The following is a 56,865-nucleotide window of genomic DNA, read 5'->3' as shown; positions in this document are numbered from 1 at the left end:
GATCCGAACGGCGAGCTGCAGCAGGCGGTCGAGAAACTGATCGGCAAGAAGCTCAAGGTCACCTGGGTGCCGAACGCGGAGTACGGCGACAAGTCGAACGTCACGCTCGCGTCGGACAAGATCCCGGACGTGATGGTGGTGAACGAGAAGAGCCCGTCGTTCGTCAAGGCGGCCGAGGCCGGCGCGTTCTGGGACCTGACCGGCAAGCTCGACAAGTACCCGAACCTGAAGCCGTCGAACGAGCAGACCGCGAAGAACTCGCAGACCAACGGCAAGACGTACGGCATCTACCGGGTCCGCCCGCTGCTGCGCTCCGGCATCGTGATCCGCAAGGACTGGCTGGCCAAGCTCGGCCTGAAGGAGCCGCAGACCACGAACGACCTCTACACCATCGCGAAGGCGTTCGCCGAGAAGGACCCGGACGGCAACGGCAAGAAGGACACCTACGGCCTGATCATCCCGAAGTGGCCCGGCAACTACGCGAGCGCCAGCCCGTACGACGTGGTGGAGACCTGGTTCGGCGCACCGAACGGGTGGGGTGAGCGGGACGGCAAGCTGGTCCCGGGCTTCGACACCCCGGAGTTCCTGAAGGCCAACGAGTGGCTGCGCGGCTGGGTGAAGGAAGGCCTGGTGAACCCGGACTTCGCGACGCTCGACAGCGCGAACTGGAACGACCCGTTCGTGCAGGGCAAGGGCGGCATGATCATCGACGTGAACGTGCGGGCGACGCAGTTGCTCGACCTGTTCAAGGAGAAGAATCCGAAGGACTTCGACAAGGTCACCCTGGTCGGCAACCTGAAGGGCCCGGACGGCGAGAAGCACTCGTATCCGTTCACTGGTTACAACATGGTGATGGCGATCTCCAAGCAGCACGTGCGCACGGAGGAGCAGCTCGACCAGGTGCTGCAGACGCTCGACAAGCTGGAGTCGAAGGACGGCTCGATCCTGCTGACCAACGGCATCGAGGGCCGCAACTTCAAGGTCGACGGGCAGTACGCCGTGCCGCTCAACCAGGACGACCCGAAGGTGAAGGCGATCCAGAACGACGTGGACAAGGCCTTCATCCAGCTCGGGACCCGGGCGTCGGTCGGGCTCGGCGCGTACGCGCTGCGGCCGAACGACGAGGCCAGCCGGGCGATGCGGGAGAAGTTCGACGTGCTGATGAACGAGGACCTGAAGACCGCGGTGTTCAACCCGGCGCTCAGCATCATCGCGCCGACCGCGGTGGCGAAGGGCCAGACGCTGGACACGATCATCCCGGACGCGCGGATCAAGTACCTGTCCGGAGCGATCACCGAGGAGCAGCTGAAGGCGCAGATCAAGCGCTGGTACGACAGCGGCGGCACGGACATCGTCAAGGAGGTCAACGACCTGTCCGCCAAGGCCGGCGGCTGACGGATGGCGACCGACCTCGTCCCCGAGGTGGTGCAGCCGGCCGCGGACTCTTCGCGGCCGGCGCCCGCCGCCAAGCGCACCCGCCGTGCCCGGAACCTTCCCCGGGACCTGTTCCGCTACCGCTGGCTTTACCTGTTGCTGCTGCCCGGTCTCGTGTACTTCGTGGTGTTCAAGTACCTGCCGATGTACGGCCTGACGATCGCGTTCAAGGACTACGTACCGTTCCTCGGCTACTCCGGTAGCGAGTGGGTCGGGCTCAAGCACTTCCAGGAGCTGTTCACCGGACCGGACTTCGGCCGGCTGCTGTTCAACACTCTGCTGCTCGCATTGTTGACAATCGTCTTCGTCTTCCCGGCGCCGATCGTGGTCGCCCTGCTGCTGAACGAGCTGCGGGTCAACGTCCTGAAGCGGTCCGTGCAGTCGCTTGTCTACATTCCGCACTTCCTGTCGTGGACAATCGTCGCCTCGCTCACCTACCTGTTGTTCTCGGTGGACTTCGGCGTGATCGCGAACTGGATCCACGGGATCGTCGGCGGGCAGAAGACCGACTACGTCGCGCAGGCGGACTGGTTCCGGCCGCTGATCGTGCTGCAACTGCTGTGGAAGCAGACCGGCTGGGGAACGATCATCTACCTGGCCGCGCTGGCCGGCGTGGACTCGCAGCTGTACGAGGCCGCCCGGGTGGACGGCGCCGGCCGGTGGCGGCAGTTCTGGCACATCACGCTGCCGGCGATCCGGCCGACGATCGTGGTGATGGCGATCCTGACGTCCGGGCACTTGATGGACTCCGGGTTCGAGCAGATCTGGCTGATGACCACGTCGCTGAACCGCGACGTCGCGGACGTGTTCGACACGTTCGTCTACTACATCGGCATCACCCAGGGCTCGTTCAGCTACGCGACGGCTGTCGGCCTGTTCAAGGGCGTGGTCGGCGTCGTGCTGATCTTCGGCTCCAACCTGCTGGCCAAGCGCATGGGCCAGCGCGGTCTGTTCTGAGAGGAGGACCACGATGAAACCCGTCATGAAGCAGCGAGTCCGGTACTACGACTCGGTCGGCAGTCGCGTGTTCGACGTCCTGAACGTCGTGGTGCTGACCGCACTGGCCCTGGTGACGGTGCTGCCGCTGCTCTACGTGCTGGCCGGGTCGTTCGCGACCGAGTCCGAGATCAGCTCGCGGCCGTTCTTCCTGTGGCCGCACAAGTTCGTCACCGACACCTACCACTACATCTTCTCGACCGACACGTTCGTCCGGGCGTTGCTGACCACGGTCGCGGTGACCGCCGTCGGCACGGTGATCCAGCTGCTGCTGACGCTGACCATGGCCTACCCGCTCGCGAAGCGGTTCCTGCCGGGGCGCGCGCTGGTGCTGAACCTGGTGATCTTCACGCTGGTCTTCAGCGGCGGCATGATCCCGACGTACCTCGTGGTGCGGGATCTCGGGCTGCTGGACAGCTACTGGGCGCTGATCCTGCCGCTGGCGATCAACCCGTTCTACCTGATCGTGGTGAAGAGCTTCTTCCAGGAGTTGCCGGAGGCGCTCGAGGAGGCGGCCCGGATCGACGGCTGCAACGAGCTGAACGTGTTCCTGCGGATCGTGCTGCCGTTGTCGAAGCCGATCATCGCGACGTTCTCGCTGTTCTACGCGGTCGGGATCTGGAACGACTACATGTCGCCACTTCTCTACATCGACGACAGCAAGAAGTGGACGCTGCAGATGATCGTCCGCCAGCTGACCGCGGCGAACGCGGACTCCGCGAACGTGTTGCAGCAGCTGGAGACGGTCACGTTCCCGGAGCAGGGCCTGAAGTTCGCCGTGGTCGTGGTCGCGACGCTGCCGATCCTCTTCTTCTACCCGTTCCTGCAGAAGCACTTCGCGAAGGGCGTGCTGATCGGATCGGTGAAGGAATGACGACACTGCACTGGCTCGAAACTCCTTGTAGACAAGGCGTCACGTGGGGCGTCCCGTGGCCGCGCGGAACGGTTGCCGACGGCACCTGGTTCGCGCTCGCCGACGGTACGCCGGTGCAGAGCTGGACGACCGCGACGTGGCCGGACGGCTCGGTCAAATGGTCCGCGCACGCGATCGGGCCGTCCGAGCGCCCGGAGTCCTCGTACGAGCTCGTCGTCGGCGACCCCGCCGTGCCCGCGGCACCCGTGCACGTCGAGCGGCTCGGCGACGAGGTACGGGTGACGACCGGTGCGATCACCTGGACGTTGCGGAAACCCGGCCTGATCGCGTCGATTGTCGACAATGATCGGGAGATCGTCCGCGACGTCCGGCTGGTCAGCCTGCGGCAGGACGCGCCGGACGACGACGCGAGCCGGACCAGGCAGCAGACGACAGCGATTGTCGACAATCTCATTGTCGAGCAGGACGGCCCGGTGCGCGCCGTCGTCCGGCTGGAAGGCAAGCACGGCGACTGGTTGCCGTTCTCGGTCCGCCTGTACTTCTACGCCGGCGCGAGCGACGTACGGGTCGTGCACAGCTTCGTCTGGGACGGCGATCCGGATCGCGACTTCCTGGCCGGCCTGGGACTCAGCGCGGACGTGGTGATGAGCGACGAGCCCCACAACCGCCACATCCGGCTCGCCGGTCCGTCCGGTTTCCTCACCGAGGCGGTGCGCGGCCTGACCGGTCTGCGCCGCGATCCGGGCGAGGAGGTACGCCGTACGCAGGTCGCCGGCCGCGCCGTCGAAGCGATCCCGAACCCGGAGGTGGCCGACCGCCTGCACCTCGTCCCGCAGTGGAACGACTACACACTCGACCAGACCAGCGCGGACGGCTTCACCCTCAGGAAGCGCACCGGCGAAGGACACGCCTGGGTCACCGTCCCGTCCGGCACCAGAGCCCCCGGGTACGGGTACGTCGGTGGCGTCAGCGGCGGGCTGGGCTTCGGACTGCGTGACTTCTGGAAACTGCACCCGACCCGCCTCGACATCCGCAACGCGGCCACGGCGACAGCGACGGCCACCGTGTGGATGTGGTCGCCCAGCGCGCCGGCCATGGACGTGCGCTACTGGCACGACGGCATGGACCAGGACGCGTACCCGGAGCAGCTCGAAGGGCTCGAGATCACCTACGAGGACTACGAGCCAGGCTTCGGCAACGCGCACGGCATCGCTCGCACGCATGAGCTGACCCTGCGCGTCCACAACACCACACCGTCGGCCGAGGAGCTGTCGGAGCACGTAGCGCTGCTCAACTCCCCCGGACTGCTCACCGTCGCCCCGGCGCGTCTGTTGCAGGCAGGTGTGTTCGGCACCTGGAGTCTGCCCACAGCGGACCATCAGGACATCGAGGCCCGCCTGAACTTCCTCTTCCAGTACTACGTCGGTCAGCGCGAGCAGCGCCGCTGGTACGGGTTCTGGGACTACGGCGACGTCATGCACACCTACGACCGAGACCGGCACACGTGGCGGTACGACGTTGGTGGATACGCCTGGGACAACTCCGAGCTCTCACCGGACCTGTGGCTCTGGTACCAGTACCTCCGGACCGGCCGCGCTGACGTGTTCCGCTTCGCCGAGGCGATGACGCGGCACACCGGTGAGGTCGACGTGCATCACCTGGGTCGCTGGAAGGGCCTGGGGTCGCGGCACAACGTGCAGCACTGGGGTTGCAGCTGCAAGCAGGTGCGGATCTCCAGCGCGATCTACCGGCGCTTCTACTACTACCTGACCGCAGACGAGCGGACCGGCGACCTGATGGACGAGCTGGTGTCCATCGAGGATGCGTTCCTGGCTGTCGACCCGCAGCGGAAGGTGCGGCCCGACGTCTACTCCCCGGACCCGCGTGCGCTGTCCATCGAGCTGGGTGTCGACTGGGGTGCGCTGGCCGCCGCATGGCTGACGCGCTGGGAGCGGCACGGGGACGAGCGCGCCCGTGCCCGCCTGGTCGGAACGATGACCGACATCGCCGCACTGCACTTCGGTTTCCTGACCGGCAACGCACGGCTGGACCTCACCACCGGCCGGTTCGACACCAGCCGCCGAGGCATTGCCGTTTCGCACCTGTCCTCGCTCTTCGGGTTGCCGGAGATCTGTTCCGAGCTGATCGACCTGGACCTCGACGTACCCGGGTTCGAGAAGGCATGGCTCGACTACTGCCGGCTGTACCTGCTCTCGCCCGAGGAGCAGGCCGCAGCCGTCGGCCAACCGCTACAAGGCATCTCACTCGTCCAAGCCCACAGCCGGCTCGCCGCGTACGCCGCCGCGCGCACCGGTGACACAGCACTGGCCCAGCTGGCCTGGCGCAGGTTCTTCGTCGACGAAGGCGATCAGCTCAACCGCAACGCCCTGCAACGCGAGGCCGAGTGGCGGACCACTCCGGTCGACGGCGCCCTGATGCCGGTCGACGAGGCCGCGTTCATCAGCACCAACGGCGCGTCGCAGTACGCGCTGGCAGCGATCCAAAACCTTTCCCTGATTTCCGAACACAGACCTGACAGAGGTGGAGCAGCATGGAGGTCTCCCGACGTACGGTCCTAGCGGGTATGGCCGCAGTACCTGCGGTGTCCCTGCTCGACAACATCCAACCGGCCGCGGCTGCCGAAGCCTCTGAGGTCAAACTCAGCTGGCTCGAAGGCAAGCCCACCACAGCGGCTGTCACCACCTGGGGTACGCCGTGGCCGAAGGGCGTCGTACCGGCGAACCAGTCCTTCGCCCTCAAGTCCGCGGACGGCGCCGACGTACCACTGCAGAGCTGGCCGACCGCCTACTGGCCGGACGGCTCGCTCAAGTGGAGCGCACACGCCATCGCGGTGGACGCACCCGCCGAGTCGTACACACTCGGCCCCGGTACGGCGACCGCGCCCGCGCGGCCCGTCACCGTCAAGAACGAGAAGTTGTACGTCGACGTCGACACCGGCGTGATCCGCACCCGCATCCGCAAGAGCGGCTCGGAGGTGGTCAGCCAGATCTGGCGTGGTGACGTGCTGATCGCGCACAAGGGTGTGCTCGTCAACCTGAAGCAGGACAAGATCGCCGAGGACGAGGTCGGCGGCGCCGTCCGGGAGCAGTACGAGAGCGACATCCAGAAGGTCACCGTCGAACAGGCCGGTCCGGTGCGCGCGGTGGTGAAGGTCGAGGGCCGGCACAAGTCGCGCAGAGGCCAGACCTGGTTGCCGTTCTCGGTCCGGCTCTACTTCGTGGCGGGTGCGGAGAACGTGCGGATGGTGCACACGTTCGTCTACGACCGCGACGGGCAGAAGGACTACGTCGCCGGGCTCGGCGTGCGGTTCTCGGTACCGATGCGCGACGCGGCGTACGACCGGCACGTCCGGTTCGTCGGCGAGGGACACGGAGCGGTGTCCGAGGCCGTGAAGGGCATCACCGGGCTACGACGCGACCCGGGCGCCGCCGTCCGCGCCGCGCAGATCGCCGGGACCAAGCTGCCCGATCCGGCCACCTGGGACCAGCGGGTGACGACGCGGCTGCAGTACATCCCCGAGTGGGGCGACTACTCGCTGAGCCAGTTGACCGCCGACGGGTTCACGGTCCGCAAACGCACGAAGAAGGGCTACGGCTGGATCTCCGTCGACCAGGGCAAGCGCGCCTCCGGACTCGGGTACGTCGGTGGGGTCAGCGGCGGATTCGCCTTTGGGCTCAGGGATTTCTGGCAACGGCATCCCACCCAGCTCGACATCCGGAACGCCGCGACCGAGGAAGCCGAGGTGACCGTGTGGCTGTGGTCGCCGGCGGCCGGTGCGATGGACACGCGGTTCTACCACGACGGCATGGGCCAGGACACGTACCCGGAGCAGCTCGAGGGACTCAACATCAGCTACGAGGACTACGAGCCCGCGTTCGGGACGCCGTACGGGATCGCCCGGACGTCGGAGCTGACGTTCTGGGCGCTGGAGGCAACGCCGTCGGCCGCCCGGCTGGGTGACCTGGCCGACCAGGTCCGGACTCCCCCGCAGCTGATCAACCCGGTGGATCAACTGGTGAGCACTCGGGTGTTCGGCGGGCTGTTCACCCCGGTGGACCGGTCCGTGCCCGCCAAGAAGTCGATCGAGGACCACCTGGACTTCCTGTTCGACTACTACCGCGGACAGGTCGAGTCCCGGCACTGGTACGGGTTCTGGGACTACGGCGACATCATGCACACGTTCGACGAGGACCGGCTGGTGTGGCGGTACGACGTGGGCGGGTACGCGTGGGACAACTCGGAGCTGTCACCGGACCTGTGGCTCTGGTACGCGTTCCTGCGCTCCGGGCGCGCCGACATCTTCCGGTTCGCGGAGGCGATGACTCGGCACACTGGTGAGGTCGACGTCTACCACCTGGGTCAGTGGGCCGGTCTGGGCACGCGGCACGGCGTACAGCACTGGGCGGACAGCGCGAAGCAGCAGCGGATCAGCACGGCGGTGTACCGGCGGTTCTATTACTACCTGACGGCTGACGAGCGTACGGGCGACCTGCTGTCGGAGCTGGTCGACTCGGACAAGACGTTCCTGGTGCTGGATCCGCTGCGGAAGATCCGGACCGAGCCGTACACGCCTGACCCGCATGCGTTGTCCATCGGGCTCGGTACGGACTGGAGCGGTCTGGCGGCAGCCTGGCTGACCGAGTGGGAACGTCAAGGCCCGAAGGCGGCCGTGGCCAAGGCCAAGCTGCTCGGGACGATGGAGACGATCGGTGCGATGCCCAACGGCTTCGTCACCGGTAGCGGGCTATACGACCTGGACACGGGCCGGTTCGCGTCGGTGACCGAGAAGATCGTCAGCGTGTCGCATCTGAGCGCGATGTTCGGCCAGGTGGAGATCTGCGCCGAGCTGATCGACCTGGTCGACATGCCTGCGTTCGAGGCGGCATGGCTGCAGTACTGCCGGCTGTTCAACGCGACTCGCGCCGAGCAGACGGCGGAATGCGGTGCGTACTTCGGCAACCTGATCTTGCGGCAGGGCCATGCCCGCTTGACGGCGTACGCCGCTGTGCGGCTGGACCGGGACGACTTGGCAGCACGGGCGTGGAAGGACTTCTACACCGGCGACGGCTACGCACCGAACCTGCCGTGGAGCGCGGAAGACGTGTCCACCACCCTCAACCCGACCAAGGCCGCGAAGTGGGTCTCGACCAACACCACAGCCCTCTACGGCCTCGCCGCCATCCAGACGCTCGCACTTGTCGGCGACCAGATCGTGAACCCGTGAGGTGGGCGCCATGGTGCGTTTGCTCGCGGCAGGCGTCGTACTGGCGCTCGGTGCACAACCGATGACGGCCGCGGCAGCGGTCCCGCCGGAGTGCACCGACTCAGCTCCGGTGGTCTGTACGTACGACGTACCGCCCGGCGACTACGACGTAAAGGTGGTGTTCGGTCGCGAGCACGAACCGGTCGACGTAGTCGCCGAGGCCCGGCGCCTGGTGGTGTCGGCGAGCTCGGAGCCGGTGCTGCGGTTCACGGTCAACGTGCGGGATCCGGAGGGGCAGCAGAACGGTTTCGGCGGGCCGGGCACGCCTGGCCTCACCCTGCGGGTCTCCGGGGCAGCTCCGGTGAATGTGGTCGTGACCCGGGCGCCGGTCAGCACCCGGCGGGTGTTCCTGGCCGGCGACTCCACGGTCACCGACCAGGAGACAGCGCCGTACACGGGCTGGGGTCAACGGCTGCCCAGCCGCTTCGGGCAGGGCCTGTCGGTGGTGAACCACTCGGGATCAGGTGAGAGCACGGTGTCGTTCCTCGCCGAGCCGGCGATGTGGGCGGCATTGCGACCGCAGCTCCGCCCGCGGGACGTCGTACTCGTGCAGTTCGGCCACAACGACAAGCAGACGACCGCCGAGCAGTACCGGGCCAACCTGACCGAGCTCGTCGCCGGCATCCGCTCGGCCGGCGCGACACCGGTGCTGGTGACGCCGATCGTGCGCCGGTGGTTCACCGGGACGAAGCTCAACTCGACCGGCCTGATCGTCAACGGCCTGGGCGTCGACCTGCCGGCCGAGATGCGCTCGATCGCGGCGGCCGAGCAGGTCGGCCTCATCGACCTCACCGCCCGGACCCAGGCCGTCGTCGAGGCGCTCGGCCCTGAGGACGCCAAGGCGCTGTACCTGACCCGGGAGAAGCGCGACGACACCCACACGTCGGAGTACGGCGCCACTGTCTACGCCGGCCTGGTCGCGGCCGAGCTAGCCAGGCTGGGGCTGGTCGGGGACCGCTACTGGAACTGATCGCAACTTTTCGCGCGCCGGCCGCATCTCCCTGATAGCTGCACTGGGCAGTGTTGGAGGGGGAGCAAGATGCTGACACGTCGTACGGCGGCCGGCGCGATGGTGGGCGTGCTGGTCATACTTCTCGCTGGTTGCAAGGGATCCGACCCGGCAACCAGCGACGCAGTGGGAGCCACGCCGACGCCCACATCGACAGCGACGTCGGCCGCGCCGTCCTCGACGGCGCCGCCGGCGACACCGGCCGGTACGCCGACGAGCGACATCGCCGGACTGTCCGCGAGCAAGATCCTGGACAAGACGCAGGCCGCCGCGAAGGCCGCGACCAGCGTGCGGATGAAGGGTGCGCTGTCCGACGGCGGTGACCGGATCGTGCTGGACATCCGGCTCGCGAAGACCGGCGGTCAGGGCACCATGAGCATCAACGGGGCTTCGTTCTCGCTGATCGTGCTCGGCAAGACCGCCTACCTGAAGATCAGCGACAAGTTCTGGCGCGCGCAGACCGAGTCGAAGGCCGACGCGGACGCCGTGATCGCTCTGGTCGGCGGACGCTGGATCAAGACGTCACTCACCGACAAGGACCTCGGCGAACTCGCCGCGTTCGCGAGCAAGCCGAAGTTCTTCGACACGCTGTTCGAGCCGACCGGCACGCTCCGCAAGACCGCACCCCGGACGATCGGCAGTGTCACCGCGATCGGACTGCGCGACACCGACGGCACCCTCTGGGTCGACACCGCCACCGGACGCCCGGTCCGGCTGGAGTCGTCGAGCAAGGACGCGCTGACGTTCAGCGAGTACGACCAGGTCGCCGCGCCGAAGGCCCCGCCGGCCGCTCAGGTGATCGACGGCAAGGCCCTCGGGATGTGACGGTCAGGCGTTGGCGGCTTCCATGATCTCGTCGGACACGTCGAAGTTGGCGTAGACGTTCTGGACGTCGTCGCTGTCCTCGAGGGCGTCGATCAGGCGGAAGATCTTGCCGGCGCCGTCGGCGTCCAGCTCGACCGTCATCGACGGGACGAACTGGACGTCGGCGGAGTCGTAGTCGATACCCGCCTCCTGCAGCGCCGTCCGGGCCGCGACCATGTCGGTGGCCTCGGTGACGACCTCCCAGGACTCGCCCAGGTCGTTGACCTCGTCGGCGCCGGCCTCGAGCACGGCCTCCATCACGTCGTCCTCGGACAGCGACTTGCCGTCCTGGTCCTTGGCGACGACGATCACGCCCTTGCGGTTGAACAGGTACGCGACCGAGTTCGGGTCGGCGAGTGAGCCGCCGTTGCGCGACATCGCCGTCCGGACGTCCGCGGCGGCCCGGTTCCGGTTGTCGGTCAGGCACTCGACCAGCATCGCCACGCCGTTCGGGCCGTAGCCCTCGTACATGATCGTCTGGTACTCCGCGCCGCCCGCCTCGGCACCGGAGCCGCGCTTGACCGCGCGGTCGATGTTGTCGTTCGGGACCGAGGACTTCTTCGCCTTCTGGATGGCGTCGTACAGGGTCGGGTTCCCGCCAGGGTCGCCACCGCCCATCCGGGCGGCCACCTCGATGTTCTTGATCAGCTTCGCGAAGAGCTTGCCGCGCTTCGCGTCGATGACGGCCTTCTTGTGCTTCGTGGTGGCCCACTTGGAGTGGCCTGACATGGCAAACCCAACCCTTCTACCGCTGCTACCGACTGCAGATGACTCAGAGGCCGCGGACCAACTCGGCGAAGTAGCCGTGCAGCCTGGCGTCCCCGGTCATCTCCGGATGGAACGACGTGGCCAGCAGCCGGTCGTGGCGAACCGCGACGATCCTACCCGCGGCGGGGCCCGTCCTCACTGTCGAGAGTACCTCCACGTCCCGGCCGACGCGCTCCACCCACGGTGCCCGGATGAATACCGCGTGGTACGGCGTGTCGAGCGCGGCGAACTCCAGGTCGGCCTCGAACGAGTCCACCTGCCGCCCGAAGGCGTTCCGCCGGACCGTGACGTCGAGCCCGCCGAGCGTCTCCTGGCCCTCGATCCCGCCGGTGATCTCGCTCGCGAGCATGATCATCCCGGCGCAGGTGCCGAACACCGGCATCCCGTCCGCGATACGCTTCTGCAGCGGCTCGAACAGCTCGAACGCCCGGGCCAGCTTGTCCATCGTGGTCGACTCGCCGCCCGGCAGCACCATCGCGTCGACAGCGGCGAGCTCCGCGGGTCGCCGGACCGGAACCGCCTCGACGCCGACCGCACGCAGCATCGCAACGTGCTCCCGCACATTCCCCTGCAGGGCGAACACACCGATCACGGTCATAGGTTCACTCTCCGTTGCCAGTTCAGGGTGACCTCGATGCGGCCTTCGTCGAACGTCGCCGGTAGGTCGTTGTGCCGGAGCAGTGCGAGCACGTCCTCGAGCAGCGGCTCGCCGGGCGCGACGTTGGCGGTGTCCGGGTGCCAGAGCTTCAGCTCCAGCATCCCGAAGTCGACCGCGTGCCAGACGTCGGTGTCGGTGAAGAACACCAGCCCCTGCGGTTGCTCGGCGGACTCCAGCGCCTGCCGGGCCGCGTGGTGGTCCGACGTGTACCGGACCACGACCAGGCCGAGCGACTCCAGCTCGGCCAGCACGGCGTCCAGGCGGTCCGTGTCCGTCGTCGCCGGCCAGGCGGAGGCGTCCTCGTTGAGGTCCATCACCGCCTCACCGATCAGCAGCGGCACCAGCGCGGCCGCGTCCATCGACGGCGCGTCCTCCGACACCGCCTCGGTCAGCGCAGCCGTGATCGCGGCGTGGTCCGCGTACCCGGACCGCACCAGGACGCGGGCCAGGCCGCGCAGCTCCCGGGCGGTCCGCTCGTCCACCGACGGCAGGCCGCCCGGGCTCTTGGCCGACGTCACCAGCCGCGCTCGGCGAGACGGTGCGGCTGCGGGATCTCGTCGACGTTGATGCCGACCATCGCCTCGCCCAGCCCGCGCGAGACCTTGGCGATCACGTCGGGGTCGTCGTAGAAGGTGGTGGCCTTGACGATCGCCTCGGCACGCTGCGCCGGGTTGCCGGACTTGAAGATGCCGGAGCCGACGAACACGCCCTCGGCGCCGAGCTGCATCATCATCGCGGCGTCGGCCGGGGTGGCGATCCCGCCGGCGGTGAACAGCACGACCGGCAGCTTGCCCAGCGCGGCGACCTCCTTGACCAACTCGTACGGCGCCTGCAGCTCCTTCGCCGCGACGTACAGCTCGTCCTCGGGGAGGCTCTGCAGCTTGCGGATCTCCTGGCGGATCTGGCGCATGTGGGTGGTCGCGTTGGACACGTCGCCGGTGCCGGCCTCGCCCTTGGAGCGGATCATCGCCGCGCCCTCGGTGATCCGGCGCAGCGCCTCGCCCAGGTTGGTCGCGCCGCAGACGAACGGCACCGTGAACTGCCACTTGTCGATGTGGTTGGCGTAGTCGGCCGGGGTGAGCACCTCGGACTCGTCGATGTAGTCGACACCGAGGCTCTGCAGCACCTGCGCCTCGACGAAGTGGCCGATCCGGGCCTTGGCCATCACCGGGATCGAGACGGCGTTGATGATGCCGTCGATCATGTCCGGGTCGCTCATCCGGGAGACGCCGCCCTGGGCGCGGATGTCGGCCGGGACCCGCTCCAGCGCCATCACCGCGACCGCACCGGCGTCCTCGGCGATCTTGGCCTGCTCGGCGGTCACGACGTCCATGATCACGCCGCCCTTGAGCATCTCGGCCATGCCGCGCTTCACCTTGGCGGTACCGGTCTGGTTCTCGGTCACTTCTTCCTCCTGATCGTGGGGCTCGCTGTCCAGGTTAGGAGGTATCGGGCACCGAACTTCAGTCCACCGTGGATCAAGTGGACTGAAGCGCCTCTCCCAGCCGGGCCACCACGAGCCGGAGCGTGGCCGGCGGGGCGGTGAACGGGATCCGGATGTGCCGCCGGTCGGTGGCGTCCGGCGTGAACAGGTCGCCCGCGCCGAGCAGCAGCCCCTGCTCCCGGGCCGCCTCCAGGACGCGGCGCGCCCGCGTCTCGGTCAGCTCCAGCCACAGCGTCATACCGCCCGTCGGGGTGGGCCAGGCCACACCGTCGAGTGTCCGGAGTCCGGTCTCCAGCGCGTTCAGGTTGGCCCGCAGCCTGGTCCGCCGCCGGCCGATCACCTTGTCGAGCTTCGGCACGATGGCCCTGGCCAGCAGATCGTCCAGCGCGCTGGGTGAAGCCACGCTGAGCTGAGCCGCTGTGTTGATCCGCCGGCGCAGCTGCTTGCCCGTCCGCACCCACCCGACCCGCAGCCCACCCCAGACCGTCTTGGACAGCGACCCCACACTCACGGTCCTGGGGTATCGGCTCAGAGGCTCGGCCTGGTCCCCGGCCGCCAGCCACAACGGGCGCATGGTCTCGTCACTGATCAGCGCCGCGCCGTACCGGCGTGCGATCTCCACAACCGCCTGCCGCCGGTCCGCAGGCAAGCTGAGACCTGTGGGGTTGTGGTTGTCGGCCTGTAGATAGATGACCTTCGGCCGATGCCGTCGACACAGGTGCGCGAGCTGATCGGTGTCCCAGACCCCAGCAGGCCAGCCGGCCACGTCCAGGCGGTGTTTTCGCAGCAGGTCAAAGGCAGCCGGGTACGTCGGGGTCTCCGTGATCGCTACACCCGGTCCGAGGTCCAGTCCGGCCAGGGCGGCGTTCAAACCGGCTGCTGCGCCGACTGTGAGCGTCAACTGCTCCGGCTCGGTCGGGACACCCTCTGCAGTCAGGCGCTCGGCCAATGCGGTGCGGAGCTCCTGTGAGCCACCCGGCGGTGGACCGTCGCCTCCCATGGCCTGCGGCAGTCCGTCCTGCACGATCTGCGCCGCCGCCTCGGCCACGTCATGCGGCGCGGCCGTGGTGGCGAACCGCAGGTCCAGCACCGGCCTGTCCCCCGCTGTCACCGTCGACGCCGGCGCGACCGGGTCCAGCAGGCGGTCCAGCGGCCGAACCACTGTCCCGGAGCCGCGCTTGGTCTCCAGTACGCCGTCGCGGCGCAGGTTCTCCAGCGCGCGGACGACGGTCACCCGACTCACCTCGAGCCGCTCCGCGAGGACCCGCTCCGACGGCAGCCGCGACCCGATCGACAGGTCGCCGCGCTCGATCCGCCGCAGCACCAGTCCCTCGACCTGCTCGGTCTTGGTCCCGTCCGCCGCGTCCAGATCCCCCGCCCGCCACATAAGTCCAGTCTCCCACAACTGGCCTCATGGTCCGACTTTGAGCACCCGCCAACCAATCTCGCACGCCCGAAGTGGTCGGTGGAGGCTCAAGGTGCTGGGTGTGGAACTGTCGGTCGTGGGTGTGAGGATTCGGGGTGTGGATGAACGGTGGTTGATCGCTCCGGAGGAGGGTGGCGGGGCGATGCTCGTTGCGCTGCATCCGGACGGGCAGCCGGCCGGGGAGATCCTGCGTGAGCCGGATCTGGTCGCGTCCGTCGCCTCGCGGCCGCAGGTCACGCGGTGGGTGTGGCGTTCGTCGGCGGAGGTCTACCCGCGGCTGCTCGCCGCCGGTGTGCGGGTCGAGCGGTGCTACGACCTCGAGAACTCGGAGGGTCTCCTGCTCGGCCACGAGGGCCGGCTCGGCGAGCCGCGGTCCGCGGCCGCGGCCTGGGCCCGGCTCAGCGGTGGCCCGGTCCCGCCGGATCCGCCGCTGCGTGCCGTCGTACCGGGTGAGCAGTCGTCGCTGTTCGAGATCGCCGTCGAGCCGGTGCCGTTCGAGGCGCTCCTGCGGGTATATGCCGACCAGCTCCGGCGGCACCCCCTGGCCGAGCACCCCGACCGGATGCGGTTGCTCACGGCATCGGAGTCGTCCGCGATGCTGGTCGCCGCCGAGATGGACCTGGCCGGGTTGCCGTGGAGCGCGGACGCGCACCGGGAGGTGCTGGGCGAGCTGCTCGGCGAGCGGTTCGCCGGTTCGGGCGAGCCGCGACGGCTGACCGAGCTCGCCGACGAGATCTCCGCGGCGTTCGGGCACCGGGTGCGGCCCGAGCTGCCGGCCGACGTACTGAAGGCGTTCAAGCAGGCCGGGTACCAGGTGAAGTCGACGCGGAAGTGGGAGCTCGAGCATCTGGACCATCCGGCGGTCGCGCCGCTGCTGGAGTACAAGAAGCTCTACCGGATCTACACGGCGAACGGGTGGACCTGGCTGAACGACTGGGTGCACGACGGGCGGTTCCGGCCCGGGTTCCTGCCCGGCGGCACGGTTTCGGGTCGTTGGGTGACCAACGGCGGCGGCGGGCTGCAGATCCCGAAGGTGATCCGCCGCGCGGTGGTCGCCGACCCCGGGTGGCGGCTCGTCGTCGCCGACGCGTCCCAGCTCGAGCCGCGGGTGCTCGCCGCCATCTCCCGCGACCGGGCCCTGATGGAGGTCGCCGCGGACCCCGGGGACCTCTACAAGGCCGTGTCGGACCAGGCGTTCTCCGGCGACCGCGCGCAGGCGAAGATCGCCGTGCTGGGCGCGATCTACGGGCAGACGTCGGGCGACGGGCTCAAGAATCTCGCCATGCTGCGCAAACGATTCCCGCAGGCGGTGGCGTACGTCGACGACGCGGCGCGCGCGGGTGAGGAGGGGCGGCTCGTGCGGACGTACCTGGGGCGCACGTGCCCGCCGAGCGGTCATCCTCTGGACGAGGCCATGCTGGAAGGACCGCCCGCCGACATCCCCGCCACCGACCCCCGCCATGCCCGCGCCCGCGGTCGCTTCACCAGGAACTTCGTCGTCCAAGGCAGCGCGGCCGACTGGGCCCTGCTGCTCCTCGCCGCCCTCCGTCAGTCCTTGGCGCCGCTGAAGGCCGAGCTCGTCTTCTTCCAGCACGACGAGGTCATCGTGCACTGCCCCGCCGAAGAAGCCGACCAGGTCACCACCGCCATCCAGACCGCCGGCAACCTCGCCGGCACCCTCACCTTCGGCCCCACCCCCACCAACTTCGCCTTCACCACAGCCACCGTGGAAACCTACGCCGACGCGAAGTAGTCACACGGCAAACGGCGCCACGTCGGCCCACTCCCAGTGCAGGGTGCCGTCCGCTTCGCCGACATCAAGGTGGTCGAGCAGAGCCGAGGGCTCGAGACCCGGTGGGACATCGATCGCCACGTGCCGGTCGCCGCTCCATTCGGATCGCAGGCCCGTGTCGGTGATGCGTTGCTGAAGCTCGGTGACGGCCCTCGTCGGGTCCGGCTCATCGACGACCAGCGCGCGCAGCACGCGGCGTCCGGAGCGGGCTAGCACCTCGGTGACGATGGAGGCGTACGGAGTCGCCGAGCGCGACGCCGTACGCGCGGAACGGAATGCAGCACAGCGTCGCCGAGGCGTCGGCTGTTCGGCGGAGCCAGACCTGCTCGACCTCGTCGTCGAAGCCGAACGGCGCCAGAGCGATCTGCGCGATGTAGTTGCTGTCGGCACGGAGCACCGGGTCGTCGTGGACGATGAATCTCATCGCAGTTCCTCCGGAAGGCCGAAGCGCTGGTGGTCGGTGGTTTCGAAGGCGGTGATTTCGGCGATGCGGCCTTCTTCGACGCGGAAGATGTCGAGGGCGAAGAGGTGGTGTTCGAGGTAGGCGGCGAGGGTTGGCTGGTGGTTGACGGTGGTGGGGAGGAAGCGCCAGCGGGCCGGGGTGAGGTTGGGGGTCAGGGAGCGGATCGCGTCGTCGATGCCTGAGAACCAGAACGGGTACGGCGGCATGGTGATGCGGATGTCCTCGTGCATGAGCGCGGCGAGTGCGGCGGGGTCGGCGTTGTCCCAGGCGGTCAGGTAGCGCTGCAGCAGTTTGCGTTCGTCGTCGGACGAGCCGCGCGCCGACCACTCCGAGCGATGCGACGGCAGGTGTTCGCGAAGCACCGGGCGGGCGCGTTGGAGCGCCGAGTTGACCGCAGCCACGGACAGCGACACCGCGGCCGCGGTCTCCCGCGCGGACCAGCCGAGGACGTCGCGGAAGATCAGTACGGCGCGCTGCCGCGCGGGCAGGTGCTGGATCGCGATCAGGAACGCCAGCTCGATCGTCTCCCGCCGGATCGCGACCGCGTCCGGTTCCTCGGCCCGATCGAGCAGTACGTCGGGAAACGGCTGCAGCCACGCCACGTCGTCCCGCGCCGGCAACGCCGTCGCGGGGAACGAGGCCGGCTCCAACTGGTACGGCAACACCCGCCGCGGCCGCCGTACGTCGATGCACGCGTTCGTCGCGATCCGGTACAGCCACGCCCGCACCGACGACCGCCCCTCGAACTCCCCGCGCGCCCGCCACGCCCGCAAGAACGTTTCCTGCACCAGATCCTCGGCCTCGTCGTACGAGCCGAGCATCCGGTAACAGTGCACCCGCAACTCGTGCCGGTACCGCTCGATGTCCGCTTCGAAGCTGCTCATCGTCCGTCCTCGAGTTCGATCGTGGTCGGCATCGGGGCGCGGCCGGCGAGGCGGAACCAGGTGACGAGCCGGCGGCGGCGCAGGTCGCGGGCCGAGCCGACGACGTCGTTGTGGAAGCGGCGGGCCAGTTGGACGCGGCGCACGGCCAGGGCCAGCTCGCCTGCCCACGGTTCGACCTCGGTGCCGGTGGCGTGAATCGCACGGGTGAGGGCGGACTCTGCCTGTTCGCGGACCTCGAGTGACTCCAGCGAGGCAGCGCGAGCGCGGTGCGCGGCGTCGAGGAGGAGCAGCGCGGAGGCCGGGTCGAGGATGTCGCTGCCGGCCAGTTCCGCGACCAGGGCGGACCGTCGCGCCAGCTCGGTCTCCAGCGCGGCACGGGCCAGCTCCACCCGCCGGTGCAGCCGGTCGAGCCGCCCCGCGGTCCAGCTCGCGTAGGCGCCGATCACCAGCAGCACCACCCCCACCGCGAGCAGCACCCACGAGATCTCCACACCCCAAGCCAACCTCACCGCTCCGCCCGTCCCCACACGGCCCCGGCGATTACGGAGTGCTGACGGTCCGTCCGGACTCGGTAGTCACGACGCTTCGCGGCACTAGCGTCGGCAGCATGGCTGATATCGGCGTGATCGGCGGGTCCGGGTTCTACTCGTTCCTGACCGCTGCGGAGACCATCGAGATCGACACCCCGTACGGCGCTCCGAGCGAGCCGCCGGTGGTCGGAGACCTCGACGGGCGGGAGGTCGCGTTCATCCCGCGGCACGGCGCCGATCACCGGTTCCCGCCGCACCGCGTCAACTACCGGGCGAACCTGTGGGCGCTGCGCGAGCTCGGCGTCCGCCAGGTCCTCGGCCCGTGTGCGGTCGGCTCGCTCAGACCCGAGCTGACGCCCGGCACGTTCGTGGTCCCCGATCAGTATGTCGACCGGACGTGGGGCCGGGAGCACACCGTGTACGACGAGGCGCCGGTGGTCCACACGTCGGCCGCCGACCCGTACTGCCCGGTCGGCCGCGCCACGGTGATTGCCGCAGGCAACGTCGTACCGGACGGCACGATGGTCGTCGTCAACGGACCGCGGTTCTCGACCCGCGCCGAGTCGCGGTGGCACGCGGCACAGGGCTGGTCCGTCGTCGGCATGACGGGTGCCCCGGAGGCAGCGATCGCCCGCGAACTCGCGCTCTGCTACACGTCGATCGCCGTCGTCACCGACCACGACGCGGGCGTGGAGACCGGCACGGGCGTCACCCAGGCAGAGGTCTTCGAGGCCTTCAAGCTCAGCATCGAGCGGCTGCAACAGCTGCTGAAGGACGTCATCGGCCAGCTCCCGAAGCCGGACGCGGACTGCAGCTGCCGCCACTCGCTGGACGCCTGATGAGAGTCCTGCTGACCGGCGGAGCCGGCTTCATCGGCCGCCACGTCCACGACCAGCTTCTTGCCGAGGGCCACGAGGTCACCGTTCTCGACTCGTTCCGCGCGGATGTCCACGCCCACCGCCCGGAGCCACGGCCGGGCCTGATCGTCGGCGACATCCGCGACCCGCGCACCTTCGAGGGCATCGACACCGTCATCCACCTGGCCGCGAAGGTCGGGCTCGGCGTACACCTCGACGACATCGACGACTACGTCTCCTCCAACAGCCTCGGTACGGCGGTGCTGCTGAAGTCCCTCGGCACCGTCCGCAACCTCGTCTACGCGAGCTCGATGGTCGTGTACGGCGAGGGCCGCTACGACTGCGACGAGCACGGACAGGTCGCCCCGGGCCCCCGGCGTACCGAGGACCTGGACGCCGGCCGCTTCGAACCGCCCTGCCCGCTGTGCGGAGCGCCGCTCCGCCCGGGGCTTGTCACCGAGGACGCCGTACCGGATCCGCGCAACGCCTATGCGGCCAGCAAGCTCAACGGCGAGCATCTCGCCGCCACCTGGGCCCGCGAGACCGGCGGGCGGGTCACCGCGCTGCGCTTCCACAACGTGCACGGACCCGGCATGCCGCGGAACACGCCGTACGCCGGGGTCGCCGCGATCTTCCGGTCGATGCTCGAACGCGGCGAGACGCCGCGCGTCTTCGAGGACGGCGGTCAGCGCCGCGACTTCGTCCACGTCCGCGACGTCGCGGCTGCGGTGACGCTGTCGGCCGCCGCACTCCCCCAGCAACCCGCGTTCCGGGCGTACAACGTCGGCACCGGGACCGTCACCACCATCGGTGAGGTCGCCGCCGAGCTGGCCCGCGCGTACGGCGGGCCGGCGCCGATCGTCACCGGCGAGTACCGCCTCGGCGACGTCCGGCACATCACCGCCTCGTCCGACCGCCTGAAGGACGAGCTGGGCTGGAAGCCGGCGTACGACCTGCAGACCGGTCTGGAGGACCTACTCCGCTCGGCCGGTTAGCACCGGCACCGGCGGCAGGTCGATCCGGAACGCGCAGCCGCCGTCGACGTTGCTGACGGCAATCTTTCCGTCGTGGGACTCGACCACGCCGCGCGCGATCGCCAGTCCCAGACCGCCGCCGCCCGACCGGCCGTCGACGGACTCGGGCGTCCGCTGCTCGTCGCCGCGCCAGCCGACGTCGAAGACCCGGTCCAGGTCGTCGTCCGGGATCCCGCCGCAGCCGTCGGTCACCGCGAGCCGCACCCGCCCGTCGGTCTCCCGGTCCACCGCCAGCGTCACGGTCCCGCCCGGCGCCGTGTGCCGGATCGCGTTGCCGACCAGGTTGGTGACTGCGCGCGTCAGCTCGTCCGGATCGCCTTGTACGGCGAGCCGATCGTCGTCGTCCGGCGTGGACACCGCCAGCTGGACGCCTTCGGCCCGGGCGTGCTCGTTGTTCTCGCCCGCGACGTCCTCGGCCAGCTCCCGCAGGCTGACCGCGGACCGCCGGCGCGGCGGCGGAGCGGCCGACAACCGGGACAGCTCGAAGAGGTCGTCCACGAGCCCGGTCATCCGGTCGACCGTCGCCCGCATCTGCCGCAACGCCCCCGGTACGTCGTCGATGACGCCGTCCTCGAGACCTTCGGACACCGCCCGCAACCCGGCCAGCGGCGTCCGCAGATCGTGCGACATGAACGCGACCAGTTCCCGCCGGCTCGTCTCCAGCGCCCGCTCCCGCTGATGCGAGGCCGCCAGCTTCTTCCGGGTCATCTCCAGCTCGTCGGTCAACGCGGCCAGCTCGGCCGGCACTGCCCCGCCGACGGCCTCGGTCGGCTCGTACGACGTGCCGAGATGGCGCAACCGCCGCCCGACGTCCCGCGACCCGACGCTGATCCAATGCCCGAGCAGCACCGACATCGCCAGCCCGAGCAGCGCCGCGAAGGCGAGCGTCCACAACACCACCCACGAGTCGTGCTCGGAGATGAACATCGCCCGGACGCTCTGCAGCACCGCGGCCAGTGCGCCGGCCATCGGGGCCAGCGCCGCCACGATCATCGTGATCCGCAACGACCGCCGCCGGAAGCGCCACAACACGGCCGCCCCGACCGCTGCCACCACCAGCGTCCACAAGGTGGTCAGTGCCAGGATGGTCGCCATGTCCCTGTTCACTCGGCGTCACCCGCGAACAGGTAGCCGGTGCGCGGCACGGTGAGCACGAGCTTCGGGTCGGACGGGTCCGTCTCGATCTTCTCCCGCAGCCGCCGGACGTGCACGGTGACGGTGGACGAGTCGCCGAAGTCCCAGCCCCAGACGCGGCGCAGCAACTCGGCCTTCGTGTACGCCTTGCCGGCGTGCGACACCAGATACGCCAGCAGGTCGAACTCGCGATGCGTCAGCGACAGCTCGGTCCCGTCGAGATACGCCCGCCGGGCCGCGGTGTCGACCATCACCGGCCCCGCGCTCAGCTTCGTCGGCGTCAGATCGAGCCCGGCCAGCCGCTCCTCGCGCCGTACCATCGCCTGCACCCGCAACGTGAGCTCCCGCGGGCTGAACGGCTTGACCACGTAGTCGTCGGCGCCGACCTCGAGCCCGACCAGCCGGTCCTCCTCCTCGCCGCGCGCGGACAGCATGATCACCGCGGCGCCGTCGTCGGCCGCGCGCATCCGGCGCAGCACCTCGAGCCCGGACAGCCCGGGAAGCATCACGTCCAGGACGACGACGGACGGCTTCCACTGCTGCCAGACCTCGACCGCGGACGCGCCGTCCGCGACCACGCGGGCGTCGTACCCGGCCTTCGTCAGATAGGCCGAGACGACGTTCGACACGGTCGGGTCGTCGTCCACCACAAGCACACGAGTAGCCACGCTCCGAGCGTAGATCCTCCGCTCGTCCAGCCGCCGCACCAGCACCGCAACGCAGTGCGCCGTAAGCGACCCGTAGTCGTGTTCGGCCGCCGCGGGCGCGGATCCGTCCTTACCGTCGAAGCATGTCGGTCGATCTCGTCCTGCCGTGCCTGAACGAGGCGGCCGCGCTGCCCTGGGTCCTCGAACGGATCCCACCCGGTGTCCGCGCCATCGTCGTCGACAACGGCTCCACGGACGACTCGGCCGCGGTGGCCGCCGGGTTCGGCGCAACCGTCGTACGGTGCGAAGCGAAGGGGTACGGCGCCGCGTGTCACGCCGGTCTGGAGGCGGCCGACGCGGACGTCGTCGCGGTGATGGACGCGGACGCCTCACTCGATCCGCGGCAGCTGGTCCGGGTCGTCGCGCCGGTCGTCGCCGGCCGCGCGGACCTGATCGTCGGCCGCCGGCGCCCGGTGTCGCGGCAGGTCTGGCCGTGGCACCTCCGGCTGGCCAACGCGGAGCTTTCCCGGCGGATTCGGCGGCGTACGGGCGTGGCCTTGCACGATCTCGGCCCGATGCGCGCGGCCCGGCGTACCGCACTGCTCGGTCTCGGGCTGACCGACCGGCGCTCCGGATACCCGCTCGAGACGGTCGTCCGCGCCGCCGACGCGGGCTGGCGGATCGCGGAGGTCGACGTCGACTACCTCCCGCGCTCGGGCCGCTCGAAAGTCACCGGTACGCCGCTGGGCGCCGCCCGCGCGGTCCGCGACATGTCCAAGGTGCTCGCCCGGTGAACACCCTGATCGTGATCGCGAAGGAACCCCTGCCCGGCCGGGTGAAGACGCGGCTGCAGACCGAGTTCACCCCGCGGGAGGCCGCGGCGCTCGCGCGGGCGTCGCTCGTCGACACGCTCAGCGCGGTCCAGGCCACGCCCGCGACGCGGCGGGTGGTCGTACTCGAGGGCGATCCGGGGCCGTGGCTGCCGCCCGGGTTCGAGGTCGTGGAGCAGCGCGGCGGCGGACTCGACGAACGGCTCGCGGCGGCGTTCGAGGACGCGTACGACGGCACGCCGATGCTGCTCGTCGGGATGGACACGCCGCAGCTACGACCCGAGCTCCTCGGATTCCACTGGTCCAGGTACGACGCGGTGCTCGGGCTGACCGAGGACGGCGGGTACTGGTGCCTCGGGCTCCGGCAGCCGGATCGGCGCGCGCTGGTCGGCGTACCGATGTCGACCGACCACACCGGGCGGGACCAGCTCCGGCGGCTGCTCTCGCTGGGATTACGGGTGCGAATGCTGCCGACGTTGCGGGACATGGACACGCCACGGGACGCGGCCTACCTCGCGGCCGAGTTTCCGTCGTTGCGCGTGTCGCGCCTGTATCGGCGGCTGCAGCACGCAGCGCATCCAGGGCTGCTGTTCGACCAGGCGCTCGGCGGTACGACGCAGGTCGTTGCCACGGGCCCCGACGGGCGGACCGTACCGTCACTGTCCGAGCTGGACCGCTGGACGGCACCCGCGGACGAGGTGGATCGACTGGCGCTGAGCCGATGCGAAGGGCCGGTGCTGGACATCGGGTGCGGGCCGGGGCGGATCGTCACCGCGCTGGCGGAACGCGGGATCCCCGCACTCGGGGTCGACGTGTCGCCGCGTGCGGTGTCGCTCACCACGTCGCGCGGCGCGGCTGCGCTGCATCGGCCGGTGCAGGACCGGCTGCCCGGCGAAGGACGCTGGGGCAGCGTGGTGCTGATGGACGGCAACATCGGGATCGGCGGTGACCCGGCGGACCTGCTGCGGCGCTGCGCCGAGCTCGTTCGGCCCGACGGTCTCGTGCTCGTCGAGGTCGACCCCGACGACGAGCTCGACGACACCACGCCGATCGTGCTGCGCAGCTCCACCGGACGCCGTTCCACCCCGTTGCCCTGGGCAAGGATCGGCACGCGCGCCCTGATCCGGCACGCCCGCGCCACCCGCCTGCACCCCACCGAGGACTGGCGCACCCCCCACCGAGCCTTCCTCACCCTCCGCCGGACCGCATGAACGGCGACCTTGGGCCCGGGCCAACCAAAAAAACGGCGTCGAAATGGTCGAACGGTGCTCAAAGAAGGGCTTGGGTCGCCGGTGGTGCGGCGGTCGGCGCTGCGGCGGTGGTTGCGGCGGCCGAGCGGCAGTGGTGGCCCAACGTCGTGCTGGCCGTGGGGACTCTGGTGGTGGGGGTGTTGGTTTGGCGGTTCGGGCGCGGGTTGACTGTCGGCGCGGTGGTGGTCGTGGCGGGGCTGTGCCAGGTGCCGGGGGTGCTGCACGCGCCGATCACGAGCACGGACGCCTACCGGTACGTGTGGGACGGGCGTGTGCAGTTGTCGGGGCATTCGCCGTACGGCTACGTACCGCTGGACGATCGGTTGGCGCACCTGCGGGACCCGGTGCTGTTCCCGGGGTTGTCGCCGGATCAGCGGTCGGGCGTGACGAGCATCCCGAAGGACCCGGCGAGTCTGCCGGTGGACGACGCCCGGACGCGGATCAACCGACCGGGCGTGCCGACCATCTACCCGCCCGTCGCCGAGGCGTACTTCACCGTGGTCGCGCTCGTCACGCCAGGGTCCGTCGGCACGCTCGGCCTGCAACTGGCAGCCGCTTTGCTCGCGATCGCACTCACCTGGCTACTCGCCGTACAGAACCCGCGGTGGGCGGCCTTGTGGGGTTGGTCACCGATCGTCGCCCTCGAAGCGAGCAACGCCGCCCACGTCGACGTCCTCGCCGCGCTCCTCGTCACGGCCGCCGTGGTCACGGCCGCCCGCCGGCCACGACTGGCCGCGATCCTCCTCGGCGCGGCCGGCAGCGTGAAGCTCCTGCCGCTGCTGCTGCTCCCCGCGTTCCGCCGCCGGAAACCACTCGTTGCCCTGGGCACCTTCGGCGCGTCCTATGTCCCGCATGTCCTTGCCGTCGGCATCCTGGTGCTGGGATTCCTGCCCGGCTACCTCAACCAGGAAGGCTTCGAGGACGGCAGCTCGCGGTCGGCGATTCTCGCGCTCCTGCTGCCTCCTGAGGCCCGGCAGGTCGTCGCCGCCGTCCTCGCGCTCGGCCTCGCGGCCCTCGCCTTCCACCGTGCCCGCCGCGACCCGATGGCGCTCACGTGCTGCTGGCTGTACGGCGCGGCGCTGCTGGTCGCCACGCCGACGTACCCGTGGTACGGCCTCCCGCTGATCGCCCTCGCCGCGCTGGCCGGCCGGCCCGAGTGGATCGCCGTACCGGTTTCGTCGTATCTCGCCTACGGCAGCTTCGGGCACGACACCCGGCAGGGCCTGATCCAGCTGGCCGCCGCCGTCATCGTTGTCATCGCACTCACGCTCCGTGGCCGGGTCGCTGCGGAATCAGGTTTGACCGCAGCGCCTCTCGCCGCCAACACTGGCGGGCGTGACGAAACGCATCGCCCTCGCGACCTCGGCCGACTACGCTGAGTTGCACCCGCACGAACGCCCGCTCCTCGACGCGCTCCGCGCCGCGGGCCTCGACCCGGTGGTCGAGGTCTGGACCGACCCGTCGGTCGACTGGTCCGCGTACGACGCGGTCCTGCTGCGCACGGTCTGGGACTACTTCCGGCTGTACGACGTGTTCACCGAGTGGCTCGCCCAGCTCGACAAGGCCGGCGTACCGGTGCTGAACTCCACGGACCAGGTCCGCTGGAACAGCGACAAGCAGTACCTGCTCGAACTGCGCGAACGCGGCGTGGCGATCGTCCCGTCCCAGGTCGCGGCGGGCCCGTGCCTGCGCGAGGTCGTCGCCGGGCTGGCCGGTGAGCAGATCGTGATCAAGCCGACCGTGAGCGGCAACGCCCTGCACACCGTCCGCGGCGTCGCGGGGTCTCCCGAGCTCGAGCAGGCGCTCGACGAGCTGCCCGACGTGGTGTACCTCGTGCAGCCGTTCGTGCCGGAGATCCAGTCCGACGGCGAGTGGTCGCTGCTGTTCTTCGACGGCGAGTTCAGCCACGCGGTGATCAAGCGGCCCGCGACCGGCGACTACCGGGTCCAGGAGTCGCACGGCGGCCGGACGACGCCGGCCGATCCGCCCGCGGCGGTCCTCGAGGCCGCCCGCGCCGCGCTGGCCGCCTCCGGCCCGACACCGACGTACGCCCGGGTCGACGGCGTCGTGGTCAACGACCGCTTCCTGCTGATGGAGATCGAGCTCATCGAGCCGTACCTGTTCCTCCCGCAGTCCCCGGACGCGGCCGGCAAACTCGCCGCTGCCGTCGCGGGCCGGATCTAACTCGCAGCCGACTCTGGGTGGCCCCGGCGACGCCCGTACAGCAGGGTCTCGCCGGCGGCCGTCCCGGTGTACTTCGTCCGCCGCGCCCACTCCCGGCACTCGGCCAGCACCGGGCACGACGTCAGGCACAGCTCCCGCGCTTTGCGCTGCTCCCAGCGCGACGCGCTCTCGTCGTACGCCGGCGCCTGACCGATACACGCGGCCCGGCTCATCCAGCGGTCGGCGGGATCCACGATCACGGTCAGCGTCGGCCTCATGACTCCGACGGTAAGTCTCGCGCGAACTCGCCGAGGCTTTGTCTCGCAATATGATCGACTTACTCGACTTTTAGTGTCTGTGGCATGCCGACGCTCGACGCCATCCGCCAGGCCGCCCGCGACCTCGACGGACGCATCCACCGCACACCGATGCTGACCTCGTCCGCACTGAACGACCACTTCGCCGCCGATCTGGTGCTCAAGGCGGAGCTGTTCCAGAAGACCGGCAGCTTCAAGGTCCGCGGCCTGCTGACCAAGCTGCTCCGCCTGAGCGCCGCCGAGCGGGAGCGCGGGGTGGTCACGGTCTCGGCCGGGAACGCCGCCGGAGCGCTCGCCTGGGCCGCGCGGGACGCCGGCGTCCCGGCGACCGTGGTGATGACGACGACCGCCGTCCCGGCGAAGGTCGCTGCGGCCCGCGGGTACGGCGCCACCGTCGAGCTCGTCGAGGGTGACCTGATGGCCGCCTACGAGCGGATCCGGGACGAGCGCGGACTGACCGGGGTGCACCCGTTCGACGACGAGGACGTGATCACCGGCCACGGCAGCCTCGGCCTCGAACTGCTGGCGGATCGCCCCGATCTCGCCGCGGTGCTGGTTCCGGTGGGCGGCGGCGGGCTGATCTCGGGGGTCGCCACCGCGGTCAAGCTCCTGAAGCCGGACATCCGCGTGATCGGGATCGAGCCGGAGCAGGCCGACGTGGTCAGTCGCAGCCTGGCAGCGGGCGAGCCGCAGCGGCTCCTCACCGCACGCTCGATCGCGGACGGTCTCGCCGCGCCGGTCTGCGGCACCCGCAACCTCCCGCTGATCCAGCAGTACGTCGACGAGGTCGTCCGCGTCGGCGAGGAAGCCCTGCTGGAGGCGACGCGTCTGGTCATGTCGCGCACGAAGCTCGCCCTCGAGCCCGCGGCGGCCGCTCCGTTCGCCGCGCTGCTCGAAGGCAGCGTGCAACTCACCGGTGTCACCGCCGCCGTGGTGAGCGGCGGCAACCTCGATGTGTCGAAGCTGGCGCTCTAGGCGGTCGCGAGCCGCCCCTGCGCGCGGGAGCGGACGCCGTCGGACGGGTCGTCCACCGCGTCGCCCCGGCGGACGGGATCGTTCTCCGGGAGCAGGATGTCGCGCGCGACCACCAGCATCAGCCACAGCGTGCCCGCCATCCGCAGGATCACCGACAACCAGTAGATCCGGTCCGGGATCTGCGGATCACCAGGCGCCAGGAACTGCGCCAGATGCATCCAGACCAGCATCCAGTAGAAGCATTCACAGGCCTGCCAGATCAGCCAGTCGCGCAGCCGCGGACGGGCCAGCGCCACCAACGGCAGCAGCCACAGCACGTACTGCGGTGAGTAGACCTTGTTGATCAGCAGGAACGCGGCCACCACCAGGAACGCGAGCTGTGCGAACCGCGGCGGTCGTGGCGCCATCAGCCCGAGGATCGCGATCGACAGGCACAGCCCGGCGAAGATCACGATGTTCAGCTGGTTGACGTCCGCGACCTCGTGCTTGGCGAGCTTCAGGACGTACCAGATCGAGCCGTAGTCGCTCTCCCGCTCGTCGTTGAACTGCCAGAACGACAACCACTCGTTCTTCGCGAGCAGGTAGATCGGCGCGTTCACGAGTCCCCACGCGATCGCGGCGGCCAGCGTCGCCTGGACCCACGGCCACAGCTTCCGCCCGCGGATACAGACGATCAGCAACGGGCCGAGCAGCAGGAACGGATAGAACTTCGCCGCCGTCCCGAGCCCGAGCAGTACGCCGAACCAGATGGGTTTCCCGCGTGACCACGCGAACATCGCCCCGGCTGTCAGCGCCACCGCGAACAGGTCCCAGTTGATCGTGGACGTCAGCGCGAGCACCGGCGCCGCGGCGACGTACAGGGCGTCCAGCGGCTGCCCGCGAGCCGCGCCGGGTCTGGACTCGACGCCCCGAGCGGTCGCCACGGTCAGGCCGACGATCAGCAGCGCGCAGAGGAACAGCAGCACGGTGTTCACCAGGAAGAACACACCGGCGGTGTCGCGCTTCTGCTCGACGGTCAGGTCCTTCTTCGGGTCGCCGGTGATCAGCCAGGTGATCTGCGCTGCGACCTCCATGAACCCGCCGGTCAGCACCGGGTACTCGAGCACCGGGTAGTTGCCGGTGTCCAGGAACGGCCGGTTGCCCTCCGCGAAACCGCGCTCTTGGTACAGGAACCCGATGTCGGAGTAGCAGAGCGCCTTGAACGGCCGCCAGCTCTGCCGGTCCCAGCCGGCCTCCATACAGGGCGCCTTCTGCAGGACGCCGAGCCCGAAGGTGATCGTGCAGACCGCGAGCGCGATCCGCAGCGGCGTCCACCACGACGAGCTGAGCCGGGCGAACCGCCCAGACGGCCCACCGAGCCCGACAGTCAGGCCGGCGACCGCCGGATCAGCCTCCGACGGCGTCTGCGCTAGCTCGCGCTGTGGTCCGGTCACGGTCGGCATCATCTCCTATCGGCCACCCGGCGACCAGGAGAGGTTACCCACCTGTGCCTTACGCGGGGCGCAGGTGGTTCCCGCGCGCCGCTATCCGGTCGGGTGCTCGAGGCGCGTGAGCCAGGTGGTGAGGAGCTTCTCGAGCTGCTTGGCCTCGACCGGAGTGAGGGCCTCGAGGAGACGTTTCTCATTCGCCATGTGGGCGGTGAAGGCCTTGTCGATCAGCCGCTGCCCGGCCGGCGTCAGGCGGACCACCCGGCCGCGCCCGTCCTCGTCGCTGCGGCGGCGATCGACGAGCCCGGCCTCCTCCAGGCGGTCGACCCGCTTGGTGACCGCGCCCGTGGTGACCATCGTGTGCAGCGCGATCTCCCCCGGCGCACGCTCGTACGGCGCTCCCGCGCGCCGCAGGGCCGCGAGGACGTCGAACTCCCCCTCGGTCAGCCCATACTGCGCGTAGAGCAGCGTCAACTCACCGGTCAGCTGGTTCGCGATCCGGTGCAGCCGACCGATCACTCCTTGCGGAGCGGTGTCGACGTCCGGCCGCTCGGTCCGCCACTCCGCCTGGATCCTTGCCACATGGTCCACGGCTTCCACTATATCTTCCCGGGAAGATATAATATTTTCCATGGAAGACACTTTCCGCTGGACCCTGGTGACCGCGGTCGCGCCGATCGCGTGGGGCACGAACTACTTCGTCACCCACGAGTACCTGCCGGCCGGGCATCCCTTGTACGGCGCGGTTCTGCGCGCGCTGCCCGCGGGGCTGCTCCTGCTCGCCCTGGCCCGCCGCCTCCCCCGCGGAGCCTGGTGGTGGCGATCGGTCGTGCTGGGGATCTGCAACATGGGCGCCTTCTTCGCGCTGATCTACCTCGCGTCCCAGCTGCTCCCCGTCAGCCTGGCCTCGACGATCATGTCCGCGGCGCCGTTCACCATGGCGTTCTTCGCCTGGGGCCTGCTCGCGGAACGGCCGACCGTCCCGGTCCTCACCGGCGCGACCGCCGGGCTCGCGGGCGTCGTCCTGCTCCTCGGCGCGGGATCGGCCGCCGTCGATCTCCGTGGCGTCGCGGCGTCGGCTGCCGCGCTGACGATGTCGTCGTGCGGCTACGTCCTGGCCAAGAAGTGGGGCCGCGCCGACGAGGGGCCGCTCGCCACGACCGCATGGCAGCTGGTCGCGGGCGGCATCGTCCTGGTGCCGTTCGCGGTCGTCGTCGAAGGCAGTCCGCCGCACCTCGACGGACCCGCGGTCGCCGGCTTCGTGTACGTCGGACTCGTCGCGACCGCGCTCGCGTTCACGGCCTGGTTCGCCGGGCTGCGCCGGCTGCCCGCCGCGACCGTCGGCCTCATCGGGTTGCTGAACCCGGTCACCGGCGTACTCCTCGGCGTGCTGTGGTCCGGCGACGTCCTGACCGCGCGGCAACTCCTCGGCCTGGCGCTGGTGTTCGCCGGCATCACGCTGAGCCAAGTACGATCAATTGGAGTGTCGAAGCGCTTCGACTGGGGTAGAACTGGGGTGCCGACGGAAGAGGGGAAGCACCATGGTCACGATCGCGGACGTCGCCCGGCATGCCGGGGTGGCGACCAGCACGGTGTCCTATGTGCTCAGCGGCAAGCGGACGATCTCGCTTGACACCCGCGAGCGGGTGCAGCGCAGCGTCCGCGCCCTCGGCTACCGGCCGAACGCGAGCGCCCGGGCGCTGGCCAGCCAGCGGTCCAACGTGCTGGCGCTGGTGATCCCGCTGCGCACCGGCATGCACGTCCCGGTGATGATGCAGTTCGCGACCGCGGTCGTGACCACGGCCCGCCGGTTCGACCACGACGTCCTGCTGCTGACCGCTGACGAGGGTCCCGAGGGACTCGAGCGGGTCGCACAGAGCTCGCTGGTCGACGCGCTGGTGGTGATGGACGTCGAGCTGCACGACGAGCGGGTCCCGATGCTGCGGGAGCTGCCGATGCCGTCGGTCCTGATCGGGTACCCGGACGACGCCGCCGGACTGACCTGTATCGACCTCGACTTCGTTGCCGCGGGCGCTCGATGCGTGGATCACCTGGCTGACCTCGGCCACCGCTCACTCGCCCTGCTCGGTACGCCGTCGGCCGTGTACGAACGGCAGACCGGGTTCGCGCAACACACACTGACCGGGTTCGCCGAGGCTGCCGGGCGCCGTGGGGTGCTCGGCGTCGAAACGCCCTGTGAGCACACGTTCGACGCGATCCTGCACACGGTCGAGCAACTGCTGGCCGAGCACCCGGACATCACCGGATTGGTCGTGCAGAACGAGCCGATCATCGGCCCGCTCCTCGACGTCCTGCGCCGGCTCGGCCGCCGGGTGCCCGAGGACATGTCCCTGGTCGCGATCTGCGCGGACGACGTCGCCGAACGGCAGGTCCCGCAGCTGTCCTCGGTTACCATCCCGGCCGAACAGATCGGCGAACAGGCCGTCGAAGCCCTGATCGCCAAGCTCGAGGGCGGCAGCGTTCCGGAGCTGACGCTGCTGCCGCCCACCCTCACGGCGCGCGGCAGCAGCGGACCTCACGCCTCGCGCACCACCGCGTAGCCGCCGGCGGGCACCACCAGCTCACCGTTCACAGCGGCCCCGGCGACCAACTCGGTGCCCACGGCCGGTACGACGGCGTCGGTGTCGCCGTGGTTGATGAAGAACACCCAGGTCACCCCACCATCCCGCCGCCGCACCGTCTCCACCAACCCGCCCGCAGACCGCCCCGCGCCCGCCAAGCGGGTGACGAGATCGGCGGCGGTGTCGTCGTCGAGTTCTGTCGAGACGTACCACGCTGTCCCGGCGCCGACCTGGCGGCGGGTAACGGCGGGCTTCCCGTCCAGCACTCCCCCGGCGTACCGGTCGACGACCTCGGCCGCGACCGCCTCGACGTCCTCGCTCCACACCCGCCCGCGACCACCAGAGGCCAACGCAACCTCGCCCGACAGGGGATGGAACTCCTCGACCCGCACCCCGAGCAGCTCCGCGAACGCGCCGGGATAACCACCCAACCGCACCCGGACGTCCGGATCCACGATCCCGCTGAAGTACCCGACCACCAACTGCCCGCCGCTCTCGACATACGCGGCCAGGTTCGCGGTCGCCTCGTCGGAGACGAGATACAACGACGGCACCACCACGACCCGGTACGACGACAGGTCGGCGTCCGGAGCCGCGAAGTCCACCGTCACGTCCGCATGCCAGAAGTGCCGATGCGCGGATCGTACGGCGGCGAGGTAGTCCAGCGACGACGGCAGATGCGTGCCCTGCATCGCCCACCAGCACTCGGCGTCCCACAGGATCGCGACCTCCGCGACCACGGTGCTCCCGGCCACCTCGGCCAGCCGCGGCATCACGGATCCGAGCTGCGCGATCTCCCGGAACCTCGCGCTGTCCGCACCCGCATGCGGAACCATCGCCGAGTGGTACATCTCCGCACCGCCCCGGGACGCCCGCCACTGGAAGAACAGCGCACCGCGCGACCCGCGGGCGACATGCGACAGACTGTGCCGCGCCATCCGGCCGGGCTCCTTCGTATGCCACCGCTCACCGGTGTTCAGGCCGCCTGCCGCCTGCTCCATCAACAGCCACGGTTTCCCGCCGGCCCAGGCCCTGGCCAGGTCCGCGCCGAACGCGGTCTGCTCCTCCGCGCCGAGGCCGGCCTGGTCCGGATAGTGGTCGATGGCAACGACATCGACCTCGGCCGCCCACCGCGCATGGTTCACCGGAACCCAGCCGCCGAAGACGAAGTTGGTCGTGATCGGCGCCGCCGAGTGTTCGCGAAGCACTGCCTTCTGGTCCAAGTACGCGGCCAGCAACTCGTCGGACCAGAACCGGCGGTAGTCCAGGTACTGCGTCGGATTCACGAGGTATTGCGTCGCGCGCGGCGGCTCGATGTCTGACCACTCGGCGTACCGCTGGCTCCAGAACGCGGTGGTCCACGCCTCGTTCAGCCGAGCGAGCGATCCGTACCGCTCCCGCAGCCACCCGCGGAACCGCTCCGCCGCGAATGTGCAGTAGCAGGTGGTCCCGTACTCGTTGTGCACATGCCACATCGCGAGCGCCGGATGATCGTGGTACCTCTCGGCCAGCGCCCGAGCGATCCCGCGGGCCGCGTCACGGTACGCGGGCGCGCAGACGCAGTACGTGTCGCGGCTGCCGTGCGTCAGCCGTACGCCGTCAGCGGTCACCGGCAACGCCTCGGGGTGCAGCCGGCTGAACCACGGCGGCGGTGAGGCGGTCGGCGTGGCCAGGTCGACCTTCACCCCGCCGTTGTGGAGAAGATCCAGCACCTGATCGAGCCACGCGAAGTCGTACTCGCCGGGCGCGGGCTCCAGGCTCGACCACGAGAAGACACCCACGGTCACCAGGTTCACACCGGCCTGACGCATCAGGTCGACGTCCTCTTTCCAGACCGCGGGATCCCACTGCTCGGGGTTGTAGTCGCCGCCGTACCAAAGACTCATGGGCCTAGCCTTTCACCGCGCCGATGATGACGCCCTTCTGGAAGTGCCGCTGGATGAACGGGTAGACCAGCAGGACCGGCACGATCGCGATCACCACGATCGCCATCTTGATCGCCAGTCCCGGCGCGGGCTGCAGTCCCAGGCCGACCCCGGTCGCCACTCCGCCGGCACCGGTCGGGAGCGGCTGCTGCTGGACGATGTACGTCCGCAGCACCATCTGCAGCGGCCACTTCGTGTTGTCGTTGATGTAGAGCAGGGCGTTGAAGAACGCGTTCCAGTAGCCCACGGCGTAGAACAGGCCGACGACCGCGACCACGGCCTTCGACAGCGGCAGCACGATCCGGCGGAGGATCGCGAACTCGCCCGCGCCGTCGATCCGGGCGCTGTCGATCAGCTCGCTCGGGATCCCCATGAAGAACGACCGCATCACGATCAGGTTGAACGCGGAGATCGCGGCCGGGAGGATCAGCGACGCGTAGTGGTCGATCAGCCCGAGCGCGTTCACCACGAGGTAGCTCGGGATGATCCCGGGTCCGAACAGGAACGTCAGCAGCACGACGAACAGCAGTGGCCGATGGAACAACGACCCCGGACGCGACAGCCCGTACGCCGCGAGCACGGTGATCCCGAGGCTGAACGCCGTACCGATCGCGGTGATCACCACACTGATCAGCAGCGCACGCGTGACGACGCCACCTGACAGCAGCTGCACATACGCCGCCACGGTCAGCTCCCGTGGTACGACGACCAGTCCACCGGCCCGCGTCACGGCCTCGGTCGAGGACAGACTGGTCACCACCACGACGTACAGCGGGAACGCGACCGCCAGCGCGATCAGGACCAGCACGAGCGGCTTGCCCAGCCGGTCGAGGAGTGTCGGTTCTTCTTCCCAGACAGCTCTTTCACTCATGATCGGGAGTACACCCCCTGTTCGCCCACCATGTGCGCGAAGCGGTTGGCCACCAGGACGAGGACCAGGCCGACCACACCCTTGAACAGCCCGGCGGCGGCGCCGTAGCCGAAGTCGCCGACGAGCAGGCCCTGGTAGTAGACGTAGGTGTCGAGCACCTCGGCGGCGCCCCCGCCGACGGCGCTGCGCTGCAGGATGAACTGCTCGAACCCGACCGTCAGCGCGTCGCCGAGGCGCAGGATCAGCAGCAGGACGATCACCGGACGCAGCCCCGGCAGCGTGATGTGCCAGAGCCGGCGCCAGCGGTTCGCGCCGTCGGCCGCGGCGGCCTCGTAGAGCGCCGGGTTGATGGTCGACAGCGCGGCGAGGAACACGATCATGCCCCAGCCGGCGTCCTTCCAGACCGCCTGCGCGGTGACGAGCAGGATGAACGTGTCCGGTTTCGTCATCAGGTCGATCGCCTGGTGGCCGTTGTCGCGCAGGGTCTGGGCGAGCAGGCCGGCGCCGCCGATCATCTGCTGGAACAGCGAGACGACGAGCACCCAGGAGAAGAAGTGCGGCAGGTAGACGATGCCCTGGATGACGTTGCGGAGCTTCGCCGACAGGACGCTGTTGAGCAGCAAGGCCAGGGCGATCGGGATCGGGAAGAAGAACGCGAGCTGGACCGCGGTGATCGACAGCGTGTTCGCGACCGCCTTCCAGAACGCGGGCTCGGAGAACATCCGCCCGAAGTTCGCGAACCCGACGAAGTCGCTCCCGCGGATCCCGGCGTACGGCGAGTAGTCCTGGAAGGCGATCACGTTCCCGAGCGTCGGGAAGTAGTGGAACACCCCCAACAGCACGACAACCGGCAGCACCATCAGCAGCAACGGCCAGTCCCGCCGCAGCCGATGCCGGAACCCCATCCCCCGCGCCGGAACCGCCCGCACCCCGGCTCCCCGGACGCGGACCCTACCGACCGTTGTCACTGAGGACCTTGGCGTAGAAGTCGCGGCCTTCGTTGCCGCCGTTGTCCTGCCACTGCTTGACGGCGGTCTTCAGCTCGCTGACCGGCCGGCGGCCGCGGAAGATGTCCTGCAGCGCGTCGTCGAACGGCTGCGCGAGGGCCGCCATCTTGGCCGGCTGCTCGACCCGGATCCCGTCGAACAGATTCTTCTCCCGGACCTTGGCCGCCGCGTTCTGCCAGGCGCTCATCGACTGGACGTAGCCCGGATACTCGCTCTGGGTGATGGCCGTCGGCCGCCCGCCGAGGAAGACGTACGTCTGCGAGACCTCCTTCTGTCCGAGCGGGGTCAGTTTCGGCGCGCCGGACGGTTGCTTGGTGTAGTGCTTGCCCTCGACCCCGTAGGTGTACAGCTGGTACTCCTCGGTCCCGAACGGCGCGGAGGTGTAGTTCAGCACGCCGAGCAGTTCCTTCACCCGCTCCTCGCCGACGCCCTTCTTGACGAAGGTGAAGATCCCGGCCGGATCACCGCTCCACACGATCGGCGTGCCGCCGTCGTGCGCGAACGGCAGCACCGCTTGCGGGTCGTACTTCGGGTTGATCGGCAACTGCCGCTGCAACGACTCCTGCCAGCCGCCGAGGCCGTTCTGCCGGATCAGCAACTTGCCGCCCTCGAACAGCGCGTTCTCGTCCGCGCCGGCGTTGGCGACGACCTCCGGATGCACGTAGCCCGACTGGAACAGCCTGCGCACGAACGCCACGGCTTCGGCGTACTCCGGCGTCTCGATCTTGTTCACCAGCTTGCCGCTGGAGTCCTTGCGCCAGCCTCCCGGCGCCCCGAACGACCGGATCACCTCGTCGGCGACACTGCCGAACGCCCAGCGGCCGGCCTTCGCGTCGGTCAGTTGCTTGCCCAGCGCAAGCAAGTCGTCGGCGTTCTTCGGCGGCTCCGCGCCGGCCTGGTCGAACAGGTCCTTGCGGTACATCATCATCCAGGGGAACCCCTCACCGGGGAACGGCACCGCTTTCAGCTGCGAGTTCCAGACGCCGTACGCCCAAGCTCTGGTCGGCAGGTTGGCCAGCATCGGGTACGCGGCCGCCTTGTCGCCGGCCAGGTACGGCGTGAGGTCCTCGAAGAGCTTGTCCGCGGCCTGGCCGAACCGGGTCAGGCCCGAGATGTTCCAGCCCGGGATGCAGAGCAGCTCGGGAATGTTGCCGGCCGCGAGGATCGGCCCGAGCTTGTCGCCGTAGTCGTTGCCGTTCAGGATGTTGAACTTGAGCGGGACGCCGATCCGCTCGTCGTTCGCCGCGAAGTACGAATTGCCGGCCAGCGGCGGGATCGGGCTCCACAGCGGTGTCATCGCCGAGACTTCCTTGCCGCTCGGCACCATCGTGTCCGGCACCGCCCGCTTCAGCTCGCTCGGATAGTGCGAGAAGCCGGGCGAGGCGCCGTTCTCCCCCGGCAGGTCCGGCTTCACCGACTCGTACGCGATGTACTTCGGCAGCAGGCCGGACAGCTTGTCCTCGGTCTCGGCGCGGCCCGTCGTACTGGACCCCGAACCGCCGTCCGAACACCCGGTCAGCGTGGCCCCGCCCGCGGCCGCCGCCGCGCCGGCGCCGAGCAGGGAGATGAAGGTGCGGCGGCTGGTTCCGCCGATCTCTGGTCCGGTCACGTTGCATCCCCTAGACTTAGTTGGGCTAGTAGCCAAACAAATTAACGCAGAGCCCTCAGCGCGACAAGGTGTAGAACTGACCCAGAACTTCTTTTGGACGGGACGGACCTTGACCACACAGACCGCGGACCACACCGACATCCGCGCCACCAACCTGGCGGCGGTGCTCGGCCACCTGCGCCGCGAGGCTCCCTGCTCGCGGGCCGCGATCGCGGCCGGCACCGGGCTGAACAAGGCCACCGTGACGAGCATCGTCGGCGAGCTGCTGGAGCGCCGGCTGGTCCGCGAGACGCAGCAGACGCAGAACCACGTCGGCCGCCCGGCGACCCTGCTCGTGCTCGACGGCTCGGCGTACGCGACGATCGGGCTCGAGGTGAGCGCGCGCGGCCTGACCGCCCTGGCCTGCGACACCGCCGGCGAACAGGTCCTGCGGTGGCACCGGGCCGGCCCGGGCGTCGACGCGGGGCCGGCGAAGACCGTCACCGCGCTCGCGGCGCTGGCCCGCCGGGCGATCACGACCGTCCAGGCGTCCGGGCGCCAGGTGCTCGGCATCACGGTCGGCGTCCCCGGGCTGGTGAACCGCGACGGCGCCGTCGTCCTCGCCGCCGGCCTCGGGTGGACCGGTGTCCCGCTGCGCGCCGAGCTCACCGGGACACTCGGACGACCCGACATCCCCGTGACGGTCGACAACGACGCGTCGCTGGGCGTGCTCGCCGAGCACCTCTACGGCGCGCACGCCGGCACGCCGAACCTCATCCAGGTCACCGGCGACACCGGCGTCGGAGCAGGCATCATCACCGACGGGCGTCCGCTCGCGGGGCATCTCGGGTACGTCGGGGAGATCGGGCACCTGCGCCTCGTCCCGGACGGGCCGGTGTGCGGCTGCGGCCGCCGCGGTTGCCTCGAAGCGCTGGCGAGCCTGCCGGCGATCCTCGAACGGGTCGACGGCGCCGTCGACGACGATCCCCAGCAGCAGCTCGAGTCGCTGATCCGCCGCGCCGACGCCCAGGAGGTCGCGGTGACGAAGGTGCTCGCCGAGGCCGGGACCCATCTCGGCGACGGCATCGCGGCACTGGTCAACATCCTCAACCCCGAGGTCGTGCTGCTCGGCGGTGCCTACGCGCTGCTCGCCGATCACCTCGCGCCGGCCGTCGACAAGGCGCTCCGCGAGGCCACCATCGCCCCCGATGCCGGAGGCTGCACCGTCGCCGCCTCCACGTTCCCGCACACCGCCACTCCCCTGGGCGCCACCGCCCACGCCCTGACCCCACTGACCCGCGGCCGGCTCCCGAGCCGCTGACCGCCCCAGGAAAGCGCCTACCCGTTCCGCCCGCCGAGGTCTTGACCCTGGGCGTGCGGGATGCAACCCTCTGTTCACGCCCGATCTGTCGAAGCGCTTCGATCAGCTTCCGCCGCCCGTTGATCGAAGCGCTTCGACACCAGACCGTGGAGTCGATCGCCGATGAGTACTCCTCCCCCGTTCCGCGACCCCGCCCGGCCGGCCGGTGAGCGGATCGACGACCTGCTCGCCCAGCTCACCCTGGCCGAGAAGATCGCCTTCCTGCACCAGTACCAGCCACCTGTCGCCCGGCTCGGGCTGCAGGCGTTCCGAACCGGTACTGAGGCCCTGCACGGGGTCGCCTGGCACGGTCCGGCGACCGTGTTCCCCCAAGCGATCGGCCTGGCCAGCAGTTGGAGCCCTGAGCTCGTGCGCGAGGTCGGCGCGGCCGTCGGCGACGAGGTCCGTGTGTTCCACCGGAAGGACCCGGCCGATGTCGGCCTCAACGTGTGGGCGCCGGTGGTGAATCCGCTGCGCGACCCGCGCTGGGGCCGCAACGAGGAGGGGTACGCCGAGGATCCCTGGCTGACCGGCGTGATCGCGACCGCGTACGGACTTGGTCTGGCCGGCGACGACCCGACGTACCTGAAGACCGCTCCGACGCTGAAGCATTTCCTTGCCTACAACAACGAGACGGACCGCTGCACCACCTCGAGCAACCTGCCGCCGCGGGTCCTGCACGACTACGAACTGCCGGCCTTCCGGGCGCCGATCGAAGCAGGCGCTGCCGTCGCGGTGATGCCGTCGTACAACCTGGTGAACGGACGGCCCGCCCACCTCAGCCCGCTGATCAACGACGTCCTCCGGACGTGGACGACCGACGACCTGCTCGTCGTGAGCGACGCCTATGCGCCGGGGAACCTGTCCGGCCTGCAGCAGTACCTGCCCGACGCCACGACCGCGTACGCCGCCGCGCTGACGGCCGGCGTGGACAGCTTCACCCAGGACGGCGCCGACACCGCCCCGACGATCGACCGGCTGACGACGGCCCTCGACCGCGGGGTCATCACGGCCGCCGACCTCGACACCGCGGTACGGCGGGTGCTCGCGATCCGCTTCCGGCTGGGCGAGTTCGACCCGCCCGAGCTCGACCCGTACCGCGCGCTCGAACCCGAACTGGTCAACTGCCCGACCCACCGCCGGCTCGCCCAGGACGCGGCCCGTCAGGCGATCGTGCTGCTCAAGCACGAGTGCCAGGTCCTCCCGCTCGCGCCGACGACGCGTGTCGCCGTCGTCGGGCCCCTGGCCGGCACGCTCTCCGAGGACTGGTACGCCGGGACGCTGCCCTACCAGGTCACCGCGCTGGACGGCCTGATCGAGCGATCGGGCTCCGAACGCGTCGAGTACTGCGAGGGCGTCGACCGGATCACGCTGCGGATCGCCGGCTCGTCGTCGTACCTCGCGGTCGGCGGTGACGCGGTGCTGCGGGCCGGCACTGATCCGGGCGAGTTCGATCTGTTCGACTGGGGCGGAGACGCCTGGGCGCTGCGCTCGGTGCGGAACGGCCGGCACCTCACCGCCACCGACGAGGGCGAACTGGTCGCGGACCAGCCCGGTCCGAACGGCTGGGAGGTCAAGCAGACCTTCCGCCTGGTGCCGTCGTCGAACGCGGTCCTGATCCAGCACCTGCACAGCGGCCGCTACCTCCAGGTCGACGCAGACGGTGCAGTCGGCCTGGCAGACGCCGGTACGTCGTTCGAGCTCGACGTCGTGATCGACGGCGCGGCCGCGGCCGCCGAGCTGGCGGCCCGGGCCGACGTCACGCTCGTTGTCGCTGGCAACCACCCGTTGGTGAACGGCCGCGAGACCGAGGACCGGACGACCCTGGAGCTCCCACCGGCGCAGGACCGCCTGATCCGGCGAGTGCACGCCGCGAACCCGCGGACGGTGCTGGTCCTGAGCAGCAGCTACCCGTACGCCATCGGCTGGGCGCAGCAGCATCTCCCGGCGATCCTGTGGTCCGCCCACGGCGGTCAGGAGTACGGCCGCGCGCTGGCCGACGTCCTGTTCGGTGACCACGACCCGGCGGGCCGGCTGACGCAGACGTGGTACCACTCCGCGGCGGATCTGCCCGATCTGCTCGACTATGACATCATCGCGACGGACGCGACGTACCTGTACTTCCGCGGCGCACCGCTCTACCCGTTCGGCCACGGCCTGAGCTACACGACCTTCGCGTACGGCGACCTGCGGCTGAGCGCACCGTCGACGCCGGCGGACGGCCACGTGCAGGTCACGTTCACCGTCACCAACACCGGCGATCGGGCCGGAACCGAGATCGCCCAGCTGTACACACGCCAGCAACGCTCGCGGGTCAAGCAGCCGCTGCGGCAGCTGCGCGGCTTCCGGCGTGTGTCGCTGGAGCCGGGTGAGACCGCCGAGATCGAGCTGACCGTCGCCGCGGCCGACCTGGGCTTCTGGGACGTGACCCGGGACCGGCGCTGCGTCGAGACCGCGCGGCACAGCATCATGGTCGGCCGGTCCAGCACCGACCTGCGCCTCACCGCGACGCTCGACATTCACGGCGAGCGGATCCCGCCCCGCACCCTCACCCGCCTCGCCGCCACCAGCTTCGACGACTACAGCGCCACCACCCTCACGACCGCGACCCGCGACCGCGGCGACGCCGTGATCGCGCTGGAAGCCCAAGCCTGGTTGGCGTTCGACGACATGCAGCTCGATCCGACGAGCTATGTGGCCCACGTCGCCAACCGCGGCAGCGAGCCCGCCACCGTCGAGCTCCGCCTGGACGATCCGCTGCACGGCGAGTTGTTGAGCATCGTGCAGGTGTCACCGACGGACGAGCTCATCGCAGTCGTCGGTGAGCTCGCCCCCGCGAGCGGTGTCCACACGCTCTATGCGGTGTTCTCCGCCGCCGGCGTCGTCCTGGAGAGCTTCACCGTGTAGTGCTCGCAGGTGCCTGAGAGCACGCGGGACTCGACCCGGCCGGCCTTGAAGGTCAGCTCGATCACGGCGTCGCCGTTCGGGGACGGCAGCGTGATCGTGCTGACCTGACCGTCCGACGGCTCGAACCAGCGCAGCTCGACGCCGTCCGCCCAGTCGTACTCCGGCCGGTCGTCCACCGCGCCGATCGGGATGACCGCCCCCTCGCGCACGAACAACGGCACCGTGTCGAAGCCGTGCGTCTGTTCCACCCACGCCGGGCCGGTCGCGACCTCGCCGGTCAGCAGCGACGTCCAGCGCCCGCGGGGCAGGTAGAACGAAACCTCGCCGTCGAAGCTCATCACCGGCGCGACCAGCAGATCCGGGCCGAGCATGTACTGCCGATCCAGGTACGCGACCGCGGGATCGCCGGGGAACTCGAGCGCCATCGGCCGCATCACCGGCACCCCGTCCCGATGCGCCTCCTCGGCCGCCGCGACGAGGTACGGCGTCAGCGACAGCTTCAGCTTGGTGAACTTCCGCAGGACGTCGACCGCCTCCTCGTCGAACGCCCACGGCACCCGGTACGACGACGAGCCGTGCAGCCGCGAATGCGACGAGAGCAGCCCGAACGCCACCCACCGCTTGAAGATCGCGGGGTCAGGCGTGCCCTCGAACCCGCCGATGTCGTGACTCCAGTAGCCGAAGCCCGACGCCGCCAGTGACAACCCGCCGCGCAGCGATTCGGCCATCGCCTCGAAGGTCGACTCGCAGTCACCGCCCCAATGCACCGGGAACTGCTGGCCACCGGCCGTCGCCGACCGGGCGAACAGCACGGCCTCGCCTGCCCCGCGATTCTCCTCCAGCAGCCCGAACACGGCCGCGTTGTAGAGCTGCGGATAGTAGTTGTGCATCCGCTCCGGGTCGGAGCCGTCGAACCAGACGACGTCGGTCGGGATGCGCTCGCCGAAGTCGGTCTTGAAGCAGTCCACGCCCAGGTCGACCAGCGCCTGCAGCTTCGAGCGGAACCAGGCCGTCGCGTCCGGGTTGGTGAAGTCGACGATCGCCATCCCGGCCTGCCACAGGTCCCACTGCCAGACCGAGCCGTCCGGGCGTTTCAGCAGGTACCCGAGCCGGCGGCCCTCCTCGAACAGCGCCGAGCGCTGCGCGATGTACGGGTTGATCCACAGGCTGACACGCAGCCCGCGGTCCTTCAGCCGGCGCACCATCCCGGCCGGGTCCGGGAACGCGACCGGGTCCCAGACGAAGTCACACCAGTGGAACTGCCGCATCCAGAAACAGTCGAAGTGCAGGACGCTCAGCGGCAGGTCGCGCGCCGCCATCCCATCGATGAACGCGCTCGTCGTCTCCTCGGTGTAGTCCGTGGTGAACGAAGTCGACAACCACAGCCCCATCGACCACGCGGGCACGCGCGCGGGCCGTCCGGTGAGAGCGGTGTAGCGGTGCAGCACGTCTTTCGGCGCCGGGCCGGCGAACACGTAGTACGCCAGCTCCTGGCCTTCGACGCTGAACTGGTTGCGGGACGTCACCTCCGAGCCGACCTCGAACGACACGTGGGCCGGGCTGTCGACGAGGACGCCGTACCCCTTGCTGCTCAGGTAGAACGGGACGTTCTTGTACGCCTGCTCGCTCGACGTGCCGCCGTCGGCGTTCCAGCTGTCGACGACCTGGCCGTTCTTCACGAACGCGCCGAACCGCTCGCCGAGTCCGTACACGGTCTCGCCGACGCCGAGCGCCAGCTGCTCGTGCACAAAGTGCCTGCCGTCGGCATCGGTGACCAGGCCGACGCTGCGCGCGCCGGAGTTGGTCAACGGCTTCCCGTCCTGCTCGAAGCGCACGTCCCACGGGCCGTCGAGCGCGATCACCACACTCAGCTCGCCGGAGGTCAGCCGCGCCTCGGCCGCACCGACCTCGACCTTCACCGGATGCTCGTCGTCGGTGGTCAGCCGGTACGACGGGTGCGCGGGCAGTCCGCCGAGGTGGTGTGCGATCCGGACGCCGATCACCCCGCGGGCCGGCGACGAGAACGTCACGGTGAACATCGGCTGGTTGAGCGTGTCGCCGCGCCGCTCGATCCGCTTGGCGGGCGCGAACACGGTCAGCTCCCGCTCCCCCGCCTGTACGCTCTCGACCTCGGCCGGCCCCAACCGCGTCAGCCCCGCCCGCAGCTGCCAGTACCCGTCGGTGAACTTCATGCCGGCCAGCCTTCCGGATCGGATTGTCGAAGCGCTTCGACAGCGTTTCGACAACCGTAGAGATCGCAACTTCACGACGTCAAGTTGCGGACCTCTCAGCGGATTCTCAGCGCCGAGCCGTGAGACTGGGGGTATGCGAGTGCTGATGGTCGAGGACGAACTGCGGCTGGCCGACACCGTGCACCGGGGGCTGACCGACGCCGGGTTCGTCGTGGAGCTGGTGCACGACGGCGAGAACGCGGTGTGGGCCGCGACCGAGCACAACTACGACGTGATCGTGCTGGACATCATGCTGCCGAAGCTGAACGGGTACCGCGTGCTCGAGCTGCTCCGGGCCCGCGGCGTCTGGACGCCGGTGCTGATGCTGACCGCGAAGGACGGCGAGTACGACCAGACCGACGCGTTCGACCTCGGTGCGGACGACTACCTGACCAAGCCGTTCAGCTTCCTGGTCCTGGTCGCCCGGCTGCGGGCGCTGATCCGGCGCGGCGGACCGGAGCGCCCGGTCGTGCTGACGGCCGGCGACCTGACGCTCGACGTCACCCGGCGGCGGGTCGAGCGCAACGGGCGGGAGATCACCCTGACGCCCCGCGAGTACGGGCTGCTCGAGTTCCTGATGCGGCATCGCGGCGACACGGTCAGCAAGAGCGAGATCCTGGCCGGGGTCTGGGACCCCGCCTTCGACGGCGACCCGAACGTCGTCGAGGTCTACGTCCGCTACCTGCGCAAGAAGATCGACACCCCGTTCGCCCGGCACGCGATCGAGACCATCCGCGGGATGGGCTACCGGCTGAACCCCGAAGGCGGCTAGAAAGGACCTGGGCCAGACTGGGGGCGTGAGCACGGTGGTGCGACGGCGCGTCGACGGGTGGTACCGGACCGCCGGCGGCCTGCGGCAGGCGAGTGTCCGGAGCCGCTCGACGGCGGCGGCGGTGATCGTGGTGGCGGTCGCGATGATGCTCGGCGCGGCCGCCCTGCTGCTGCTCCTGCAGCGGGCGCTGATCACCGAGGTCTCCGACGCGGCCGAGGCCCGGGTCGCGGAGGTGGCCCAACAGGTCAGCGAGGACGGCACGGCGGGGCTCACGCCTGCCCTCGCCGAGTCCACCCGCAGCGGGCAGCTGATCCAGGTGCTCGACCCGGCCGGCCGGGTCGTCGCCGCGTCGTCGACCCGCGTCGGGACCACCCCGCTCACCGACCTCCGGCCGCCGGCGGGCGCGCTGCTGCGGGCCGAGGTCGGCGAGATGCCGCTCATCGACGACGACCACTCGTTCCTGATCGTCGCGCAGGGAGCGGCGTACGGCGCGACGACGTACACGGTCGTCGTCGCGTCCTCGGTGGAGACCCAGCGGCAGACGGTCACGACCGTGGCGAAGTACCTCGCGATCGGGTTCCCGGCGCTGCTGATCGTGGTCGGTGTGGCCGGCTGGCTGATGGTCGGCCAGGCGCTGCGGCCGGTGGAACGGATCCGGGCGCGGGTGCAGCGGATCGGGACGCGGGACCTGACCGAGCGGGTCCCGGTGCCGCAGACCCGGGACGAGATCGCGCGGCTCGCGGTGACGATGAACGAGATGCTCGACCGGCTGGAGACCGGGCACGCGACCCAGCGGGCGTTCGTGGCGGACGCGAGCCACGAGCTCCGGTCACCGCTGGCCACGCTGACCGCGGCGCTGGAGGTCATCGGGGCGGACACGACGGGTCAGGCCTGGCACGACCTGCGGCAGGTGATGGAGACCGAGACCGACCGGATGCGGCAACTGGTCGAGGACCTGTTGCTGCTGGCGAAGGCCGACGACACCGGCCTGCGGATGCGCCAGGTCGACGTCGACCTCGACGACCTCGTGACGGCGGAGATCCAGCGGCTGCGGAGCTCGGCGCCCGAACTGCACGTTACCGGTGACGTGCATCCGGTCCGGGTCGTCGGCGATCCGGCGCGGCTGAGTCAGGTACTGCGGAACCTCGTCGACAACGCGGCCCGCGCGGCGCACAGCACGGTCCACCTGACCACGGCGGACGTGAACGGGTCGGCGGTCATCACGGTGTCGGACGACGGGGACGGGATTCCCGAGCAGGACCGGCAGCGGGTCTTCGAACGGTTCGTCCGCCTGGACACCAGCCGGTCCCGCTCGAGCGGAGGCTCCGGGCTCGGGCTGTCGATCGCCCGCGAGATCACCCACGCGCACCACGGCTCCATCACGCTGACGTCCTCGAGCACCGGCGGTACGACGGCGACGGTCACGCTCCCGAACTGACCACGGACCGGAAATCGCCGGGACCGGGCGGCACCCGTGGGTCAGGATGGACCGCATGGACGTGTCGGTGGTGCTCGGGTTCCTGGTAGCGGTCTTCCTGGTCAGCGTCGTACCAGGACCGGACATGCTGTTCATCGTGGCGAACGCGGCGGCCGGCGGGCGCCGTACCGGCGTCGTGGCCGCGGCCGGGATGTCGACCGGCCTGGCGGTGCACAGCGTGGCGGCCGCGCTCGGCCTCGGGGCGTTGATCCAGGCAGCGCCGCAGGTTCTGAACGGCGTACGGATAGCGGGGGCGGCCTTCCTGCTCTACCTCGCGTATCTGACGTGGCGCGCGAGCCGGCAGGAGTTCGGGACTCCTGAGGACGCGCCGCAGCTCCCCCGGCGGACGCTGCGCCGGACCTACCTGATGGCGACCCTGACCAACTTGGCGAATCCGAAGGTGATCCTGTTCTACTTGGCCTTCGTCCCGCAGTTCATCACGACCGGCCACGGCAGCTGGCCGGCGACCGTGCAGTTCCTGGTGCTCGGCGCGATGTTCATCCTGGTCGGCTTCCCGGTCGACGCCGGCGCGGCCCTGCTGGCCGGCACGCTCACCGAGCGTTTCTTCCGCACCGGCAGCAGGATCCGCCGGAGGCTCGAGCGGGTGACGGCGGCGATCTTCGCGGGGCTTGCCGCCCGGCTCGCCATCGACATCCGCTGAGGGGTGGACCAAGCTGGAAGGTGAAGGAGGTGGGTGTGGTGAAAGCTGCAGCAGGCGATCAGGTCGTGGTGGAGAGCAGCCACCTGATGGCACATCGGCGGGAAGGTCAGATCGTCGAGGTGCACGATCCGGACGGCGCGCCGCCGTACCTCGTGCACTGGAGCGACACCGACTCCGAGTCACTGTTCTTCCCGGGTCCGGACGCGCACATCGTGCACGTCGAGCGGTAGCTGATCCGGATCAGTTCCGGACGGCCGCGGTGGCGTGCCGGAGTTCGTCGAGGACTGTGCGGACCGCTTGCCTCGCGGCACGTTCGGGACGGTACAGGGCGTCGATGTGGCGACGGGTGTGGACGTCGCGGAGCGGGCGGAGCGCCACCGCCGGATGACGCTGCGCGGTCCAGCGCGGCATCAGGGCGAGGCCGGCGCCGGCCGCCACCAGCTCGGCGACGACGGTGAACTCGTTGACGCGATGGACCAGCTCGAGGCGGTGGTTCGCGGCCGCTCCGATCGCCTCGATCGTCGCCATCAGCGGGAAGCCGTCGTGGACCGTGATCCACGGTTCGTGCGCGACATCGCGCGGGGTCAGGGACCGCTTCGCCGCGAGCGGATGATCGACCGGTACGGCGACGTCGAGCGGCTCGTGCAGCAGCGGCATGACCGCGACCGTCCGCGGCCACCGGGCCGCGTGGTCGAGACGGTGCGCCAGGACCACGTCGTACTCCCGGGTCAGCGCCGGGAACTCGTCCTGCGGCACGTCCTCGTCGTGCAGGCTGACCTTCGGGGCGATGCGCAGCAACCGCGGGAAGAAGGTCGCGGCGGCGCTGTGGAACGCCGCCACCGAGACCTCGCCGTCAGGCTGCTCCACGAAGTCGTCCACGACGTGGCGGGCCCGTGCGAGCGCCGACTCCACATCGGCCGCAGCTCCCGCCAACGCACGGCCGGCCGGGGTCAGCACGACCCGGCGCCCGGCGCGCTCGGTCAACGGCACCGGCATCGACCGCTGCAACAAACGCAGCTGCTGGGAGATCGCCGACGGTGTCACCAGCAACGCCTCTGCCGCCGCGGTCACACTCCCCAGCTCGCCGACTTCCCGAAGCACCCGGAGCTGCCGTTCATCCATTCTCATAATGTAGCTGTACTACATCGTTGCTGAAGACATTGATACTTGGCTTCAACGTTCTGCGCCCGCACGGTTGATCCCGTGCCCGGAACCCGCCGTACCGATCTCGTCCTGCTACTCGTCGCCGTGGTCTGGGGATCGAGCTACCTCGCAGCCAAGACCGCGACCGGCAGCGCGCCGGTGCTGACCGTGCTCTTCCTGCGGTACGGCATCTCTGCTCTCGCCCTCGTGCCGCTGGCCCGCGGCATCAACCGGCGGGAACTGAAGGCCGGGCTCGTCCTCGGCCTCACGCAGGCAGCGGTCCTCGTGCTGGAGACGTACGGCGTCACGCACACCAGCGCGGCGAACGCCGGGCTGATCATCAGCCTCACGCTGGTGCTCACGCCGCTGTTCGATCGTCGCGGTCTGCCGCCGCGCTTCTACCTCGCGGCCGGCCTCTGCGTCGTCGCCGTCGGCCTGCTGATGTCCGCCCACGGCCTGCACGCACCCGGCGTCGGCGATCTGCTCATGCTCGCCGCCGCCGTCGTCCGCGCGGGCCACGTCGCGCTCGTCGGCCGCCTGTCCACCGGGCTGCGGCCGTTGCAGCTGACGACGGTCCAAACCCTCGTCGGTACGGCGTTGTTCGCCGTTCCCGCCGTACCGCACCTGCCCACGCACGCCAGTGCCGGTACCTGGCTGCAGATGATCTATCTCGCCTTGTTCTGCAGCGTGTTCGCCTTCCTGGCCCAGACCTGGGCGATCCAGCGCACGTCGGCCAGCCGCGCCAGTCTCCTGCTCGGCACCGAACCCATCTGGGCAGTTGCCATCGGCATCGGCCTGGGCGACGAACACCTCGCCGCGCCGGCCGTTCTCGGCGCCGCCCTGATGCTCACCGGCACCACCTGGGGCCAATCCATCGAACGCACCCACCGCGAGTCGCGGCCCCAGCCGGTGCCGGTCACCTAGGCCGGATCAGCTGCGCGTCCATTTCTGGTCGGTCGAGCCGTTGCAGGGGGCAACGGCAACGGCTGCTCCGTTGCCGGTGCCGTTGGCGGTCAGGCAGCCGGCCGTCGACGTGACGGTCTGGTCGGCGTTCAGATGCCAGACCTGGTTGTCGCCGCCGGTGCAGTTCTCGATGGTCACGGAGGAGGTGCCCGCGGTCATGCACTTGTCGGCGTACACCGTCAACTGGTTCGACGCGGTGAGGTTCCACGACTGGTTGCCACCGTTGTTGCAGTCCCACAGGTCGAGCGCCGTACCGGGACTGGTCGAGAAGCCAGGCACGTCGACGCAGCGGTTGCTGGCGACACCGCGCAGGGGCTCACCAGGCGGGGCCGGCGGCTCGCTGTTCGTCGGCTCGCTCTTGAGCAGACCCCAACCCCACCACAGCTGGTCGCGTCCGCTGATGCTGTTGACCTGGAGATCGGCCGGCCCGACCTGCGTCGTCATCGAGTACGAGTCGCCGGTGCGCAGACCGGGCCAGTACACGATGCCCATGTCGTTCTCACGCGCGACCTGGGTCAGCGCCGCGAGGTACGACGTGTACACGTTTCCCTCGTGGTTGCCGTAGTTCAGGCCGATCGTCATCGGCGAGCCGGCCTCGTCGATGATCGTCCGCCAGCCGTACGAGCCGATCCGCGGCCGGAGGTTCGCCAACCAGGCGGCCTCGGTCGTGTCGGAAGCCCAGAAGCCGTAGAAGTGCAGCGACAGCAGCGTCCCGTTCAGCTCCGGCGCCGCGCCGACGCCGGTCACGTTGTCGTTGTAGCCGGTCCCGGAGATCACGATCCGCCCGCGCGGAACGTCGCTGTGCCGGGCGATCCACGCCGAGGTCAGCGACACCCACTCGGGCAGCGAGTACCCGAACGGCTCGTTCATCGGCTCGAAGTACACGCGCGGGTTCTTCCCGTACGCCTTCACCACCGTGTCCCACATCGCCGCGTAGGCCGCCGGGTCGTCGACCCGTCCGTCCTTGGCGTTGTCGGCCTCCCAGTAGCTCAGGATCACCTTGAACCCACTGGCCACCGACGCGTCGATCGCCCCGCGGTAGGCACGCCACCAGTCGGTGCCCACACTCGAGGGGTTGATCGGCAGCCGGATGGTGTTGGCCTTCAGTTCCTTGCGGAACTCCCCGACGATCCCGAGCGCCTTGCGGTACGTCGCCGGGTAGTCGTCGGCCGTGCTCAGGCCGGACGGGACGACCTCGTCATCGGCGTAGTTGTCGCGCGGATCGGCCCAGTTGACGCCGCGGAAGTCGTTCGTTCCCGGCGGGCTCGCGGCGACGGTTCCGGGAACCGCGGCGGCGAGCGCGAAACAGCACAGCAGGACGGCGAGGAGACTGCGGACGGTTGATCTCACGCCGCGATGTTTACGTAAACAAAGCGGGTCGTCAAGAGCTCGTCACGAGTTCGAGGCGCAGCCAGGCGGCCAGGTCGCGGATCTCCCGGTGCACCGCGGCGGTCAGCGTCTTCGAGAACGGCTCGTCCTCGTGGATCGCGTCCACGCGGAAAACCCCGGCCTTCCGGTCGGACGCCGCGTCGAGCTTCCCGACCAGGCGGTCGTTGTGCAGGATCGGCAGCGCGAAGTACCCCCACCGGCGCTTCGCGACCGGTTTGTACATCTCCAGCTGGTAGTCGAAGTCGAAGATCTCCAGCAGCCGCTTCCGGTCGTACACCAGGCGGTCCAGTGGTGACAGGAGCGCCGTCCGCCCGCTGAACGGCCGGTCGAGCAACTCCGGGTCGATCCGCCACTCGCCGCGGACGCCGTCCACCACGGCCGGCTCCCCCACCTGGCCGGCGTCGAGCGGCTCGCCCGGGCACGCAGGTCCTTTCGAGCGCAGCAGCCCCATCGACCGCAGCCGCTGCTCGTGCCGGATCGTGACCGCGTCGGCGAGCGGCACGACCGGATCGTCCGGGTAGATGCGGGCGGCGAGGTCCCACAGCCGGTCCCGGCCGTCCCGGCCCGCGATCGCCACCTCGCCGCGCTGCACCATGAACTCCAGCATCTGCGACACGTTGCGATTGTTGGTCCACCCACTCGATCGCCACGGCCGCACACAGGTGTCCGGCAGCTCGCGCATGGTCAGGGGACCGTCCTGCCGGAGCCGCTCGAGGATGTCGACCCGGCAGCCTTCGTTCGCCCGGACCCAGTCCTGCCGGTACTGCTGCCAGTCGAGCGGCTCTCCGTCGCTCGGCCAGGCCGCCATCTCGGCCCGGAACAACGCCATCGTCTCCGGCAGCCGCGCGAACCCGCGGAACTGCACGAGCTCCAGCGCCGCCAGCGCGTCGGCCAGCTCGGTCGGATCGTACGACGAACCGAGGCGGCTCCAGGCCACGAGGTCGGCATTCGGCGCGACATACGCGGTCTGGTCGAGCTGCACCACGGTCAGCCCGCGCACGACCTCGAACAGGCCGGCCGGCCGCTCCTTGGTGAGCAGCTGGGCACGCACGGCCAGCCGCCGTGCATCGCGCTTCGACAACTGGTGAACAGCCACGAACCGAGGCTAAGGCACCGCACGGACAGTATGGTGGAGGGAGATTCTGCGGGAGTAGCCGAGCGGGTGGGGACCTGGTGCTCGGAGTTTTCAGGGGGTCATCGTGGCGTTACGTGAGCGGGCATTTCTGCCCTGTGCGGTGTCGTTTGTGTCGATCATGTCGTTGCTGCTCGTCGCCGGCTGTTCGTCCGACGGAGGGACGAGTGTGCCGCCCGAAGTGTCGCCGAGCCCGTCGGTCGCCGTGCCGCGCACGCAGGCGGCCCTCAAGCCGGCGACCGACTGCACCCGGTCCACCGAGAAGCTTCCGACCGAGTCCGAGACCGACGGCGTGCAGCTGACGGTCCGCACCGATCCGAGCCGCACCTCGTTGCTGATGAAGAACACCGGCAGCCTGTCGGTCGTCGTCATCCCCGACCCGAACTTCACCACCCGCCTGGTCGCGGCGCCGCACGCGAACCCGAAGGACCCGGCCTCGCGGGCCGCCCTGATCGCGGTCAACAACAGTGGCGCGAAGGTGCCGGACATCCCGCCGTACGTGCCGCAGACCCAGGTCGTCACACTGCCACCCAAGTGGGCGCTCTGCGCGCTCACCGACAACGTCAAGGAGTCCGCGTCGGTCCGCTACCTCCAGGACCGGCAGTCCAGCGCCGAGTACTTCGTCACGAAAGCACTCGCCGACCAACTGCTCACCGCCAACAGTTCGGCCCGGACCCAGCCGACCCTGGTGCGGTGCGCGAAGAGCACCCTGGGCGTGCTCAAAACCCATCCGGAGATGTCCGATATCGAGCTGTACGTCGAGATCCTGAGCCCCCGCTCGGCCTGCCGGACCGGCTACAAGGCACTGCTGCGCGGTGACGCGAACGCGACCGAGCAACTCGAAGCCACGGTCATCGGACGGCTCGGCGGCGCTCCCCGGCTACTCGCGAACAGCAGGCTGTACAGCGTCACGACGCGTCCCTGAACCGCCGACCCCGGCCAGGGTCGGGTCCGGGTCCGGTCAGGGACAACTCCCCTGCCGCGGAGCGACCCGCGGCGGCAGACTGGAGTCCTACCGTTCGACTCTCGGAGGACATCAGCCATGATCGGCTTCATCATCGCCGGACTCATCATCGGAGCGCTGGCCCGGCTCTTCACGCCCGGCAAGCAGAAGCTCGGCCTGCTCGCCACGCTGCTGCTCGGGCTGGCCGGTTCGGTGATCGGCGGGACCATCGCGAGCATTCTCGGCACCGGCGGCATCTTCGAGCTGAACGCGCTCGGCTTCATCGTCGCGGTGATCTCCTCGGTACTGCTCGTCGGCACCGCCGAGTCGCTGTCGGCCCGCCACCAGAACCGCGCCATCAAGCACTGACCGACCCGGAGCGCCGGCCTCAGCTCTCCTCGTTGATCGCCATCGCCGGCCGCGGCGCGCGGCCCGGCGGCTGTGGCGGCCGCGGCAGCAACGGCCGGCGCTTCTCCAGGGTCCGGATCACCGGCTGCTTCGCGGTGACCGTGATCAGCTCACCGGCGTGCCGCAACGTCAGCGACGCGTCCGGCCCGTCGTGCACCGAGTACTTCACCGAGAGCGGGTCGATCTCCACCCGCAGCCGCACCCCGCGCCAGCGGACGGCGAAACTCAATCCGGCCAGGCCGACCGGCAACGCCGGATCGAAGCACAGGCAGCCGTCCCACTCGCGCAATCCACCGAACCCGGCCACCAGCGCACTCCAGGCACCGCCGAGCGAGGCCATGTGCAGACCGTCGCCGGTGTTGTGGTGCAGGTTGCGCATGTCGATCAGGGCAGCTTCGTACGCGTAGTCGTAGGCCAGGTCCAGGTGGCCGACCTCGGCCGCCATCACGGCCTGCACGCACGCCGACAACGACGAGTCCCGCACGGTGAGCCGCTCGTAGTAGTCGAAGTTCCGCGCCTTCTCCTCGGCGGTGAACGCATCGCCGCACCAGTACGTCGCCAGCATCAGATCGGCCTGTTTGACGACCTGGGTGCGGTACAGCTGGAAGTACGGCGCGTGCAGCAGCAGCGGATACCTGTCCTTGTAGGCCTCGAAATCCCAGACGGCATATCCGGTGAAGCCTTCGGACTGGGGATGCACTCCGAGGTCCTCGTCGTACGGGATGTAGACGGCGGCCGCGGCGTCCCGCCAGATCGCCTCCTCCTCGCTGTCGACCCCGAGCTCACGCGCCTTCGCCGGCACCTTCGCGGCGATCTCGGCCGCCGAGCGCAGGTTGCGGGCCGCCATCAGGTTGGTGAAAACGTTGTCATCGGCAACAGCGCTGTACTCGTCCGGGCCGGTCACTCCGGGTAGGTGCCAGCGCCCTTCGCGGTCGTGGTGGCCGAGCGACATCCACAACCGGGCGGTCTCGACCAGCAGCTCGAGCCCGACCTCGTCGAGGAAGTCGTCGTCGCCGGTGGCCCGGTAGTACCGCATGACGGCCTCGGCGATGTCGGCGTTGACGTGGAACGCCGCCGTCCCCGCCGGCCAGTAGCCGGAGCATTCCTGGCCGCGGATCGTCCGCCACGGGAACGCGGCCCCGCGGAAGCCGAGCTCCGCGGCGCGTTGCTTCGCCATCTCCAGCGTCGAATGGCGCCAGCGCAGCGCGTCCGCGGCGGCGTCCGGCATCGTGTAGGTCAGCACCGGCAGCACGAAGCCCTCGGTGTCCCAGAACGTGTGCCCGTCGTACCCGGCGCCGGTCAGTCCCTTCGACGGGATCGCCCGCCGCTCGGCGCGCGCACCGGCCTGCAGGATGTGGAACAGCGCGAACCGGACCGCCTGCTGCAACTCGGGATGCCCTTGCACCTCGACGTCGGCGCCGTCCCAGAAGTCGTCCAGGAACTCGGCCTGCTGCCCGGTCAGGCCGTCCCAGCCGGAGAACCGGGCGCTCGCGAGCGCAGCCGCGACCTGGTCCCGGATGGCGGTCTCGGACCGCAGGCTGGACCAGCCGTACGCCAGGTACTTCACGACGCGCAGGCTCTCACCCGGCTGCAGCTGGCAGATCACCGTGGTCCGCGCCCAGTCCTCGCGGACGTCCTGGTCCATCGCGTAGCGGACCGAGGTGTCCACCTCGTGCGCCATCGCCGCGGCCATCAGCTGCTGGCTGCGGGTCGTGCGGTGGATCAGGACGGTCCCGTGCTCGCCGCCGTCGTGGCTGACCGGCTTCAGCGGGTTGTCCAGGACCGCGGCCACCCGCGGATCGTCGGACAGCTTCGGCTGCGCCTCGTTCGCCACGAGCTCGGACTGGATCACGAACCGGGCCGGCTGGTCGACGGGCTCGACGACGTACTCGATCGCGGCCACCGCGCGCTGGGTGAGCGACACGAGCCGGCGGCTGCGGACCTTGATCCGCTTGCCGCCCGGCGACGTCCAGTCCACGTCCCGCTCGAGGATGCCGGTGCGGAAGTCCAGCGAGCGCTCGTGCTTGGACAGGTAGCCGTAGCGGATGTCGAACGGCGAGTCGTCGACCAGCAGCCGGATCAGCTTGCCGTTGGTGACGTCCACGAGGGTCTGCCCGGATTCCGGGTACCCGTAGCCGGCCTCGGCGTACGGCAGCGGGCGCTGCTCGTAGAACGAGTTCAGGTACGTGCCGGGGATCGCATACGGCTCGCCCTCGTCGAGATTGCCGCGCAGGCCGATGTGCCCGTTCGACAGGGCGAACAGGGACTCCGCCTGCGCCAGCTTGTCGAGCGCGAGCCGCGTCTCGCGCAGCCGCCACGGCTCGATCGGATGGTGGCCCCGGTCGATCATTCGCCCTCCACCTCCGGCCGCAGCAGGTCGGCCAGGTCGCGGACCACGACGTCGGCGCCGTGCGACTTCAGCTCGGCCGCCTGGCCGACGCGGTCCACTCCGATCACCCGCCCGAATTGGCCCGAACGGCCGGCGGACACACCCGCCAGCGCGTCCTCGAAGACCGCCGCCGCGGACGGGTCGACGCCGAAGCCCTTGGCCGCGGCGAGGAACGTGTCCGGCGCCGGCTTGCCCTTCAGGCCCTCGGTCCGGATCGTCACACCGTCGACGATCTGCTCGACGAACCGCGCCAGGCCGGTGACCTCCAGCACCTGGCGGGTGTTCGCACTCGACGACACGACGGCCCGGCGGAGCCCGGCCTGCTCGGCGGCCTCCAGATACTTCCGGGAGCCTTCGAACACGTGCACGCCGTCGGTGCGGATCCGCCGCTGCACCGCCTCGTTCTTCCGGTTGCCGAGGCCGTTGACCGTCATCGCGGACGGCGGATCCCCGGCCGTGCCCTCCGGCAAGGCGATGCCGCGCGAGGTCAGGAAGTCCCGGACGCCGTCGGGCCGCGGCTTGCCGTCGACATACGCGTCGTACTCCGCGCGGGCGTCGAACGGCACGAAGGCGATCCCGTGCTGCGCCGCATAGTCGCGGAGGAACTCGTCGAACATCTCTTTCCACGCGGCAGCATGAACGGCGGCGGTGTCGGTGAGCACACCATCCAGGTCGAACAGGCAGGCCCGGATCCCCGTAGGTAGTCCCAGCATGATCACCACATTAGCGGTCCGGGGACCACTGGTCGGGGAGGCCGAAGCCCGGGAACCGGGACGCACCGAACGTGGTGATCTCCACGATCTTGCCGTGGTCGACCCACAGCACGTCGAGCTTGAAGGCCCGCCAGATCGAATCGCCCGGTCGCTTCAGGTACGTCGCCGCGGCGGGCAGCCGGTTCGCCGACGTCGGTACGAGACGCCAGTCGCCGTCGCGGTCCGGCCCGAAGGCCCGCTGGAACAGCGGCAGGCAGGCGCGCAGCCCGGTGAACGACAGCCGGTCGGGCGGCATCGAGACCCGCAGGTCCTCGCCGGCGATCGCGATCGCCGCCTCGGCGTCACAGCGCTCGTGGGCGTCGATGAAGCGCGCCAGCACCTCCCGCTCCTCCGCGGTCGGCCGCGGCGCCGACCAGTCGGCGCGGTGCTCGGGCAGCCGCTGCTGCATCGTCACCCGCGCCCGCTGCAACGCGCTGTTGGCCGCCGCCACGCTCGTCTCCAGCAGCTTGGCCGTGTCGGCGGCCGACCAGCCGAGCACGTCGCGGGCGATCAGCGCGGCGCGTTGCCGGGCCGGCAGCGCCTGCAGCGCGATCAGGAAGGTGAGCTCGATCGTCTCCCGGTCCACCACGACGGCGTCCGGCTGATCGGCCGGCGGCGCGATCTCGTCGAGCAGCCGATCGGGATACGGCTGCAACCAGACCAGCTCCCCCGGCGAGTCCGTGGCGGCGGACACCGGGCGCCGGCTGCGCTGACGGGTGAGGTCGAGACAGACGTTGGTGGCGATCCGGTACAGCCAGGCGCGGAAGAAGGTGCGCCCGTCGTACTGATCGCGACCGCGCCAGGCCCGCAGCAACGTCTCCTGGACCGCGTCCTCGGCGTCGTCGAACGAGGCCAGCATCCGGTAGCAGTGCACGTGGAGCTCGCGGCGATGCCGGCCCGCGAGGTCGGCGAACGCGGTCTCGTCACCCGCGAACGCCGCCTCCTCGAGAGTCGTCACGAGGCGGTCCTTCCCACCTCCTGGACCGTCCAGCCGTTGCCGTCCGGATCCTCGAAAGACAGGAAGGTCTCGTAGTCACCGCGCGCCGGCGCGAGACCGGGACGCTTCCCCTCGGGGGTGAAGTGGAACGGCTCGCTCACCTCGACCCCGCGGCCGGCCAGCTCGGCGTGCGCGGCCTCGATGTCGTTCACCACCAGGTGGGTGCCCTGGTAGCTGCCCGGCGGTGCGGCGGTCAGGCCGGTCCCGATCGTGATCGAGCACGCCGACCCGGGCGGTGTCAGCTGCACGACCCGGAACGAGTCGCCCGCCCGATGGTCGACGTCCTCGGCGAACCCCAACTGCTCGGT

52 protein-coding genes (2 of these 52 running past the window's edge) are annotated in these 56,865 nt (G+C 69.9%); 26 read left to right on the top strand and 26 right to left on the bottom strand.

What is annotated here, in order from left to right:
• The 7 genes from AB0I12_RS02385 to AB0I12_RS02355 form a co-directional block, all read left to right on the top strand.
• Positions 1-1,395, top strand: the 3' portion of a protein-coding gene (locus AB0I12_RS02385) for an extracellular solute-binding protein (protein WP_359923403.1). Its footprint begins 153 nt before the window's first position; the window shows 1,395 of its 1,548 coding nt (coding positions 154-1,548); its start codon lies beyond the left edge, outside the window; it ends in the stop codon at positions 1,393-1,395.
• 3 nt (positions 1,396-1,398) lie between these two features.
• Positions 1,399-2,391: an ABC transporter permease subunit gene (locus tag AB0I12_RS02380; RefSeq protein WP_359923400.1), complete on the top strand. Its 993-nt coding sequence runs from the start codon at positions 1,399-1,401 to the stop codon at positions 2,389-2,391.
• Between the two features lie 13 nt (positions 2,392-2,404).
• The gene (locus AB0I12_RS02375) at positions 2,405-3,304 is read left to right on the top strand and encodes a carbohydrate ABC transporter permease (RefSeq protein WP_355691531.1); all 900 of its coding nucleotides are present in this window, start codon (positions 2,405-2,407) and stop codon (positions 3,302-3,304) included.
• Positions 3,301-5,883, top strand: a complete 2,583-nt coding sequence (locus AB0I12_RS02370) for a Tat pathway signal sequence domain protein (protein WP_359923397.1) — start codon at positions 3,301-3,303, stop codon at positions 5,881-5,883. Before AB0I12_RS02375 ends, AB0I12_RS02370 begins: the two co-directional genes overlap by 4 nt.
• Positions 5,884-5,888: 5 nt before the next feature.
• Positions 5,889-8,549 carry a Tat pathway signal sequence domain protein gene (locus AB0I12_RS02365; protein WP_359923394.1) on the top strand — a complete coding sequence of 887 codons (2,661 nt, stop codon included), beginning with the start codon at positions 5,889-5,891 and terminating at the stop codon, positions 8,547-8,549.
• A gap of 10 nt (positions 8,550-8,559) precedes the next feature.
• Positions 8,560-9,558 (top strand): rhamnogalacturonan acetylesterase, encoded by a 999-nt coding sequence (locus tag AB0I12_RS02360; protein WP_359923391.1) that lies wholly within the window; start codon positions 8,560-8,562, stop codon positions 9,556-9,558.
• 69 nt (positions 9,559-9,627) lie between these two features.
• Positions 9,628-10,422 (top strand): hypothetical protein, encoded by a 795-nt coding sequence (locus AB0I12_RS02355; RefSeq protein WP_359923389.1) that lies wholly within the window; start codon positions 9,628-9,630, stop codon positions 10,420-10,422.
• Between the two features lie 3 nt (positions 10,423-10,425).
• On the opposite strand, the gene AB0I12_RS02350 is transcribed toward AB0I12_RS02355, so the two are convergent.
• The 5 genes from AB0I12_RS02350 to AB0I12_RS02330 all read right to left on the bottom strand — a co-directional run bounded on the left by AB0I12_RS02350 (position 10,426) and on the right by AB0I12_RS02330 (position 14,718).
• Positions 10,426-11,190 carry a YebC/PmpR family DNA-binding transcriptional regulator gene (locus tag AB0I12_RS02350; protein WP_359923388.1) on the bottom strand — a complete coding sequence of 255 codons (765 nt, stop codon included), beginning with the start codon at positions 11,188-11,190 and terminating at the stop codon, positions 10,426-10,428.
• Between the two features lie 43 nt (positions 11,191-11,233).
• Complete coding sequence (gene pdxT, locus AB0I12_RS02345; RefSeq protein WP_359923386.1) at positions 11,234-11,827, bottom strand: pyridoxal 5'-phosphate synthase glutaminase subunit PdxT; 594 nt, start codon at positions 11,825-11,827, stop codon at positions 11,234-11,236.
• A complete protein-coding gene (locus AB0I12_RS02340) occupies positions 11,824-12,405 on the bottom strand; it encodes a hypothetical protein (RefSeq protein WP_359923383.1) in 582 nt (193 codons plus the stop codon). Before AB0I12_RS02340 ends, pdxT begins: the two co-directional genes overlap by 4 nt.
• Positions 12,402-13,292 (bottom strand): pyridoxal 5'-phosphate synthase lyase subunit PdxS, encoded by an 891-nt coding sequence (gene pdxS, locus AB0I12_RS02335; protein ID WP_359923380.1) that lies wholly within the window; start codon positions 13,290-13,292, stop codon positions 12,402-12,404. Before pdxS ends, AB0I12_RS02340 begins: the two co-directional genes overlap by 4 nt.
• 73 nt (positions 13,293-13,365) lie before the next feature.
• A complete protein-coding gene (locus AB0I12_RS02330; protein WP_359923378.1) occupies positions 13,366-14,718 on the bottom strand; it encodes a PLP-dependent aminotransferase family protein in 1,353 nt (450 codons plus the stop codon).
• A gap of 136 nt (positions 14,719-14,854) precedes the next feature.
• Between AB0I12_RS02330 and AB0I12_RS02325 the strand changes: the two genes are divergently transcribed.
• Complete coding sequence (locus AB0I12_RS02325) at positions 14,855-16,510, top strand: bifunctional 3'-5' exonuclease/DNA polymerase (protein WP_359923375.1); 1,656 nt, start codon at positions 14,855-14,857, stop codon at positions 16,508-16,510.
• Here AB0I12_RS02325 and AB0I12_RS02320 read toward each other — a convergent pair whose 3' ends face one another.
• Genes AB0I12_RS02320 through AB0I12_RS02305 form a run of 4 tightly spaced genes read right to left on the bottom strand, consistent with a single transcriptional unit; the run spans position 16,511 to position 18,387 of the window.
• The gene (locus AB0I12_RS02320; RefSeq protein WP_359923372.1) at positions 16,511-16,741 is read right to left on the bottom strand and encodes a hypothetical protein; all 231 of its coding nucleotides are present in this window, start codon (positions 16,739-16,741) and stop codon (positions 16,511-16,513) included.
• On the bottom strand, positions 16,716-16,973 hold the full coding sequence (locus AB0I12_RS02315) for a hypothetical protein (RefSeq protein ID WP_359923370.1): 258 nt from the start codon (positions 16,971-16,973) through the stop codon (positions 16,716-16,718). The genes AB0I12_RS02320 and AB0I12_RS02315 overlap by 26 nt, the downstream gene beginning before the upstream one ends.
• Positions 16,970-17,896 carry an RNA polymerase subunit sigma-70 gene (locus AB0I12_RS02310; protein WP_359923367.1) on the bottom strand — a complete coding sequence of 309 codons (927 nt, stop codon included), beginning with the start codon at positions 17,894-17,896 and terminating at the stop codon, positions 16,970-16,972. The genes AB0I12_RS02315 and AB0I12_RS02310 overlap by 4 nt, the downstream gene beginning before the upstream one ends.
• A complete protein-coding gene (locus tag AB0I12_RS02305; RefSeq protein WP_359923365.1) occupies positions 17,893-18,387 on the bottom strand; it encodes a hypothetical protein in 495 nt (164 codons plus the stop codon). The genes AB0I12_RS02310 and AB0I12_RS02305 overlap by 4 nt, the downstream gene beginning before the upstream one ends.
• 116 nt (positions 18,388-18,503) lie before the next feature.
• On the opposite strand from AB0I12_RS02305, the gene AB0I12_RS02300 reads away from it, so the two are divergent.
• Both AB0I12_RS02300 and AB0I12_RS02295 read left to right on the top strand, forming a co-directional pair.
• The gene (locus AB0I12_RS02300) at positions 18,504-19,265 is read left to right on the top strand and encodes an S-methyl-5'-thioadenosine phosphorylase (protein ID WP_359923363.1); all 762 of its coding nucleotides are present in this window, start codon (positions 18,504-18,506) and stop codon (positions 19,263-19,265) included.
• Positions 19,265-20,278 (top strand): NAD-dependent epimerase/dehydratase family protein, encoded by a 1,014-nt coding sequence (locus AB0I12_RS02295; RefSeq protein ID WP_359923361.1) that lies wholly within the window; start codon positions 19,265-19,267, stop codon positions 20,276-20,278. The genes AB0I12_RS02300 and AB0I12_RS02295 overlap by 1 nt, the downstream gene beginning before the upstream one ends.
• Here AB0I12_RS02295 and AB0I12_RS02290 read toward each other — a convergent pair.
• Both AB0I12_RS02290 and AB0I12_RS02285 read right to left on the bottom strand, forming a co-directional pair.
• Complete coding sequence (locus tag AB0I12_RS02290; RefSeq protein WP_359923358.1) at positions 20,258-21,412, bottom strand: HAMP domain-containing sensor histidine kinase; 1,155 nt, start codon at positions 21,410-21,412, stop codon at positions 20,258-20,260. The two genes, AB0I12_RS02295 and AB0I12_RS02290, sit on opposite strands and share 21 nt — an antisense overlap.
• An 8-nt stretch (positions 21,413-21,420) precedes the next feature.
• Positions 21,421-22,119 carry a response regulator transcription factor gene (locus AB0I12_RS02285; RefSeq protein WP_359923355.1) on the bottom strand — a complete coding sequence of 233 codons (699 nt, stop codon included), beginning with the start codon at positions 22,117-22,119 and terminating at the stop codon, positions 21,421-21,423.
• 122 nt (positions 22,120-22,241) lie between these two features.
• On the opposite strand from AB0I12_RS02285, the gene AB0I12_RS02280 reads away from it, so the two are divergent.
• The 4 genes from AB0I12_RS02280 to AB0I12_RS02265 all read left to right on the top strand — a co-directional run bounded on the left by AB0I12_RS02280 (position 22,242) and on the right by AB0I12_RS02265 (position 26,362).
• A complete protein-coding gene (locus tag AB0I12_RS02280) occupies positions 22,242-22,892 on the top strand; it encodes a glycosyltransferase family 2 protein (protein WP_359923354.1) in 651 nt (216 codons plus the stop codon).
• Entirely contained in the window at positions 22,889-24,139 is a 1,251-nt protein-coding gene (locus AB0I12_RS02275) for a DUF2064 domain-containing protein (protein WP_359923351.1), read from the top strand. The genes AB0I12_RS02280 and AB0I12_RS02275 overlap by 4 nt, the downstream gene beginning before the upstream one ends.
• Positions 24,140-24,309: 170 nt before the next feature.
• A complete protein-coding gene (locus AB0I12_RS02270) occupies positions 24,310-25,557 on the top strand; it encodes a glycosyltransferase 87 family protein (protein ID WP_359923348.1) in 1,248 nt (415 codons plus the stop codon).
• Positions 25,514-26,362: a hypothetical protein gene (locus AB0I12_RS02265; RefSeq protein ID WP_359923347.1), complete on the top strand. Its 849-nt coding sequence runs from the start codon at positions 25,514-25,516 to the stop codon at positions 26,360-26,362. The genes AB0I12_RS02270 and AB0I12_RS02265 overlap by 44 nt, the downstream gene beginning before the upstream one ends.
• Here the strand turns inward: AB0I12_RS02265 and AB0I12_RS02260 are convergent.
• Entirely contained in the window at positions 26,359-26,619 is a 261-nt protein-coding gene (locus AB0I12_RS02260; RefSeq protein ID WP_329000709.1) for a WhiB family transcriptional regulator, read from the bottom strand. The genes AB0I12_RS02265 and AB0I12_RS02260 overlap by 4 nt on opposite strands.
• Positions 26,620-26,703: 84 nt before the next feature.
• Here AB0I12_RS02260 and AB0I12_RS02255 point away from each other — a divergent pair, with 84 nt between their 5' ends.
• Positions 26,704-27,633, top strand: a complete 930-nt coding sequence (locus AB0I12_RS02255) for a threonine/serine dehydratase (RefSeq protein WP_359923344.1) — start codon at positions 26,704-26,706, stop codon at positions 27,631-27,633.
• Here AB0I12_RS02255 and AB0I12_RS02250 read toward each other — a convergent pair.
• A complete protein-coding gene (locus AB0I12_RS02250; protein ID WP_359925108.1) occupies positions 27,630-29,075 on the bottom strand; it encodes a glycosyltransferase 87 family protein in 1,446 nt (481 codons plus the stop codon). The genes AB0I12_RS02255 and AB0I12_RS02250 overlap by 4 nt on opposite strands.
• A gap of 81 nt (positions 29,076-29,156) precedes the next feature.
• Entirely contained in the window at positions 29,157-29,651 is a 495-nt protein-coding gene (locus AB0I12_RS02245; RefSeq protein ID WP_359923341.1) for a MarR family transcriptional regulator, read from the bottom strand.
• A gap of 40 nt (positions 29,652-29,691) precedes the next feature.
• On the opposite strand from AB0I12_RS02245, the gene AB0I12_RS02240 reads away from it, so the two are divergent.
• Entirely contained in the window at positions 29,692-30,693 is a 1,002-nt protein-coding gene (locus AB0I12_RS02240) for an EamA family transporter (RefSeq protein WP_359923338.1), read from the top strand.
• Complete coding sequence (locus tag AB0I12_RS02235) at positions 30,602-31,621, top strand: LacI family DNA-binding transcriptional regulator (protein WP_359923335.1); 1,020 nt, start codon at positions 30,602-30,604, stop codon at positions 31,619-31,621. Before AB0I12_RS02240 ends, AB0I12_RS02235 begins: the two co-directional genes overlap by 92 nt.
• Here AB0I12_RS02235 and AB0I12_RS02230 read toward each other — a convergent pair.
• From AB0I12_RS02230 to AB0I12_RS02215, 4 genes are read right to left on the bottom strand one after another with little or no spacing between them, the layout of a single operon-like run.
• Positions 31,597-33,528: a beta-galactosidase gene (locus tag AB0I12_RS02230; RefSeq protein ID WP_359923333.1), complete on the bottom strand. Its 1,932-nt coding sequence runs from the start codon at positions 33,526-33,528 to the stop codon at positions 31,597-31,599. The genes AB0I12_RS02235 and AB0I12_RS02230 overlap by 25 nt on opposite strands.
• 4 nt (positions 33,529-33,532) lie before the next feature.
• Positions 33,533-34,438, bottom strand: a complete 906-nt coding sequence (locus AB0I12_RS02225) for a carbohydrate ABC transporter permease (RefSeq protein WP_359923331.1) — start codon at positions 34,436-34,438, stop codon at positions 33,533-33,535.
• Positions 34,435-35,367: an ABC transporter permease subunit gene (locus AB0I12_RS02220; RefSeq protein ID WP_359923328.1), complete on the bottom strand. Its 933-nt coding sequence runs from the start codon at positions 35,365-35,367 to the stop codon at positions 34,435-34,437. The genes AB0I12_RS02225 and AB0I12_RS02220 overlap by 4 nt, the downstream gene beginning before the upstream one ends.
• Positions 35,368-35,389: 22 nt before the next feature.
• A complete protein-coding gene (locus AB0I12_RS02215; RefSeq protein WP_359923325.1) occupies positions 35,390-37,054 on the bottom strand; it encodes an extracellular solute-binding protein in 1,665 nt (554 codons plus the stop codon).
• 109 nt (positions 37,055-37,163) lie between these two features.
• Here AB0I12_RS02215 and AB0I12_RS02210 point away from each other — a divergent pair, with 109 nt between their 5' ends.
• Positions 37,164-38,354, top strand: a complete 1,191-nt coding sequence (locus tag AB0I12_RS02210; protein WP_359923323.1) for an ROK family transcriptional regulator — start codon at positions 37,164-37,166, stop codon at positions 38,352-38,354.
• 162 nt (positions 38,355-38,516) lie between these two features.
• A complete protein-coding gene (locus tag AB0I12_RS02205) occupies positions 38,517-41,300 on the top strand; it encodes a glycoside hydrolase family 3 C-terminal domain-containing protein (RefSeq protein ID WP_359923320.1) in 2,784 nt (927 codons plus the stop codon).
• Here AB0I12_RS02205 and yicI read toward each other — a convergent pair.
• A complete protein-coding gene (gene yicI, locus AB0I12_RS02200) occupies positions 41,249-43,492 on the bottom strand; it encodes an alpha-xylosidase (RefSeq protein ID WP_359923317.1) in 2,244 nt (747 codons plus the stop codon). The two genes, AB0I12_RS02205 and yicI, sit on opposite strands and share 52 nt — an antisense overlap.
• Before the next feature lie 133 nt (positions 43,493-43,625).
• Here yicI and AB0I12_RS02195 point away from each other — a divergent pair, with 133 nt between their 5' ends.
• From AB0I12_RS02195 to AB0I12_RS02180, 4 genes are read left to right on the top strand one after another with little or no spacing between them, the layout of a single operon-like run.
• The gene (locus AB0I12_RS02195) at positions 43,626-44,303 is read left to right on the top strand and encodes a response regulator transcription factor (RefSeq protein ID WP_355691469.1); all 678 of its coding nucleotides are present in this window, start codon (positions 43,626-43,628) and stop codon (positions 44,301-44,303) included.
• Positions 44,304-44,328: 25 nt separating this feature from the next.
• Positions 44,329-45,741 (top strand): HAMP domain-containing sensor histidine kinase, encoded by a 1,413-nt coding sequence (locus AB0I12_RS02190; RefSeq protein ID WP_359923314.1) that lies wholly within the window; start codon positions 44,329-44,331, stop codon positions 45,739-45,741.
• Between the two features lie 55 nt (positions 45,742-45,796).
• Complete coding sequence (locus tag AB0I12_RS02185; RefSeq protein ID WP_359923312.1) at positions 45,797-46,441, top strand: LysE family translocator; 645 nt, start codon at positions 45,797-45,799, stop codon at positions 46,439-46,441.
• A gap of 38 nt (positions 46,442-46,479) precedes the next feature.
• Positions 46,480-46,671: a DUF1918 domain-containing protein gene (locus tag AB0I12_RS02180; RefSeq protein WP_359923310.1), complete on the top strand. Its 192-nt coding sequence runs from the start codon at positions 46,480-46,482 to the stop codon at positions 46,669-46,671.
• A 10-nt stretch (positions 46,672-46,681) separates the two neighbouring features.
• Here AB0I12_RS02180 and AB0I12_RS02175 read toward each other — a convergent pair whose 3' ends face one another.
• Positions 46,682-47,563, bottom strand: coding sequence for a LysR family transcriptional regulator (locus AB0I12_RS02175; protein ID WP_359923307.1), 882 nt, complete (start codon positions 47,561-47,563; stop codon positions 46,682-46,684).
• Positions 47,564-47,644: 81 nt separating this feature from the next.
• Between AB0I12_RS02175 and AB0I12_RS02170 the strand changes: the two genes are divergently transcribed.
• Positions 47,645-48,508 carry a DMT family transporter gene (locus AB0I12_RS02170; RefSeq protein ID WP_359923304.1) on the top strand — a complete coding sequence of 288 codons (864 nt, stop codon included), beginning with the start codon at positions 47,645-47,647 and terminating at the stop codon, positions 48,506-48,508.
• A 6-nt stretch (positions 48,509-48,514) separates the two neighbouring features.
• Here AB0I12_RS02170 and AB0I12_RS02165 read toward each other — a convergent pair whose 3' ends face one another.
• Together AB0I12_RS02165 and AB0I12_RS02160 are read right to left on the bottom strand one after the other, a co-directional pair.
• Positions 48,515-49,897 (bottom strand): ricin-type beta-trefoil lectin domain protein, encoded by a 1,383-nt coding sequence (locus AB0I12_RS02165; RefSeq protein WP_359923302.1) that lies wholly within the window; start codon positions 49,895-49,897, stop codon positions 48,515-48,517.
• Positions 49,898-49,928: 31 nt separating this feature from the next.
• On the bottom strand, positions 49,929-51,032 hold the full coding sequence (locus AB0I12_RS02160) for a crosslink repair DNA glycosylase YcaQ family protein (RefSeq protein ID WP_359923300.1): 1,104 nt from the start codon (positions 51,030-51,032) through the stop codon (positions 49,929-49,931).
• 148 nt (positions 51,033-51,180) lie between these two features.
• Here AB0I12_RS02160 and AB0I12_RS02155 point away from each other — a divergent pair, with 148 nt between their 5' ends.
• Positions 51,181-51,993, top strand: coding sequence for a hypothetical protein (locus AB0I12_RS02155; RefSeq protein WP_359923298.1), 813 nt, complete (start codon positions 51,181-51,183; stop codon positions 51,991-51,993).
• Positions 51,994-52,110: 117 nt separating this feature from the next.
• Positions 52,111-52,380 (top strand): hypothetical protein, encoded by a 270-nt coding sequence (locus AB0I12_RS02150; protein ID WP_359923296.1) that lies wholly within the window; start codon positions 52,111-52,113, stop codon positions 52,378-52,380.
• Between the two features lie 19 nt (positions 52,381-52,399).
• On the opposite strand, the gene AB0I12_RS02145 is transcribed toward AB0I12_RS02150, so the two are convergent.
• The 4 genes in view from AB0I12_RS02145 to AB0I12_RS02130 are tightly spaced (at most 10 nt apart) and all read right to left on the bottom strand, a layout consistent with a single transcriptional unit that may run on beyond the window.
• Positions 52,400-54,769: a glycoside hydrolase family 65 protein gene (locus AB0I12_RS02145; protein WP_359923294.1), complete on the bottom strand. Its 2,370-nt coding sequence runs from the start codon at positions 54,767-54,769 to the stop codon at positions 52,400-52,402.
• A complete protein-coding gene (locus tag AB0I12_RS02140; protein WP_359923291.1) occupies positions 54,766-55,521 on the bottom strand; it encodes a beta-phosphoglucomutase family hydrolase in 756 nt (251 codons plus the stop codon). The genes AB0I12_RS02145 and AB0I12_RS02140 overlap by 4 nt, the downstream gene beginning before the upstream one ends.
• Positions 55,522-55,531: 10 nt before the next feature.
• Positions 55,532-56,518, bottom strand: coding sequence for an RNA polymerase subunit sigma-70 (locus AB0I12_RS02135; RefSeq protein WP_359923288.1), 987 nt, complete (start codon positions 56,516-56,518; stop codon positions 55,532-55,534).
• On the bottom strand, positions 56,515-56,865 hold the 3' portion of the coding sequence (locus AB0I12_RS02130) for a glyoxalase superfamily protein (protein ID WP_359923285.1). 66 nt of this gene lie beyond the right edge of the window; only the last 351 of its 417 coding nucleotides appear in the window; its start codon lies off the right edge, out of view — the gene reads right to left on this strand; its stop codon occupies positions 56,515-56,517. Before AB0I12_RS02130 ends, AB0I12_RS02135 begins: the two co-directional genes overlap by 4 nt.

It is taken from the genome of Kribbella sp. NPDC050459, assembly GCF_040655315.1.
In the GTDB taxonomy this organism is placed as follows: Bacteria; Actinomycetota; Actinomycetes; order Propionibacteriales; family Kribbellaceae; genus Kribbella.
The sequence above is the reverse complement of the archived record's forward strand: the minus strand, read 5'-3'. Positions and strand labels throughout refer to the sequence as shown.

Bases quoted from the DNA above. Each gene is read 5' to 3' on its own strand.
- AB0I12_RS02310 (WP_359923367.1), bottom strand. From the start codon at position 17,896: ATGAGCAGCTTCGAAGCGGACATCGAGCGGTACCGGCACGAGTTGCGG.
- AB0I12_RS02295 (WP_359923361.1), top strand. From the start codon at position 19,265: ATGAGAGTCCTGCTGACCGGCGGAGCCGGCTTCATCGGCCGCCACGTC.
- yicI (WP_359923317.1), bottom strand. From the start codon at position 43,492: ATGAAGTTCACCGACGGGTACTGGCAGCTGCGGGCGGGGCTGACGCGG.
- AB0I12_RS02260 (WP_329000709.1), bottom strand. From the start codon at position 26,619: ATGAGGCCGACGCTGACCGTGATCGTGGATCCCGCCGACCGCTGGATG.
- AB0I12_RS02360 (WP_359923391.1), top strand. From the start codon at position 8,560: ATGGTGCGTTTGCTCGCGGCAGGCGTCGTACTGGCGCTCGGTGCACAA.
- AB0I12_RS02205 (WP_359923320.1), top strand. From the start codon at position 38,517: ATGAGTACTCCTCCCCCGTTCCGCGACCCCGCCCGGCCGGCCGGTGAG.
- AB0I12_RS02355 (WP_359923389.1), top strand. From the start codon at position 9,628: ATGCTGACACGTCGTACGGCGGCCGGCGCGATGGTGGGCGTGCTGGTC.
- AB0I12_RS02380 (WP_359923400.1), top strand. From the start codon at position 1,399: ATGGCGACCGACCTCGTCCCCGAGGTGGTGCAGCCGGCCGCGGACTCT.
- AB0I12_RS02240 (WP_359923338.1), top strand. From the start codon at position 29,692: ATGGAAGACACTTTCCGCTGGACCCTGGTGACCGCGGTCGCGCCGATC.
- AB0I12_RS02140 (WP_359923291.1), bottom strand. From the start codon at position 55,521: ATGCTGGGACTACCTACGGGGATCCGGGCCTGCCTGTTCGACCTGGAT.
- AB0I12_RS02185 (WP_359923312.1), top strand. From the start codon at position 45,797: ATGGACGTGTCGGTGGTGCTCGGGTTCCTGGTAGCGGTCTTCCTGGTC.
- AB0I12_RS02280 (WP_359923354.1), top strand. From the start codon at position 22,242: ATGTCGGTCGATCTCGTCCTGCCGTGCCTGAACGAGGCGGCCGCGCTG.
- AB0I12_RS02315 (WP_359923370.1), bottom strand. From the start codon at position 16,973: ATGAGATTCATCGTCCACGACGACCCGGTGCTCCGTGCCGACAGCAAC.
- AB0I12_RS02250 (WP_359925108.1), bottom strand. From the start codon at position 29,075: ATGCCGACCGTGACCGGACCACAGCGCGAGCTAGCGCAGACGCCGTCG.
- AB0I12_RS02145 (WP_359923294.1), bottom strand. From the start codon at position 54,769: ATGATCGACCGGGGCCACCATCCGATCGAGCCGTGGCGGCTGCGCGAG.
- AB0I12_RS02255 (WP_359923344.1), top strand. From the start codon at position 26,704: ATGCCGACGCTCGACGCCATCCGCCAGGCCGCCCGCGACCTCGACGGA.
- AB0I12_RS02365 (WP_359923394.1), top strand. From the start codon at position 5,889: ATGGCCGCAGTACCTGCGGTGTCCCTGCTCGACAACATCCAACCGGCC.
- pdxT (WP_359923386.1), bottom strand. From the start codon at position 11,827: ATGACCGTGATCGGTGTGTTCGCCCTGCAGGGGAATGTGCGGGAGCAC.
- AB0I12_RS02350 (WP_359923388.1), bottom strand. From the start codon at position 11,190: ATGTCAGGCCACTCCAAGTGGGCCACCACGAAGCACAAGAAGGCCGTC.
- AB0I12_RS02225 (WP_359923331.1), bottom strand. From the start codon at position 34,438: ATGAGTGAAAGAGCTGTCTGGGAAGAAGAACCGACACTCCTCGACCGG.
- AB0I12_RS02230 (WP_359923333.1), bottom strand. From the start codon at position 33,528: ATGAGTCTTTGGTACGGCGGCGACTACAACCCCGAGCAGTGGGATCCC.
- AB0I12_RS02175 (WP_359923307.1), bottom strand. From the start codon at position 47,563: ATGGATGAACGGCAGCTCCGGGTGCTTCGGGAAGTCGGCGAGCTGGGG.
- AB0I12_RS02330 (WP_359923378.1), bottom strand. From the start codon at position 14,718: ATGTGGCGGGCGGGGGATCTGGACGCGGCGGACGGGACCAAGACCGAG.
- AB0I12_RS02300 (WP_359923363.1), top strand. From the start codon at position 18,504: ATGGCTGATATCGGCGTGATCGGCGGGTCCGGGTTCTACTCGTTCCTG.
- AB0I12_RS02150 (WP_359923296.1), top strand. From the start codon at position 52,111: ATGATCGGCTTCATCATCGCCGGACTCATCATCGGAGCGCTGGCCCGG.
- AB0I12_RS02290 (WP_359923358.1), bottom strand. From the start codon at position 21,412: ATGGCGACCATCCTGGCACTGACCACCTTGTGGACGCTGGTGGTGGCA.
- AB0I12_RS02195 (WP_355691469.1), top strand. From the start codon at position 43,626: ATGCGAGTGCTGATGGTCGAGGACGAACTGCGGCTGGCCGACACCGTG.
- AB0I12_RS02375 (WP_355691531.1), top strand. From the start codon at position 2,405: ATGAAACCCGTCATGAAGCAGCGAGTCCGGTACTACGACTCGGTCGGC.
- AB0I12_RS02370 (WP_359923397.1), top strand. From the start codon at position 3,301: ATGACGACACTGCACTGGCTCGAAACTCCTTGTAGACAAGGCGTCACG.
- AB0I12_RS02235 (WP_359923335.1), top strand. From the start codon at position 30,602: ATGGTCACGATCGCGGACGTCGCCCGGCATGCCGGGGTGGCGACCAGC.